Genomic DNA, 56,570 nt, shown 5'->3' with positions numbered 1-56,570 from the left:
GGTTTATGCGGAGCTGCATGAGCGGCTGCAGGCTGCTTTGGTGGAGGCGGACGCCGAGCATGGCGACCGGAGTTGAGTGACCGCGGGGACCGATGGCTAAAGGGGTGAAGCGCTCCCGGCTGGATGCTGAGCTGGTGCGGCGTGGGCTGGCTCGGTCGCGGGAGCAGGCCAGTGAGTTGGTGCTGGCGGGGAAGGTGAAGGTCGCGGGGACGGTGGCGACCAAGCCGGCGACCGGCGTTGGCGCGGACGCGGCGATCCTGGTCGACACGTCCGAGACGGATGACCCCGGGTATGCGAGTCGCGGCGCGCACAAGCTGGTCGGGGCGTTGGAGGCCTTCAGCGAGATACAGGTGAAGGATCGGCGGTGCCTCGACGCGGGTGCATCCACCGGCGGCTTCACCGACATACTGCTCAGGAACGGCGCGGCGAGCGTGATCGCCGTCGACGTCGGCTACGGGCAGCTCGTCTGGGCCCTGCAGACCGACGAGCGCGTCACCGTGATGGACCGCACCAACGTCCGCACGCTCACCCTCGAAGACATCGGCGGCGACCCGGTCGATCTGGTCGTCAGCGACCTCAGCTTCATCTCGCTCACGATCGTCATGCCTGCCCTGCTCGCCGTGGTCAAACCCGACGGCGATCTCGTACTGATGGTGAAGCCACAGTTCGAGGTCGGCAAGGAGCGCCTGGGCAAGGGCGGCGTGGTCCGCGACCCAGTACTACGCGCTGACGCGGTCCGTGGCGTGGCCCGGAAAGCGGCCGATCTCGGCTGGGGCGTGGCCGGTGTCGCGGCCAGTCCGTTGCCAGGTCCGTCAGGAAATGTCGAATACTTCCTGTGGATACGCCGTACAGCGCCGCCGCTCGATGAGACGATGCTCCGGACCGCTATCGAAAGCGGCCCGCAGTGACAACTGCGCCGAATGCTGAAGGGCAGGTCCCCGTGGTCGAGCCGGAGCCCCGGCGCGTGCTGTTGGTGACGCACACCGGTCGCGACCTGGCCGTGGAGGTGGCCCGCGAGGCGCACCGGTTGCTGACCGGTGCCGGCCTGGTGGTCCGGCTGCTGTCCGAAGAGTTCGAGGCGATGAAGCTCGACCCGGTCGAGATCGCCGAGGACGCGGAGAAGGCGGCCCAGGACGTCGAGCTGATCATCGTGCTCGGCGGCGACGGCTCGATCCTGCGCGGTGCCGAACTCGCCCGCCCGCACGGTACGCCGGTACTGGGCGTCAACCTCGGCCATGTCGGCTTCCTGGCCGAGGCCGAGCGCGACGACCTGGAGCGGATCGTCGACGTGGTGGTCGGTCGCACGTACACGGTCGAGGAGCGGATGACGCTCGCGGTCGACGTGTGGCACGACGACAAACTGATCTTCGACACCTGGGCGCTCAACGAGGCCAGCATCGAGAAGGCCGCCCGGGAGAAGATGCTCGAGGTGATGGTCGAGGTCGACGGCCGGCCGCTGTCGCGCTGGGGCTGTGACGGGGTCGTGGTCGCGACGCCGACCGGCAGTACGGCCTACGCGTTCTCGGCGGGCGGGCCGATCGTCTGGCCCGAGGTCGAGGCGATCCTGATGGTTCCGCTCAGCGCGCACGCGTTGTTCTCGAGGCCGATCGTGGTGGCGCCGACGTCGCAGCTGTCGATCGAGTTGATCGCCGCCTGGCACGGGCGCGGGGTGCTGTGGTGTGACGGCCGGCGGATGGTCGAGGTGCCGCCGGGCGCCCGGATCGTCGTCCGGCGGGGCAGGACCCCGGTCCGGCTGGCGAGGGCGCACGAGGCGTCCTTCACCGACCGGCTGGTGGCCAAGTTCGATCTACCGGTGCTCGGCTGGCGCGGACGCGCCGAGCGCGACCGCAACCCAGCCGCCGAGCTCGACAGCGCTGAAGACGCTGAGCTCGACAGCACTCCATCAGAGGAGAAGTAGCGCATGCTCTCGGAGATCCGCATCACGGGCTTGGGCGTGATCGAGGACGCCACGCTGGAGCTCGATCCGGGGTTCACCGCGGTCACCGGCGAGACCGGGGCCGGCAAGACGATGGTCGTGACGGGCGTCAACATGCTGCTCGGCGGCCGGGCCGACAGTGGGCTGGTCCGGCACGGCGTCCGCCGGGCCCGGGTCGAGGGCCGGGCGAGCAACGTCCCGAAGTCGATCGTGCAGCAGGCCGAGGATCGTGGCGGCGAGCTCGACGACGACGAGCTGCTGATCGCGCGCGAGCTGTCGTCGGAGGGTCGCTCGCGGGCGTTCCTCGGCGGCGCTTCGGTGCCGGTGTCGGTACTGGCCGAGGTGTCCGGCGATCTGGTCGCGATCCACGGACAGGCCGACCAGTGGCGGTTGCTGCAGCCGGCCCGGCAGCGCGAGACGCTCGACACCTTCGCGGGCAAGCCGGTTCTGGTTCCGCTGGGGGAGTACAGCACGGCGTACCGGCGGCATCGCGAGATCGAGACCGAGCTGACCGAGCTGACCACGCGGGAGCGTGACCGGCTGGCCGAGGCGGATCTGCTGCGATTCGGGCTGAACGAGATCGCCAAGGCCGAGCCGTTGCCGGGCGAGGATGTCGAGCTCGCGGCCGAGGAGGAGCGACTCGCGTACGCCGACGGCCTCCGTACCGCGGCCACGACCGCAGCCGAGGCCCTCGCCTCCGAGGACCTGGACTCCACCCGGCCGGCCGACGTACTCGGCCTGCTGGCTCTCGCGAAGCAGGCGCTGGACGGTGAGCGCGAACACGACGCGAAGCTGGCCGAATTGGCGGATCGCGCGAGCGAGCTCGGGTATCTCGCGGCCGACCTGGCCGGTGAGCTGTCGTCGTACGCGTCGGATGTGGACACCGATCCGGCCCGGCTCTCGGTGGTGAGCGAACGACGTTCGTTGCTAACGACGCTTGTTCGTAAGCACGGTGGCGAAGAGGGCACGGTCGACGAGGTACTTGAGTGGGCGAAGCGTGCCGCCGCACGGCTGGCGGAGTTGGACAACAGCGACGAGCGCGTCGGGCAGCTCACCGCCGAGCTGACCGAGCTGCGCGCCCAGCTGAAGGATCTCGGCGACCAGGTCAGTACTGCGCGCCGCGAGGCGGCGGCCCGGCTCGGCGTCGCCGTGTCGGAGGAGCTGAGCGGGCTGGCGATGCCGCACGCGACGCTGACCGTCGAGATCCACGAGACCGCGCCCGGGCCTTATGGCGCCGACGAGATCGAGTTCTGCTTCGCGGCGAACCCGGGAAGCCCGACGCGGCCGCTGCAGAAGGCCGCCTCGGGTGGTGAGTTGTCGCGGGTGATGCTGGCGCTCGAGGTGATCCTCTCGGACACGCATCCGGTCCCGACCCTGGTGTTCGACGAGATCGACGCCGGGATCGGCGGCCGGGCCGCGGTCGAGGTCGGCAAGCGGCTGGCGCGGCTGGCGGAGAAGGCCCAGGTCATCGTGGTGACCCACCTCCCGCAGGTGGCCGCCTTCGCGGATCGTCACGCTGTGGTGCTGAAGAGCGACGACGGATCCGTCACCACGAGTGGTCTGGTCGCCCTCGACGACGACGCCCGGCTGAAGGAGCTGTCCCGGATGATGGCCGGTCTGGAGCACTCCGACGCGGCCCAGGCCCACGCCGAAGAACTCCTCGCTCTAGCCGCCGAGCGGCACAAGAAGCCGAGGAAGAAATCTAATTCAAAAGGATGATTTAACGCACGGTCACCGGGCTACGGGTTTAAAAGGCGGGCGGAAGGCTCTTGACATGGCAGGATGAGTAAGCGATGAAACTGCCCAGCCTGCGTCGAGCACGCCCACCTGAACTGCCCGGGACCGCCGGGGTGGTCCGGCTGGATCGCCGTACCAAGAATCTCACCAAGCGGCTCAAGCCGGGCGAGATCGCGGTGATCGACCACGTCGACCTGGACCGGGTCAGCGCCGAGGCCCTGGTGGACTGCAAGGTCGCCGCCGTCGTCAACGTGGCCGACTCCATCTCCGGGCGCTACCCGAACCTCGGCCCCGAGATCCTGGTCGAGGCCGGCGTCCCGCTGGTCGACGGGATCGGCCGCGAGGTCTTCTCGGTCCTGCACGAGGGCGAGCGGGTCCGGCTGAACGACGGCATCCTGTACCGGGGTGAGGAAGTCGTCGCGAAGGGCGTGGTCCAGGACAGCGCATCCGTCGCCCAGTTGATGGACGACGCCCGCGCGGGCCTGTCGACCCAGCTCGAGGCGTTCACGGCGAACACCCTGGAGTACTTGCGCCAGGAGCGCGACCTGCTGCTGGACGGCATCGGCGTACCGGACGTGCACACGGCGATGGACGGCAAGCATGTGCTGATCGTGGTCCGGGGCTACGACTACCGCGAGGACCTGGTGGCCCTGCGGCCGTACATCCGGGAGTACCGGCCGGTCCTGATCGGTGTCGACGGCGGCGCGGACGCCCTGGTGGAGAACGGCTACGTCCCGGACCTGATCGTCGGCGACATGGACTCGGTCAAGGACGAGACGCTCAAGAGCGGCGCGGAGGTCGTCGTGCACGCGTACCGCAACGGGCACGCGCCGGGATCGGAGCGGCTGGAGCGGCTCGGGGTCGAGTCGATCGAGTTCCCGGCCACCGGGACCAGCGAGGACGTCGCGATGCTGCTGGCCGATTCCAAGGGTGCCTCGCTGATCGTCGCGGTCGGCACCCACAACTCGCTGGTGGAGTTCCTCGACAAGGGACGCTCCGGAATGGCGAGCACCTTCATCACCCGGCTGCGGGTAGGTGCGAAGCTGGTGGACGCCAAGGGCGTCGGCCGGCTCTACCGAAGCCGCGTTTCGACCCTGCAGGTGGTCGCGCTGGTCGCGGCCGGACTGTTCGCGCTCGGGGTGGCGATGGCCGCCATCGGCGCCGACGACGTGGTCTGGTCGATCCTGCGGGCGCGCTGGAACGACTTCGTCTACTGGATCCGGGAGCTGTTCACGTGATCGACTTTCGCTACCACATCGTCTCCATCGTGGCGATCTTCTTCGCCCTCGGCGCCGGTGTGGTGCTGGGCGCCGGACCGTTGAAGGGCACCGGCAGCGATCTGGTCCAGGCCCAGGCCGCCAAGGACCGCGACTCGCTGGCCGACGCGCGGGCCGAGCTGATCCAGGCGAAGGCCCTGGACAAGTACCGCGACGACTACGTGGCGAAGGTGACCGCGGGCCTGACCGTGGCCAAGCTGTCGGGCAAGCGGATCGTGCTGGTCACCATGCCCGACGCGGACAGCGACATGACGAACTCGATCCAGGACAAGATCGAGGAGGCCGGCGGCCAGGTCACCACCCGGGTCTCGCTGGACAGCAAGCTGTTCGACCCGGGACAGCGCCAGCTGGTCGAGCCGCTGGTCAACGACCTGGTCACCAGCGATCTGCAGTTCCCGACCGAGAGCAACACCTACCAGCGCGCCGGGATGATCCTGGCCCGCGGCGTGGCCGCCAAGGAAGAGGGCAAGACGGTCGACCCCGAGGCCCTCAAGATCATCAACGGGCTGAGCAGCGCGAAGCTGGTGTCGCTGAAGCCGACGCCGAAGGACCGCGGCAGCCTGATCGTCGTGGTGGCCGCCAAGCCGCCGACGCCGGCGCCGGACAACTCGACGTACAACGAGGCGGTGGACTTCGCCGAGGGGCTCGACTCCGCCAGCGCGGGTGTGGTGGTCGCCGGGATGCCCGAGTCCGCGCAGAACGGCGGCTTCCTGAAGGCGTTGCGGGGCAACGCCGACGCGACCAAGGGACTGTCGACAGTCGACGTCGCGAACCTGCCGAGCGGGCAGATGACGGTCGTCTTCGCGCTGGCCGAGCAGGCCGGCGGCAAGGCCGGGCAGTACGGCGGGATCGATGCGAAGAACGGCGTCGCGCCGTCGGCCGACCAGGTGAAGGGCAACAACTGAGATGGGATTGTTGGGTGCGGTGATCTCTGCTGCCGCCACGGCCGGGCTGGAGCGCGCGGCGGCGAAGCTGCCGAAGGAGAGCCGCGCGCCGTTCGAGCGGACCAACCACCGGGGCGAGACGGTCACGTTGCTGGAGGGCCCGATCGCCGTGCTCGGCGCGCTGGCCGGAGTTGCTGCCAGCCGCTCGGACGGTCGGGTGAAGGCTGCTGCTCTGCTGGCGGGCTCGGTCTCGGGTGCTGTCGGCGCGTACGACGATCTCGCCGGAGCGACCGAAACCAAGGGGTTCCGTGGCCATCTGACCGCCTTGCGTCGCGGTGAGGTCACCAGTGGGGCGGTGAAGATCCTCGGCGTCGGCGCGGCCGGTCTGGCCGCGGCCGCGTTGCTGCCTCGTCGGTCGAAGGGCTTCGGCGCGGTCGTCGAGACCGTTGCCGACGGCGCCTTGATCGCCGGTACTGCGAACCTCGCGAACCTTCTCGACCTCCGCCCCGGCCGGGCATTGAAGGGCATCGCCGCGGTCAGCGCACCCGTCGCCCTCGTGGCCGGTGGACCTGCTGGTGCGGTCGTCGGAGCTGCAGTTGCTTCCGCGCCGTCAGATCTCGGAGAGCGCTCGATGCTCGGTGACTGCGGGGCCAACGGGCTCGGCGCGATCACCGGTACTGCGCTCGCGTCCGCCCTGCCGCGTCCGCTGAAGGTGCTCGCGCTGGGCGCGGTCGTCGCGCTCAACCTGGCCAGCGAGAAGGTCAGCTTCACCAAGGTGATCGCGAACACCCCCGTCCTCGACAAGATCGACCAGTGGGGCCGACGCCCCCGGTGAGCGAGGGCGGAACGAGTCGCCCGGCTGAGCCTGCTGGCTCGGGTGGCGCGAGTCGCCCGGCTGAGCCTGCTGGCGCGAGTCGCCCAGGTGCGCGGATTGCCCAGGCCGCGTTGTTGGTTGCCGGAGTCACGGTGCTTGCCCGCGTGGTCGGGTTCGGGCGGTGGCTGGTGTTCTCCAAGACCGTTGGTGCAGGATGCCTCGCCGATGCGTATGCGACGGCCAACCAGCTACCGAATGTCGTCTTCGAGATCGTCGTCGGCGGCGCACTCGCGGGTGCTGTCATTCCCGTACTCGCCGGGCCGGTCGCCAGAGGTGATCGGGCTGCCCAAGGGCGGATCATCGGTGCGCTGCTGACCTGGTCGCTCGTGCTGCTGACGCCTTTCGCCTTGCTGGCTTGGCTTTTCGCCTCGCGCTACACGTCCGCGATGCTCGACGCCGGCCCCGAGTGCGGTGGTTCTGGCGACACCGCCACTCGCATGCTGTTGATCTTCGTCCCGCAGGTCTTCGGCTACGCGATCACTGTCGTCGCAACGGCGGTTCTCCAATCCCACAAGCGTTTTGCCGCAGGTGCTGTAGCCCCACTCATCTCCAGCCTCGTGGTGGTCGCCACCTACTTCGTCTTCGCCGCCATGGCTCCCACTGCAGACAAGGCATCGCAGGGCGCAGCCGACTTGCTTGCCTGGGGCACCACTGCCGGCGTCCTCGCGCTAGCGCTCACTGTCCTGATCCCGATGCTCTTCCTGCGCCTGCCGATCAAACCCACCCTGCGCTTGGACCCGGGCGTGGGCCCGGTACTACGCAAGCTCGCCGCCGCAGGTCTTGCCGTGCTGGTCGCCCAGCAACTGGCCTTCGTCGTCACGACCTACCTGGCCAACCACCGAGGCGCAGCCGGAAGCATTGCCGTCTACACCTGGGCCAACGCGGTCTACCTGCTGCCCTACGCAGTACTGGCCGTGCCGATCACCACTGCGGTCTTCCCACGACTGGCGGCTGCCTACGAGTCAGGCTCAGCGTTGTTTGATCTCTACGCCGCCACGTCGACCAGAGCCGTCATGCTCGCCGGGGGAGCTGGTGCCGCGCTGCTGGTCGGTACTGCGGTCCCGGTCGCGCGCATCTTCGCCTACAACGACGGACGGGTGCAGGAGACCCAGGCCACCTCACTAGGTGCAGGACTCGTTGCCTTCGCTCCGGCGATCATCGGCTTCGCAGTGCTGATGCATGTCGGCCGGGTGCTCTATGCGCGTCACGCTGGACGCCAGGTCGCGGTAGTGACCGGGGGAGCCTGGCTGGTCGTTGCTGTCGCCGGGATCCTGCTCACGCTGCAGTGGGACGGCTCTGAGGCCGTAGGAGCACTAGCGGCCGCTATGTCGATCGGCATGGTCGTAGGAGCGGTCGTACTGCTCGTGGTCTTGCGGCGGCTGGCGGGACCTGGTGTGCTCGGTGGGCTGCCCCGCGCAACGCTTGCCGCGCTCGTCGGCGCGGTACTGGCCGGTGCCGCCGGGTGGTTCGTCGCGCTGCCGGCTGACGACGGTGGTTGGGGCAGTGCGCTGGTGTTCTCGATACTCTCCGGCCTGGCTGTGGTGATCGTGTACGCCGCGGTCGCGGTTGTCCTGGATCGTCCGGACACCCGAGCGCTGCTGCGCCGGGGCGTGCCAACCGTTGTGGAGGAGACGTCATGAGGATCGGCCTGCTGCTGGCGGAGTCCCGGGGTGGGATCGGGCAGCACGTCGCTTCACTGGTGCCGCGCTTCCTCGAGGCCGGCCATGACGTTGTCGTCTGCGCCCCACCCGGTACTACCGAACACTTCGACTTCGGCGACGCGACTGTCGTAGTACAGGCCGCTGGGCTGCGTGGCTGCGATGTGATCCACGCCCACGGCTACCGGGCTGGTACTGCGGCCCTGCGCGACCGGGCGAATCTCCGGCCGCTCGTGGTGACGTGGCACAACGCCATCCTGACTACCGGGCCGCGCGGCCTCGTCATGCGGCTCGGACAGCGACTAGTTGCTCGGGGAGCCGACCTGACTCTAGGAGCGTCTAGCGACCTGGTGGAGCTTGCCAAGTCGCTGGGCGCCCGGAAGGTGGAGCTGGCGCCGGTAGCGGCTCCGGCGCTGCCAGAGGTCCGTACGCCGGCTGCCGAGGTCCGCGAGTCTCTCGGGCTGGGGGACGGGCCGCTGGTGCTATCGGTGGGACGACTGGCTCCGCAGAAGGACTATCCGACGCTGTTGTCGGTGGCGGCTGCGGTGGCGTCTGAGCGCCCAGACGTTGTTTTCGCGGTGGTGGGGGACGGGCCGCTCAAGGAGAACCTGCAGGCGCGGATCGACGCCGAGGGGCTCCCGGTGCGGCTGCTCGGGCACCGTAGCGACGTGGCTGACCTGTTGGGGGCGGCGGACGTGTTCCTGCTGACCTCGCACTGGGAGGCGCGGGCGCTGGTGCTCCAGGAGGCCGTCCAGGCGGGCGTACCGGTGGTGGCGACGGCGGTGGGCGGCGTACCGGAGTTGGTGGGGGACAGCGCGGTACTGGCTGCTCCGGGGGACGCGGCGGCGCTTGCGGCCGGAGTACAGGAAGTTTTTTCTGATCCGGACAAGGCGGCCGCTATGCGGACAGATGGCCTGAAACTGGCCGCGGAGTGGCCGGACGAAGACCAGGTCGCAAAGAATCTGCTCGACATCTACGCGGGTCTCGTCGCGACCACCGGCTGACACGAGGTAGCCTTAAAGCCCGTGGACAGAGCTTCGTTCGGGCAGCAGACCAAGCACGTATTCGTCACCGGTGGCGTCGCCTCCAGTCTCGGCAAGGGGCTGACAGCGTCAAGCCTCGGCAGCCTGCTGACGGCACGGGGCATCCGGGTGACCATGCAGAAGCTGGATCCCTATCTCAATGTGGATCCCGGCACGATGAACCCGTTCCAGCACGGCGAGGTGTTCGTCACCAACGACGGCGCCGAGACCGACCTGGACATCGGGCACTACGAGCGGTTCCTCGACCGGGACCTGTCCCAGGTCGCCAACGTCACCACCGGCCAGGTCTACTCGTCGGTGATCGCGAAGGAACGCCGCGGCGAGTACCTGGGCGACACCGTCCAGGTGATCCCGCACATCACCAACGAGATCAAGGAACGGATGCTGGCGATGGCCGGCGCCGATGTGGACGTGGTGCTGCACGAGATCGGCGGCACCGTCGGCGACATCGAGTCGCTGCCGTTCCTCGAGGCCGCACGCCAGGTCCGGCACGACGTCGGCCGTGACAACGTGTTCTTCCTGCACATCTCGCTGGTGCCCTACATGGCGCCGGCCGGCGAGCTGAAGACCAAGCCGACCCAGCACTCGGTCGCGGCGCTGCGCTCGATCGGTATCCAGCCGGACGCGATCGTCTGCCGGGCCGACCGGCCGATCCCGGACAGCGTCAAGCGCAAGATCTCGCTGATGTGCGACGTCGACGTCGAGGCCGTGGTGGCCGCGGCGGATGCGCCGAGCATCTACGACATCCCCAAGGTGCTGCACTCCGAGGGGCTGGACGCGTTCGTCGTCCGCCGCCTCAACCTGCCGTTCCGCGACGTCGACTGGACCCGCTGGGACGAGCTGCTGAAGGTCGTGCACAACCCCGCCGACCAGGTCACGGTCGCGTTGGTCGGCAAGTACATCGACCTTCCCGACGCGTACCTGTCGGTCGCCGAGGCGCTGCGGGCCGGCGGTTTCGACAACGACGCCAAGGTCAACCTGCGCTGGGTCCCCTCCGACGAGTGCGCCACTCCCGAGGGTGCCGCGCGGCTGCTCGGTGACGTGGACGCGGTCTGTATCCCGGGTGGTTTCGGCGTCCGGGGGATCGAGGGCAAGATCGGCGCGATCCGGTATGCCCGCGAGCATGGCGTACCGATCCTCGGGCTCTGCCTCGGCCTGCAGTGCATGGTGATCGAGGTGGCCCGCGACCTGGCCGGCCTGACCGAGGCGAACTCGACGGAGTTCGACCCCGACGCGGAGCAGCCGGTCATCGCGACGATGGAGGAGCAGAAGCACATCGTCGCCGGCACCGGCGATCTGGGCGGCACGATGCGGCTCGGCCTCTACCCGGCGAACCTGTCCGAGGGTTCGATCGTCCGCGGTCTGTACGGCGCTCCGTCGATCCAGGAGCGGCACCGGCACCGCTACGAGGTAAACAACGCTTACCGCGACAAGCTCGAGACCGCCGGGCTGGTCTTCAGTGGCCTGTCGCCTGACCACGAGCTGGTCGAGTTCATCGAGCTGGACCGGGCGAAGCACCCGTACTTCGTCGCCACCCAGGCCCACCCCGAACTCCGCTCCCGCCCCACCAAGCCCCACCCCCTCTTCTCCGGCCTGATCTCCGCAGCCCTCGTCCGCCAACGCGAATCCCGCCTCCCGGTCGAGGACCTGACCAATAAGGCCACCCCCAAGTCCAAAGCCACCAAGCCCGCAGTTGTAGAGACGGCCAAGGCGTGACCGACCACCCTGTACTCCGCTTCGGCGCGGGCCTCGCGGACAGCCGCGAGGCCTGGCCGGTGGCGTCCTCGGAGACTGTCCACACCACCGGGCGGGTGATCTCCGTCCGCCAGGACGAGGTGACCCCGCCGGCGGGCGGCGACTCCTTCGTCCGCGACGTCGTGGTGCACCCGGGTGCGGTCGGCGTCGTCGCCCTGGATCCGCAGAACCGGATGCTGCTGGTTCGGCAGTACCGGCATCCGGTCGGCTACCGCCTGCTCGAACCACCCGCCGGCCTGCTCGACGTGACCGGCGAGGACTACCACCTCGGCGCGCAACGCGAACTCTGGGAGGAAACCGCCACCAAGGCCGCCGAGTGGCGAGTCCTGGTCGACGCCTTCACCTCACCCGGCATGACCACCGAGGCCGCCCGCATCTTCCTGGCCCGCGACCTGTCCGCCGCCGACGAGGCATACACCAGAATCCACGAAGAAGCCGACATGGAAACGGTCCTGGCCCCCCTGGTCGACGTAGTAGCCGCAGTCCTGGCCGGCGACCTCCACAACCCCATGCTCATCATGGGCGCCCTAGCCGCCTGGTCAGCCCTCAACGGCCCCGGCTTCGAAACCCTCCGCCCAGCCAACGCCCCCTGGCCCGCCAAGGACGCTCAGAAGTAACCCGCGGAATCAGAGGGACTCTTGAAGGCCGTCGAACCGGCCCTCGAAGTCCACATGGCGCCGAGACGATCCGCCGACCGGGTACGAGGTGCTCCAGGTCCGCTTCCGTGGGCCCTCGACCAGGAGCGTCTTGGTGCCCGGCAGGATGTCTGCCAGGGAATGCACTGTCTCGTGATCGAGCGACAGCAGATCGCCGACCGCAAGCGAATTCTTGGACCTGAGATACGCGACCTCTTCGGACACGTCGTGCTCTTGGTTGGTGAATCCGCCGCGCAACACCCGGGAGCACAGGTCGTACCGATGGTTGTGCGGTACTTCGGCGTATCCGAAACCTCGCTCGTCCGACGGCTTGTAGTCGTGCAGCCACAAGGTGAAGCCGGCCGGATCGCGGTGCAACAGCCATTTGTAGTGCGTGGCGGTGACATGGGAACGCCACTCCATGTCCGCGCGTTCCGGCGCACTCCAGCCACGCATGTGGCTCTTGATCAGTTCCCGCGGGTCGGTCAGGCCGTCGAGGATGATCTCGACCTGGGATCGCCACGTTTCGGCGGTGGCGTCGAACTGGGCGAGGGCGGCGATCATTTCCTCGAGGCCTGGGGTGTTTCGATTCATCTCTGATGCTTCTCCGATTGATTCCGCGGCGACGTAATCCTAGGACAGATTCTGGCGCGCATCGTCGATTCTGCCGCGTAGCTCCTCGATGGAATCGAGCCAGCCCTTGGACCGGAGATGCTTGTGCAGAACCTGGGCGCCGGTCGCCGGAGTCAGTTTCAGGACGCCGGTCCGGCCGAGGATCGAGAACTCGCGATCGAACTCCAGAACCCACAGTTGAGCCGGCATCGACTGGTGGTCGTAGCGAAGAACCTCCGGATACCTGAATCCGTCCGGGCGGTTGCGCAGGTACGGGCTGACGAACACGCTCTGGCCGCTGACGATCTCCACCCGGATGTCGGTGGGCCGCGGCGCATAGACGATGCAGATCTCCTCGTAGTGGGTCCGGGCCAGGAACAAGCCGATCAGGCTGTCCCGCATGTCCCCGCGGACGATCTTCTCCAGGGCCTCGTCGGTGCTGTTCTTGTACCGGGCCGGATCGGTGTGCCTCTTCTCCTCGACGCGAACGCGCATCACGTCCTCGATCGTCGAGTCCTCGATGATGATTCGCACATAACGCAGGCGGTTGGGCGGTGTCTGGTTCAGCCGATTGGCGAGATGTTTTCCGCTCTGCCCGCGGAAGTCGTAGCGAACGGCGCTGGCGAGCGCGGTGTCGATGTGCTTGTTGAATATCGGATTCGGCGCCGAGCCGGGTGGGAATATCTCCAGCGGCCAGTGCGCGCTGTGCAGTTCGGCGACCTGCTTCGCCGATTCGATGCCCGATCTCTCGACGGTTTCGCTGATCAGCGAAACCAGCGCCCCGTTGGCCCAGAACTGGTAGAGGATCGAGAACAGCGCGGCGGCCACGATGGAGTACGCGACCGCGTCGATCGGCTCGGCAAGGCTCTTGGGTACCGGAACACCGGCCATCACGATCCCCAGCAGCAGGCAGATCAGGGACGTGTAGCCGGCCGGGTCCTTGGCGATCTTCTTGGCCATACCTCCGGCTCTGGATCGCCACGATTCAGGCTTGTCCAGTGTTGTTGTTTCGGCCCCCACCATCAATTCCCCCTGCCACGGCACCCAGCCCAAGAGGCCATCGTCGTGCGGGTGCCGAATGAAGGCAAGGCGGCACGGCGCGTCTGTTCAGTTATGGGAATTGGTTTGGAAGGTGCGGCGGTAGGTGTCGGGTGGGACTCCTACCAGGCGTTTGAATTGGCGGCGGAGGGTTGTGGCGGTGCCCATGCCGGTGGCGGTGGCTACGGTGTCGATGCTGTGGGTGGTGGATTCGAGGAGTTGCTGGGCTCGGCGGACTCGTTGGGTGAGGAGCCATTGGAGTGGGGTTTGGCCGGTGACTGCTTGGAACTGGCGGGCCAGGTTGCGGGTGCTCATGTTGGCTTGTTTGGCCAGGTCTGTGACGGCTAGGGGCTGGTCCAGGCGTTGCTGGGCCCAGGCGAGTACGCCGGCCAGGTGGTGGTCGCCGGACGGTTGCATGGGGGTGGCGACGAACTGCGCTTGGCCGCCGGGGCGGTGGGGTGGCATGACCAGGCGGCGGGCGACTGTGTTGGCGATGATGGCGCCGTGGTCCAGGTGGATCAGGTGGATGCAGAGGTCGACTGCGGCTGCCTTGCCTGCTGCGGTGAGGACGCTGCCGTTGTCGGTGTAGAGCACGTCTGGGTCGACAGTGGCCTCGGGGTGGCGAGCAGTGAGCTCTGCTGTATGCGCCCAGTGGGTAGTGGCGCGTCGGCCGTCCAGTAGACCGGCAGCGCCGAGCGCGAACGCTCCGGTGCACAGGGACGCGATCCGGGCACCGGCGTCGTGGGCTGCGCGGATGGCGTCGACCAGCTCGGCTGGTGGCGGTACGTCGACGTCTGCGCAGGCCGGCACCAGCACAGTGTCAGCGGTGGCCAGTCGCTCCAGCCCGTACTCCGGGGCGAGCGTGAACGGCCCGATGTCGACAGGGCTGGGGCCGCAGAGCAGTACGTCGTACCAGTGCTCGCGTGGCAGCTCCTCGGGTGGCGTCCGGAAGATCTCGTAGGCCACTGCGAGCTCGAAATGCAGCAGCTGCCCGGCCGTCGCGATCGCGATCGTGTGCATGTCCGAAAGTGTACGCATGATGTCGTTTCGGACTCTCACCCAAAGTGTTCGGCGGAGGTGAGAGTAGAGACATGCAGAACACAGTGGTTGTCTACGGCGCGACCGGGCACACCGGCCGCTTCATCGTCGCGGAGCTGGTCCAGCGCGGCTTCGTCCCGATCCTCTCCGGACGTGACGCCGGGCGGCTCGAAGTACTGGCCAAGGAGTACGACGGACTGGACGTGCGCCCGGCGACGGCGGATGACCCGGAGTCGCTGGATCGGGCGCTGGCGGGGGCCGCGGCAGTCATCAACGCGGCCGGACCCTTCGCGGTGACAGCCGGGCCAGTGGTCGAGGCCGCGTTGCGGGCAGGCATCCCGTACGTCGATGTCGCGGCCGAGATCGAGGCGAACGCGGACATGTTCGCCAACTACTCCGAGCAGGCTCGGCAGGCGGGTGTGGCGGTGGTACCGGCGATGGCCTTCTACGGCGGCCTCGGCGACCTGCTTGTGTCGGCAGCCATGGGCGACTGGACCACCGCTGACGAAGCCCACATCGCCTACGGCCTCACCAGTTGGCACCCCACCCCCGGCACCCGCAGCGCAGGCGCGGTATCCCACGACCGCCGCGCCGGCCGCCGAGTCCGCTTCAGCGACGGCCAACTCCAGTACCACGATGACCAGCCGGTCCAGGAGGCCTGGAACTTCCCAGAGCCGCTAGGCCCGCGCCAGGTGATCGCCGAGTTCACCATGGCCGACGTAGTAACGGTCCCCAGCCACCTACCGATCCCAGAAGTCCGCACCTACATGTCGGTAGAGGCAGCGAAGGACCTGTCCGACGAAGACACGCCAGAACCCGTACCAGCCGACGCCCAGGGCCGCTCGGACCAGACCTTCGTAGTGGACGTACTGGTCCGCGGGGGTGACACCGAGCGACGCCTGACGGCCACTGGGCAAGACATCTACGCCGTCACCGCACCCCTGGCAGTAGAAGCAGTCCACCGCATCCTGACCGGCCACACCCGCACCACCGGCGTCGCCTCAGCCGGCACGATCTTCCACCCCGAGGACTTCCTCCAGGCGCTCGCGCCCACCCTGTCGGTCAAATAGAACGCGGCCGCCGGGAAGAGCCCGGCGGCCGCGTTCGGTAGTTGCTGTCAGAAGCTCAGGCGCAGGGCTCGCAGGATGTTGGTTTTGCGGTTGGGGGTGCCGTCTACTGGGGCTGGGTCTTCCGGGGTGGGCTTGACGCCGGCGGCGGCTACTCGGTCGAGGGCCTTGAGACCTAGGCGGTCTACTGAGCCGAAGACCGTGTAGTCGGGGCGCAGGCGGGAGTCGGCGAAGACCAGGAAGAACTGGCTGCCGTTGGTGTTCGGGCCGGCGTTGGCCATCGCCAGGGTGCCGCGGGCGTAGACCTTGCGGGTGCCGGTGGTGTCGCCCGGCCAGGGCGGTAGGTCGGTCGGGAGCTCGTCCTTGTACGAGTAACCGGGGCCGCGCTCACCGGTGCCGGTGGGGTCGCCGCACTGGAGCACCTTGAGGGTGTCGTACAGGGTGAGGCGGTGGCAGGTGGTGAAGTCGTAGAAGCGGCTCTTGGCCAGGTGCAAGAAGCTCTGGACCGTACAGGGTGCCTTGGCCCGGTCCAGCGACAGCAGCATCGGGCCCTGATTGGTGGCCAGCAGCACCTTGACGATGCCCTTGGCCGGTGTGGGAGTCGGGTCCGGCGGCAGCGAGACCGGTCGCGGCGACGGGTCGTCCGGCGTCGCCGTGTACCCGCAAGGACCGCTGGTGGTCGTCGCGGGAGCGGCGGCTGGGGCCTGGGCCTCGGTAGCCGCTGCGGGCTGCGCGAGCGCAGTACCGGCCGGTGCTACCAGGCCGGCGACGGTCAGCGCCGCGCAAGCCATGATTCTGGTGGCTCTCATCGATCGTTCTCCTTCAGGGCGTTCGGGATCAGCCGGTGGCCAGCGTGAAGATCCGCAGGTCGCGGTTCTTCGGCAGCGTCACGCTAACCGGTGTCTTGCCTGCCGGGAAGGTGAACGGCGCGGTGGCGAAGATGTGCGTGGTCACGTTGTCCTTGCCGCCGCCTGCCTCGTTGCGGTACGGCGTGGTGGCGACGATCAGGTTGCCGTAGTGGATCGTGTCGCCGCCGCCGCCGAGAGTCCAGTCGCTGAACGACAGGTCGATCGGTGCGCTGCTGCCGTCGGAGTAGGTGAGAGTGGCGGTCGTCTGCTGGTTGCCGTTCACCGCGCTGCCGACGAAGGACAGCGTGGTAGCGCCCGCGGGGACACTCAGGTTGAGCAGTTGCCCATCAGCAGGCACGTTGTCGGGATCACCAGGGGCTACTCCGGGCCAGGTGAACGTCAGGCCCTGCTTGGTGACAGTGGCGCCCGGGACGAGTCCGGCCGCGGCAAGAGCCTGGCGGGAGTAGCTGACGCCACCACCGTCGTAGTCGGCCTCGTTGTGGTCGCCAGCGTCATCGGAGACCGCTACACCTTCCCGGAGTACGGAGAAGGAGTTCGGCTGCCCAACGACGACGGTGAAGCCCAGCCGGGGCAGGGCCGTGCCGTCTGCTGCTTGAAGGGCCACAGTGACCGAGTAGCGGCCGTCCGGAGTACCAGGGGCTGCTGAGATGGTCACTGGGGCACTACCTACGCCGCTGGCCGGGTCCACAGTGAAGGTGCCACTTGCAGGTGAAGCGGTGAGCCCGGCCGGCGTTGTCACCGTGTACTTGACGCTGGTCGCATTGCCGTTCAGTCGGTGGGCAGTGATGGCTACTGGGCCACTGGTGGATCCAGGAGCGACCACTACCCGGCTGGTGTCGGTAGAGGTCTGGAACGGGATCTCACCAGTACGCCATGAGCGCGGGGCGTCCTTGGCGGCGCTACCCCACACGATGTTGGGCGTAGTACCGAGGTGGAAGTCGAGTGTGCCGCCGTGCTTGACGAAGTCCTCGTCCAGCCACGCCTTGCTCGAGTTCTGGCCGTTCACGCTCAGGCTCTGGACGTACTGCGCCGGCGCCTCGGGTGCGGTGATCTCGATCGACTTGCCGTGGTCGCGGTGGATGATCGCGTGCGTGAACGTCGGTGCGCCCACCTGCAGGTCCGCGCGGCTCGGTACGTCGGGGTAGAGGCCGAGCGCCGTCCATACGTACCAGGACGACATGGCGCCGAGGTCGTCGTTGCCGGGGATGCCGCCGGTGGTGGTGTTCCACAACTGGGTCATCGCCTGCCGCAGCGTCTCCTGCGTCTTGTACGGCTGTCCTGTGTAGTTGTAGATCCAGGGCGTGTTGATCGACGGCTCGTTGTCCATCTCGGCGTGCAGGTCGCCCGAGTGGGTCAGGGCCCAGTTGCCGTTCGGATCCTTGAAGAACGCGTCCAGGCGCTGGCTGGCCTTGGCCTGCCCGCCCATCGCGTCGAACAGCCCGGCGCGGTTGTGCGGGATCATCCACGTGTACTGCGCGCTGCTGCCCTCGGCGAACCCGTCACCCGTCGCCGGCTCGAAGCCCGGCCAGGCGCCGTTCTCGTCGCGGTTCTGGATGTAGCCGCCGTTCTCCGGGTTGAACACGTTCTGCCAGTACTGCGACCGTTTGAGGAACTTGTCGTATGTCTTGCTGTCATTGGTCTTCAGCGCCAGCTGCGCGATCGCGAAGTCAGCAGTGGTGTCCTCGAGCGTCTCGACGGCGCCACCCCAGGCGTTCGACTTGGTGGGGATGTAGTGCAGGGCCAGGTACTTGTCGAGCGACGGGCGCTGGCCGATCGACATCACCGGCTTGCCTGCGGAGCTGAGATCCTTGGCGGTCGGTACGGTCGCAGCCTTCACCAGCGACTTCAGGGCGTCGCGGGCGTCGAAGTTGGTACCACCGAAGGCGTAGATGCCGGCCACTGCCGGAGCGGCCGGGTCACCTGTCATTACCGAAGTACTGCCGGAGGCGTGCGTCCAGCGGTCCCAGATGCCACCGTTCTGGTCGGCCTGGTTGAGCAGCGACTGGGCGATGTCCCCGGCCTTGCGCGGCTCGATGAGAGTCAGCAGTTGTACCTGCGACCGGTAGACGTCCCAGCCGGAGAAGGTCGCGTACTGCGCTTCCTGTACTCCCTTGACCCGGTGCTTCTGCTGGTCGAAGCCCCAGTACTCGCCGTTGACGTCGCTGAACAGGTTCGGGTGCAGCAGTGCGTGGTACAGCGCGGTGTAGAAGGTAGTGCGCGCCGCTGGGGTTCCGCCGTCGACCTGGATCTTGTTGAGCTGGTCGCGCCAGGCCTGCTTCGCCTGAGCCGCAGTGACCTCCAGGGACGTGCCGGTCGGGTTCTCCGCAGTCAGGTTGGCCTGCGCGTTCTCCTTGCTCACGTAGGAGATGCCGATGCGCATGTTGACCGTCTTGGCGTCGAAGCCGACGTACCCGCCGGAGCCCTTGTTGGCGGGCATCCAGCCGTCCGGCCCGTACGTCGTACCGCCCTGGGCGCTCGTGCTGCCCGGGCTGACCGTGGTGTCCTTCCAGGTGCCCGTCTTGGCGAAGGGCTGGTCGAACTGGGCTACGAAGTGCAGCGTGTAGTAGCTGCGCCGTCCGACCGAGGCCAGGTAGCCGCAGAAGTTGCCGGCGGTCACCGAGCCGGTGATGGTCCGGGTGGCCGGGTCGATCGAGATCTGGGCGTCACTGCTGCCTACCTCGGAGTTGGAGGTCCGGAAGAGCAGCGACGCGGCCTTGTCGGCCGGGAAGGTGAACTTGGCCGAGCCTGTGCGCGGTGTCGCCGCCAGCTCGGTGGTGACGCCGGAGTCGAGCCCGACCTTGTAGTAGCCGGGCTTGGCGACTTCATTGGCGTGGGAGAACGTGCTGGCGTAGGTGGCGTCCGTCGGGTCCGCCTGGGGGGAGGTGGTGACCTCACCGGCGTACGGGAAGATCGGGATGTCGCCGGAGCCGCCGGCGCACCCAGTACCCGACATGTGGGTCAGGCTGAAGCCGCGGATCTTCGTGGCGGAGTACAGGTAACCACCGGGCGCTGCTGTGCGGTATGCGTTGCCCCTGGTCGTCTCCGGGCTGAAGGAGAACATCCCCTGCGGAGTCACTGCACCAGGGAAGACGTTGCCCGCGTTGGTCGTGCCGATGAGCGGGTCAACGTGGTCTGTCGGGTCCACGGAACTGGTGGTGATCCGCGACGTCCCGGTGGCCTGGAGCGCGCGCTGACCGGGTGGAGTGGTGTCCGGCGTGGCAGTGGTCGGTTGAGGCGACTTGCCGGAGCCTGGACTTGGTGGTGCCGGACTGGGCCCGGCGAGTGCTGAGGTTGTCAGCGAGACGGCTGCGATCAAAGACCCAGCCAGTACTACGGACGCGCGGCGGCGCAGGGCGGACTTGTTCAAGGGTTCCCCACCTTCGACGTCGATTCACGGGCGGCGTGACATCGTTGTCAGCAAGAAATACCCGAGCCACCGACCACCGTCAAGAGATCACGCACGATCCGCAACTCCCCGACCCCGGAGCGCTACCCCCGGATCAGAGCGCGCTACCGGGGCTCAGAGGTCGTAGGCGGGCTCGTGGTGGGGCTGGTACAGGCCGAGGTTGCCGCCGCCGGGCAGGCGGATCGTGGTGAGGATGCCCCAGCGCGCCTCCTCCGGCGGGTCCGGGAACTCGACGCCGCGAGACGTCAACTCGGCGATGGTCGCGGTGAGGTCGTCGCACATCAGGAACAACTCGTGCGACTCCCGGTCGGCGGTGGGATGCACGGCGACCTCGGCCGGCGGCAGCTTGAAGATCAGCCAGCCGTGGCCGGCGTCGACGTGCGGATAGCCGAGCACGTCGCGCAGGAAGGCGCGGTCGGCCTCGGCGTCCTGGCTGTAGATGATGAGGTGCGCTCCGTTGATCATGCGCCGAGGCCTTTCCCGAGTGGTTCGCCGGATCGTTCGGCGAGGGCGGTTGCCACCGTGCGGGCGTTGGTGGCGAACTCCTCGGCCGGGATCGGTGGGAGCAGGTCGTCCCAGGCGGCGATCATCGCGCCGCGCAGTTGCATCATGCCGAGTGGCCTGGCCAGGAACCAGATGTGGAAGTGCTCGCTGCCGTCGCCCCAGCGGTTGAAGTGGGTGCGGCCGACTCCGGGGATCCGGCGGATGGCGCCGGCGGTCCGCTGGATCATCGGGCCGAGGGTCGCCGTCAGCTCGTCGGGAAGTTCATCCAGTCGAAGGTGCTCTCGGGGGACCAGCAGGGCCACCATCGGCAGTCCGCTGGGCTGGAAGGCCTTCAACACCCACTGGTGATCCGCCCAGATCGCATCCTTCTCCGGGTCGGCGCAGGTCGGACAGGGGCCGGCGCCCGGCTCGCCTGCGCGGGGTGGCTCAGGCAGTACCGGCTCGGCCAGCGGTACGACCTGGAGGTCGCCCTCGAAGGGGAAGAACGGGCCGCCCAGCACGGGGTCGGCTGACACGCGTTCGCCGTACGGGAGTCGGCGGTGGTAGTCGGTCGGGTACTCGTTCATACCCGGAGGCTACGGTCGGGGCATGTCACTCGATAGACCGGAACTGGCTGAGGTACTGGGGTTGGAGCGGCATCCGGAGGGTGGGTGGTTCCGGGAGACGTGGCGGTCGGAGGTGTCCTTCCAGCCCGACGGGTACGACGGCGAGCGGGCCAGCGCCACGGCCATCTACTTCCTGCTGGTACCGGGGGAGGAGTCGCGCTGGCACCGGGTGCGGTCGGCTGAGATCTGGCTCTGGCACAGCGGTGGGCCGCTGACGCTGGAGCTCGGCGGTACCGGTGAGGACCCGGGCCAGCCGGACCCGATCACGCTCGGGCCGGATGTGAAGGCCGCCCAGCACCCGCAGGTCGTAGTACCGGCGGGTGCTTGGCAAGCTGCGCGGCCGGCAGGAGATCAGCCCGTACTGGTCTCCTGCATCGTCTCGCCCGGCTTCGACTTCGCCGACTTCACCCTGCGTTAGTGCCCTAGACCAGGACGGTCGCCAGCGCCTCGTAGCCCGGCAGGAGGTCAGGGCCTTCCTTGCCTAGTTGCTGGATGACGACCTGGTCGGCCCCGGCGTCCAGGTGCGCCTTGAGGCCTTCGGCGATCTCCACTGCGGTCCCGTGCAGCACCAAGGCGTCGACCAGGTCGTCGCTGCCGCCGTCGGCCAGGTCGTGGTCGCTGAACCCGAGCCGCTTCAGGTTGCTCGTGTAGTTGCTCAGCTTGAGGTACGACGCCAGGTAGTCGCGCGCAACTGCTCGGGCGAGGTCTTCGTCGGTCTCCAGCACCACCTTCTGCTCCGGCGCGAGCAGTACGCCGGCGCCGAGCGTTTGGCGGGCCTGCCGGGTGTGCTCAGGAGTGGTCAGGTACGGCAAGGCACCGGCCGTCCGCTCGGCCGACAGCTTCAGCACCCGCGGGCCGAGGGCCGCCAGCATCCGGCGGTCCGTGGGGACCTTGCCGTCGTCCAGCGCGTCCAGGTAGTCGACGATGGTCTCGTACGGCGTCTTGTACTCGCCGGTGTGCTCGCGGTGCCCGATCCCGACGCCTAGCACGAACCGCCCGGGGTGCTCGCCCTCGAGCCGGTGGTAGGACTCCGCCAGCACGGCCGGGTCCGCCTTCCACATGTTCACGATGCTGGTGCCGACCACCGCGTCGGTGGTGGAGGCGAGCAGCACCTCGGCGTCCCGCAGGTCCTCCGTCGGGGAGCCACCGAGCCAGAGCGTGCCGTAGCCCGCCTGCTCGACCCCAGCGGCGAGCTCGGGTCCCCACTTGTGTGCTTGGTGCCAGACCCCGAACCGTCCCAGATCGACCGCCACGTCGTGCTCCTCTCGTCAGTACGTCTCAACACAGGCGACAGCGGGCGGGCCGTCGTTCCAGCCTGGATCTCCTCACCTGGCAACGATGGCACAGGCAAGCCTACGGGTTTCCCGATCGGGTACCGGGAAGTAGCTGAACGGGTTAAGAAAACCAGGGGTTCGAAAGAGCCCGGTAAAGATTTAACCGGACTGCCACGGACGACCGCCGCGCGTCGTCTATCACTAAGACCATCCGGTCGAGTGGTATGAACCTGGCGGGCTTACACTCGGCAGCGACCTGGCGTTCCCAACCCCTCGAAACGCCCGGGCCGCGGACCACAGCGAGGTGGGCCGCCGGCGACTCGGACGCAACCACCCGAGCCGTCACCTGGATACGGAAGAAGGGCAAGTTGTGAAGGTCGGAGTACCGAAGGAAGTCAAGAACCACGAGTACCGGGTGGCGATCACCCCGGCCGGGGTGCACGAGTTCGTGCGCAACGGGCACGAGGTTCTGATCGAGCGGGGGGCCGGTAGCGGTTCGCTGCTCCCCGATGAGGAATTCGTCGCGGCGGGCGCCCAGATCGTCCCCACCGCCGACGACGTCTGGGCCGAGGCCGAGCTGGTGCTGAAGGTCAAGGAACCGGTGGCGGAGGAGTACCACCGGATGCGCAAGGAGCAGGTGCTGTTCACCTACCTGCACCTGGCCGCCAGCCGCGAGACCACGGCCGCGCTGCTCGAGTCCGGGACCACCGCGATCGCCTATGAGACGGTTCAGCTCCCTGACGGCTCACTGCCGCTGCTGGCCCCGATGAGCGAGGTAGCCGGCCGGTTGGCGCCGCAGGCCGGCTCGTACCACCTGATGGCCAACGGTGGCGGCCGCGGCGTCCTGATGGGTGGTGTCTCCGGCGTGCACGCGGCCCGGGTCGTCATCATCGGCGCCGGCGTCGCGGGCATGAACGCGGCGGCGATCGCGCTCGGCATGCAGGCCGAGGTGCAGCTGTTCGACCGCAACATCCAGCGGCTGCGGGACGCGGACACGACCTACCAGGGCCACCTGCGCACGGTCGCGTCGAACGCGTTCGAGATCGAGAAGGCAGTCCTCCAGGCCGACCTGGTGATCGGGGCCGTGCTGGTCACCGGAGCCAAGGCGCCGAAGCTGGTCAGCAACGAGCTGGTGTCGCGGATGAAGCCGGGCAGTGTGCTCGTCGACATCGCGATCGACCAGGGCGGCTGCTTCGAGGACTCGCACCCGACCACCCACGCCGACCCGGTCTACAAGGTGCACAACTCGCTGTTCTACTGCGTGGCGAACATGCCGGGCGCAGTGCCGAACACTTCGACGTACGCGCTCACCAACGTGACGCTGCCGTACGCCGTGGACCTGGCCAACCTGGGCTGGCGGGAGGCTCTCAAGGCCGACCACAGCCTTGCGCTCGGACTCAACACGCACGACGGCCATGTCACCTACGGCCCGGTCGCCGACGCGCATGACCTGCCGCAGCTCAAGCTCGACGAGGTGCTCGTCTGAGCCGGGAGATCACCCGTGCGGTCAGCTCGTACCTCGACCACTTGACGGTCGAGCGCGGGCTGGCCGCCAACACCCTGGCGTCGTACCGCCGCGACCTGCGCCGGTACGACGCCTACCTGGCGGGGGTGGAGATCGACAGCCTCGGCCGGATCTCCGAGGCGGTCATCAGCGAGTTCCTGATGCGCCTGCGCGAAGGGGACGCCGACAACCCGCCACTGACCGCCTCAAGTGCCGGGCGGACCGTCGTGGCCGTCCGTGGCTTCCACAAGTTCCTGCTGCGCGAGGGGCTGACCGCTGTCGACCCGGCGGCTGCAGTGAAGCCACCTGCTCCTCCGCAGCGGTTGCCCAAGGCGCTGTCGGTGGATGAGGTGACTCGCATCCTCGCTGCTGCGGCAGGGGCGGAGGCGGAGCCCGCAGTGCTGGCTACGCGGGACGCCGCGCTGCTGGAGTTCCTGTACGGGACCGGTGCGCGTATCTCGGAGGCTGTCGGGCTGGATGTGGATGAGGTCGATCTCGAGACCGGGGCAGTGCTGCTGCGGGGCAAGGGCAGCAAGGAGCGGGTCGTACCGGTAGGGCGTTATGCCCGCGATGCGATTTCGGCGTACCAGGTCCGTGGGCGGCCAGACCTCGTGCAGCGGGGCCGTGGGTCGCATGCGCTGTTCCTCAACGCCCGCGGCGGTCGCCTGTCCCGCCAGAGCGCCTGGACCGTACTACGTCGCGCAGCGGAGCGGGCCGGGATCGCCAAGGACATCTCGCCGCACACGTTGCGCCACTCCTTCGCAACGCATCTGCTGGACGGCGGCGCCGACGTACGGGTAGTGCAGGAGCTGCTCGGCCATGCGTCCGTCACCACCACGCAGGTCTACACCCTGGTCACTGTCGACAAACTCCGCGAGGTCTACGCAACCTCCCACCCCAGGGCCCTGTCGTCCTCTTAACTGAGAAACTCAGTCGTGTACTACGAAGACCACGGCCAAGGTGATGCCGTCCTGCTGCTCCCTGGCTGGGGTGGCAGCATCACCGACCTCAACCCGCTCCGACAGGCGCTAGGCGACGGGTTTCGGGTCATCGCGGCCGACCTACCCGGCTGCGGCCGCTCGGAGCCCCGGACCTACAGCGCCGACTTCTACTCCCAGGACGCTCGGGCGTACCTCGCACTGCTCGACCAACTCGGGGTAGGTGCCGCGCACCTGGTCGGCTTCAGTGACGGCGGGGAGACGGCACTGCTGACGGCTGCGCTCGCACCGGATCGGGCACTGTCGGTGGTCGCCTGGGGAGCCGCCGGCCGGGTCGTGGAGCCGGTCGAAGGGTTCGGCCCGCTGATGCGGCTGCTGGACGAGCCGACTGAGCGCCTGCTGCCCCTGGCCGCGTACCTGGCCGAGGCCTACGGTCCGTACCGGGCACGGGAGATGGCGGCCGGTTGGGGTGGAGCACTGCGGGACATCGTCGCTGCTGGTGGCGACATCAGCCTGTCCCTGGCCAGTGCGATTACCTGCGCGGTACTGCTGGTCATCGGCTCCAGCGACCCGTACTGTCCGCTCGCAGCTGTCCGAGAGCTGGCCGATGCCATCCCGCGAAGCCGGCTGCTTGAGCTCGAGAACGTCGGGCACGACGTTCATCTGGCTGCGCCTGGGGTGCTCACCACCGTCGTGCTCGACTGGCTGGGTGATCACTGACGACCCCCATGCACGGAACTTGGCGGCGGTGTGCGATCATTCCGTCACGGTCGGTCACTCTGGCGGAGTGATCGACCCTGCCTGGAAGGTCGGCCGACCCCGCTGCGGAGTGGCTGGTTGAGAGTGCTTGAATGCACGCTTACAGTCGCTGGGATCGCCCGTATCGGTTGAAAGGTTTGACGAGTCATGAACGAGTCGACATTCCCGGGCACCCAGCACCTGTCGTCGTCGACGGAACCGATGTCGTCGACTCCTGACCCGGCGCCCGCCACGCCCCCCGTGACACCTGCTCAGGTACCCGCCCCGGTGCCGGCCCGGACCGTCACACCACCCAGCAACTATGCGGAGATGCCCCGGCCGACGGCCAAGCTCACCGCGGAGGACATGCACCCTGTGAATGACGCGAACGGCGCGAGGGGCAAGATCGGGCCGACCGGACGGCCGCTGCCCGACCTGCCGGACGTCCTGCCGCCGACCCGGCGCGGCCCCGCGCAGGTGATCGCGATGTGCAACCAGAAGGGTGGCGTCGGCAAGACCACGACGACCATCAACCTGGGCGCCGCGATCGCCGAGACCGGGCGCAAGGTGCTGCTGATCGACTTCGACCCGCAGGGCTCGGCCTCGATCGGCCTCGGCGTCCAGCCGCATGACCTGGAGATCTCGGTCTACAACCTGCTGATGCAGCGCGACATCACCCCGGACGAGGTGATCCAGGCCACCAAGGTGCCGAACCTCGACCTGCTGCCGGCCAACATCGACCTGTCCGCGGCCGAGGTGCAACTGGTCCAGGAGGTCGCCCGGGAGTACACGCTGTCGCGGGTGCTGGAGCCGATCATCCCGCTGTACGACGTGATCCTGATCGACTGCGCGCCGTCGCTGGGCCTGCTCACCGTGAACGCGCTGACCGCGTCGAACGGCATCGTCGTACCGCTCGAGTGCGAGTTCTTCGCGCTCCGCGGACTGGCGATGCTGACCGACACGATCGGCAAGGTGCAGGACCGGCTGAACCCGAAGCTGGAGATCGTCGGCATCCTCGGCACCATGTTCGACGGCCGCACCACGCACGCCCGGGAGGTGCTCGACCGGGTCGTCCAGGCCTTCGACGAGCGGGTCTTCCACACCGTCATCCGGCGTACCGTCAAGTTCCCCGAGACCACGGTCGTCGGCGAACCGATCACGACGTACGCGCCGTCCTCATCTGCGGCTACCCAGTACCGCGACCTTGCCAAGGAGGTGCTCGCGCGTTGTCCCGCCGGGTAAGCCTGCCAGGTGCCAGTGAACTCTTCGGGGGTGCGGCACCCAAGCAGACCAGACCCGAGAAGCGCACCACCACTGACGGATCGTCGCTGGCCGACGACCGCCCCGGTCCGAACGGACGCGGCCGAACGGCCGTGGTCGAGGACCGCAAGTCCAGTGGACGGATCCGGCACGACACGAAGATCACCGTGTATGTGACGGAGGAAGAGCTGCTCGGACTAGAACAGACACGGCTCGCGTTGCGGGCCGAGCACGGGTTGACCGCCGACCGCGGCCGGATCGTCCGGGAGGCGATCGACGTGCTGCTGGCCGATTTCGTCGACCACGGACCCGACTCCGTGCTGGTGCAGCGGCTCCGGGCCGCGGCTCCGGAGTGAGCCGGCGATGAGTGACGCCGTGGCTCCCGAGGCCTCCACGCCGCCAGTGGAGTCCGCGGAGCCACCGATCGACCTGCCGGGGGTGCCTGACCCGGAGTCACCGGTAGTGGAGTCCGGTACCGGCTTCAACGTTCACCTGGTGAACTTCGAGGGGCCGTTCGACCTGCTGCTGCAGTTGATCAGCAAGCACAAGCTCGACATCACCGAGATCGCGTTGTCGGTGATCACGGACGAGTTCATCGCGCACATCAAGGCGCTGGGCTCGGAGTGGGACCTGGACCAGGCGTCGGAGTTCCTGCTGATCGCGGCGACGCTGCTGGATCTCAAGGCGGCCCGGTTGCTGCCGCAGGGGGATGTCGAGGACGCGGAGGACCTGGCGCTGCTGGAGGCGCGGGATCTGCTGTTCGCGCGGCTGTTGCAGTACCGGGCGTTCAAGCAGATCGCGGCGTTGATGCAGTCGCGGATGGCGGAGGAGGCCAAGCGCTTTCCTCGGGCGGTGGGGATGGAGGCACGGTTCGCCGATCTGCTGCCGGAGGTGCTGCTCGGGGTGGACCCCGCCGGGTTGGCGGCGTTGGCTGCACGGGCGCTGGCGCCGAAGGCGGCCGTAGTACCGGAGGGTGTGTCGCTGGCGCACTTGCACGCACCGGCGGTGACGGTGCGCGAGCAGGCGGCGGTGATCATCGATCGGTTGCGGCGGGAGCGGAGTACTACGTTCCGGTCGCTGGTGGCGGATTCGCCGGACACGGTGACGACGGTATGCCGGTTCCTGGCGCTGCTGGAGTTGTTCCGCGAGGCGGCGGTGACGTTCGACCAGGAGACGCCGCTCGGGGAGCTGACGATCGTGTGGACCGGTACCGACGAGGGCGACATCGCCGTCGGCGACGAGTTCGACGAGGTACCGGCACCGGCCGACGAGGACGGCGAAGCCCCGGTCGTCCCCGACGAAACCGACTTCCTGGAACCCGGCGAAGAACTCACCGAGCCAGACGAGCCCGAGTCCGGAGCCGGCGATGACGCCCGCTCGGAGCACGTGGACGAGCACCAGCCCGAGACCGAGCCCGGATCCGGGCCGGAGGAGCACGAGACGGTGGACCAGTGACCGACAACCAGACCCCGACCGACCTCCAGGACCCCGCCGACGCCGCCACAGCCGACGTACCGGCCGAGACGCCTTCCGCTGGTGGGGTGGACTCCTCCGGTGATGGTTCGCCCACTGGCGTAGCAGGGGGCGAACCCCGCGAAGGGGAGTCCACCCCGGCTGAACCCGGCGCGGGGGACGCCCTGGACTCGGGCACCAGCACCGAGTTCCCGACCGCGGACGAAGTACCGGCCGAGGCTCTCGCCGCTGAGGGGGTGCCTGTTGAGGGGGATGTGGGGGCGCTGCTCGACGAGGTGCTGGATGACGTGGTGGTGGGGGAGGATGCCATCGATGACGTCACCATGCGGCGGGCGCTGGAAGCGATTCTGATGGTGTCGGACGAGCCGTTGCCGGTGCTGGCGATGGCGAAGACGGTCGGGCGTACGGTCGCGGATGTGGCGGCGGCGCTGGTCGGGCTGTCGGAGGAGTACACCGAGCAGGGGCGTGGGTTCGACCTGCGCGAGGTCGGTGGCGGGTGGCGGTACTACACGCGGGAGGACACCGCGCAGTACGTCGAGGGCTACGTGCTGGAGGGTCAGCAGGCGCGGCTCACGCAGGCAGCGCTCGAGACGCTGGCGGTGGTCGCGTACAAGCAACCGGTCAGCCGGGCGCGCGTCTCCGCCATCCGCGGCGTCAACGTCGACGGCGTCATGCGCACCCTGATCAGCCGCGGCCTGCTCGAGGAGGCCGGCCCCGACACCGAGTCCCAGTCCACGCTGTACCGCACCACCTCGTACTTCCTCGAACGCATGGGCATGCAGTCCCTCGACGACCTCCCCGAGCTAGCCCCGTACCTCCCTGAGATGGACGACATGGAGGAGGAAATGGCCGCCCAGTCAGCCGCCTCCACCGACACCCCCTCCGAAGACGCCCCCACCACCTCAGAAGACGACAACACCCCCCTCGAGAATGACCTCGCCCCACCCACCCCCCTCCCCACCGACGCAGACACCGACCCCGACGAAGACCCGGACGACGCCCCAGCCGACTCCGATCCGGCCGCCGAATCCGAGCCGATCGAAGAAGCCGCGTCTGACCAGGTCGAGCACGGCGAGGCGACTGACGAGGCCGCCCCCGTCAACGGAGCGGCGTCTGCAGACGACGAACCAGCCGACGAAGCCGGGTCGACCGACGACGAAGCGGACTCTGGCGACGACGAGCCGGCCGACGTTGGTGTTGAGCAGAGCGGGTCCGCGGACGAGCTGACCGGCGATGGTGACGACGCCGAGGCGATCGAGCCTGGGGGGAGCGACGAGTTCGACGATGAGCAGGCTGACGGAGGCGACGGTGCCGACGAAGTGCAGGTGACCGACGGAGCCGACGCCGCCCAGAGTGAGGCTGACGGCGAGGCCGGGGTAGCTGGGTCGATTGACGGTGTCGAGGGGGCTGGGTCGGGACGGGTCGGGGTGGGGGACGAGACTGTTGGTGGGCCCGGTTTGGGTGCAGGCGAGAGCAAGAGTGGGCTGAATGACTGACGAGCACGATCAGGGTGACGGCGCCGGCGAGAGCGGGGAGTCGGGGATCCGGTTGCAGAAGGCGCTGGCGCAGGCGGGGATCGCGAGCCGGCGGGGTTCGGAGATCCTGATCGAGCAGCGCCGGGTCGAGGTGGACGGCCAGGTGGTGACCGAGTTCGGTACCCGGGTCGACCCGGCCGTCTCGGTGATCCGCGTGGACGGCGTACGGATTCCGCCGATCACCGCGCACGTCTACCTCGTCCTCAACAAGCCGCGCGGCGTCGTCACCACGATGTCCGACCCGCAAGGCCGCCCGTGCGTCGCCGACTACGTCCACGACCGCCCCGAGCGGTTGTTCCACATCGGCCGGCTCGACACCGACACCGAGGGCCTGCTGCTGCTCACCAACCACGGGGAGTTCGCGCACCGCCTCGCGCACCCGTCGTACGAGGTCTCCAAGACGTACGTCGCCGAGGTGGAGGGCAACGTCAAACCGCAGGTACTGCGCCGCCTCACCGACGGCCTCACCCTCGACGACGGCTTCGCCCAGGCCGATACCGTCCGCGAGATGACCAGCGTCAAGGGCCGCACGCTGATCCAGATGACGCTGCACGAGGGCCGGAACCGGATCGTCCGCCGGATGTTCGACGCCATCGGCCACCCGGTCAAGCGCCTCACCCGCACCGCGATCGGCCCCGTCCGCCGCGGCAACCTCCACACCGGCGAACTCCGCGAACTGGACGCCAAGGAACTGGGCCAGCTCCTCGACCTCGTCGACCTCTGACGGCCCGGAGCGCTCACGTTCCGCGACCGCGCAAAGATTGCGGGGCAACGAAGCGGTGACGGCGCGCCTGAGACTCGACCCGATTGTCGGAACGGGGTCGTAGGGTGGGGACTGTGAACCGGCGAATCTTCGGTCTGGAGAACGAGTACGGAGTCACCTGCACTTTTCGCGGTCAGCGCCGACTGACCCCCGATGAGGTGGCCCGGTACTTGTTTCGGCGCGTCGTGTCCTGGGGGCGGAGCAGCAACGTCTTCCTCCGCAACGGGGCGCGGCTCTACCTCGACGTGGGCTCCCACCCGGAGTACGCGACCGGCGAGTGCGACTCGGTCACCGACCTGATCGCGCACGACAAGGCAGGGGAGCGGATCCTCGAGGGGCTGCTCGTCGACGCGCAGAAGCGGCTGCACGACGAGGGCATCTTCGGCGACGTCTACCTGTTCAAGAACAACACCGACTCGGCCGGCAACAGCTACGGCTGCCACGAGAACTACCTGGTCAGCCGGCACGGCGACTTCGCCAAGCTGGCCGACGTGCTGATCCCGTTCCTGGTCACCCGGCAGCTGATCTGCGGCGCCGGCAAGGTGCTGCAGACGCCCCGCGGCGCGGTGTACTCCGTGAGCCAGCGGGCCGAGCACATCTGGGAGGGCGTCTCCAGCGCGACCACCCGGTCCCGCCCGATCATCAACACCCGCGACGAGCCGCACGCGGACGCCGAGCGGTTCCGCCGGCTGCACGTGATCGTCGGCGACTCGAACATGTCCGAGACCACGATGCTGCTCAAGGTCGCCAGTACCGACCTGGTGCTGCGGATGATCGAGGCCGGCATCGTGATGCGCGACCTCACCCTGGACAACCCGATCCGGGCGATCCGCGAGATCAGCCACGACATGACCGGGCGGCGCGAGGTCCGGCTGGCCAACGGCCGCGAGGCGAGCGCGCTCGACATCCAGGGCGAGTACCTGACCAAGGCCCGCGACTTCGTCGACCGCCGCGAGCTCGGCACGCCGGCCGTGGAGCGGGCGCTGAACCTGTGGGAGCGCTGCCTCAAGGCGATCGAGTCCGGCGACCTGTCCGGGATCGAGCGCGAGATCGACTGGGTGATCAAGTACCGGCTGATCGAGCGGTACCGCCAGCAGAACAACCTCGGCCTGGCCAGCCCGCGGGTCGCCCAGCTCGACCTGGCGTACCACGACATCCACCGGCCGCGCGGCCTGTACTACCTGCTCGAGCGCAAGGGCGCGGTCACCCGGGTGGTCGACGACCTGCGGGTCTTCGAGGCCAAGTCGGTACCGCCGCAGACGACCCGGGCGCGGTTGCGCGGTGAGTTCATCAAGCGGGCGCAGGAGCGCCGCCGTGACTTCACCGTCGACTGGGTGCACCTGAAGCTCAACGACCAGGCCCAACGGACCGTACTGTGCAAGGACCCGTTCAAGAGCCACGACGAGCGAGTCGAGAAGCTCATCGCGAGCATGTGAAAGAAAAAGCTGTGGTGGGGAGCACGACGAGCGCGTGGAGAAGCTGATCGCCAGTATGTGAGCGGCCTGTGAGCCTGCTGGGAGTCTGCTGTACGGCGGTTCGCGACGCTGCGTGATGTGATCGAACGGTGACTGAGGTGCCTGGTCTGTGGCTTGTCCGCGCAGGCTAGGGTGGGCGAGTTCATCTGGCCGTATATCCAGGCGGGCCCGCCGACGGCAGGGCCGTGCCGTGAGATTTCGAGGTGCTCGTTCGTGCGCAAGTTGTTGAGTCTGGTCGCGGTGCTGGCGCTGGGGACCTCCCTGGCCGCCTGCGGCTCCGATGATTCCAAAGCCGGGTCCGGGGGCGACTTCGGCAAGATCGGGATCAAGGCCACCGAGGAGTTCGGCAAGAAGCCGACCGTCACCCACAAGGACGGGGAGCCGGACAAGACCCTGCAGACCGAGGTCCTCAAGGAGGGCGACGGCCCCGAGGTGAAGAAGGGTGAGCTGCTCACCGCGAACTACCTCGGCCAGATCTGGCGCGACGGCAAGGTCTTCGACAACTCCTACGACCGCGGCGCGCCCTCGTCGTTCCCGATCGGGCTCGGCGGCGTCATCAAGGGCTGGGACGAGGCGCTGGTCGGCAAGAAGGTCGGCAGCCGGATCCTGCTGTCGATCCCGCCGGACATGGGCTACCAGGACAAGGGCAACCCGGATGCGGGCATCAAGGGTGACGACACCCTGATCTTCGTCGTCGACCTGGTCGGCGCGGCCGGCAGCGACACCAAGCTCGACGCCGACCCGGTGGCCGCCCCGGCGACGCCGTTCAAGGTCACCGGCGAACTGAACGCCGCGCCGACCGTGACCGTGCCGAAGGGCACCAAGGCTCCGGCCAAGCCGGGCAAACCCGTCATCATCGCCACCGGCAAGGGCAAGCCGATCGCGCCGGGCAGCCAGCTGATCGGTCGCTACGTCGTGTTCGACTACGCGGGCAAGAAGCAGGCCAGTACCTGGGACCCGCAGCCGGCCACCCAGACCTCGCCGGCCCAGCCAGGCCTGCCGACCGAGAAGCTCCAGGTCGGCCCCGGACCGAACGGCCAGGCAGGTGCCCTGGACGGCCTCGCCGGTGTGCCCGTCGGCAGCCGGGTCCTGGTCGAGCTCCCCCCGGGCAAGGACGACAAGGGCAAGGTCACCAGCCCCCCGGCCATCGCCGTCCTCGACATCCTCAACGCCTTCCCGGCGCCGAAGCAGCAGTAATACTCTGAACCCAGTGATGGGGGTGGGGCGGCGGTACTTCGGTACCACCACCCCACCCCCATCCTTTTGCGTCAGGAGCGTTCGAACCAGCGGTTCGCCTCCGGCTGGTACATGAGGATGACGCCGGTGATGACCGCCATGACGTGGATGCTGCGGATCACCGCGAAGGCGACAAAGTCCGCGGTGACGTCGATCGTGCCGAAGTCGCCGTCGGTCAGGAGCCACTGGATCGGGCCGACGATCAGGGTCGCCATGCCGATCACGCCGAGCAGGACCGCCAAGAGCCGGCGGGACCAGTTGCGGCCGAGGCGGAAGTACTTGTCGATCACCACGAACAGTCCGCCGTAGACGATGGCGCGGAACGCGACCTGAGCGACCAGCGCCGGCCACGCCACCGAGCCGTCGAGCGCGCCGATCACGCCGAGGACCGATTCGGCGACACCCGCGCCCACCGCCAGGAACCACGCAGCCGTCGCGGCCCGCACCGGTACCGGCGGCTCCATCCGGACGATGTCGTGGATCGTCAGGTCGCGCTGCGTGGTTGCCATGCCTCCACTCTCGCCGCCGCGGCTTGCTGTTTCAGGAGTCCTGACTCCCCGCTCCGGGTGGTGGTACGTCCACCCTCTCGCCGATAACCGAGGCCGTTCGGCGCATTCTGCAGCAACCTGCAGACGACTGCAGGTTCCTGCAGCATTCATTGCGGGCCGGTCAGCGGCACCCCTAGGGTCGAATTGAAATAAAAACCCTCCGGAATTCCCATCAGAAAGCGATGCCGGTGGCGCACCGCCGCATTCCCGATCTATTGCAAAAGCCGGCTGCTGTTCATTCCCGCTTGATATTCGTCCCAGAAGTTAGGAACTCGACTATGAACAAGACCAAAGCGGTCGCCGCCGCGGCGATCGGAGTCCTGGCGCTCGCGATCGCCCCCCGCGACGGCGACAGCGGCAGGTACCGGCCTCCAGCCGGTGGGAAACTGCACGTTCACCAAGGTGGCGGGGGCGCCGTACCCGGGAGGCGACGTCACCTGCGCGACCGGCCAGGGCTATTACCGGGCCACGGTGTACTGCCTGTCGTCGCGGATAGGCGGTCGTGAGGTCAGGATCTACGGCAACATCATCGCGGTCGCCGACATGAAGCATTCGCGCGCCTTCTGTACGGCGTCCTACCCGATTCTCAACGAGATCTCCTACGCCACCCAGTGAGCGTTTCTCAAACCGGGGTGTCCACCAGGCCGGCTGCGTGGCGGCCGGCTGCGGCGGCTGCTTCGAAGTAGGCGCGGTCTGCGTCGAGGTCGCGGCCCATCGTCGACAGCTTGACCGGGGAGGCGGCCAGGGCGTCGTACAGGCCGTCCACTGAGACCCGTACGACCCGGTGCCGACCCTTGAGGGGTTCGGCGGCGTCCCTGACGGCGTCGCCGAACTCTCCGTCCAGGTCCGGTACTACGACGTCCGCCGGCTGCAGCGCCACCCGCCCGTACGCCGTGAGGCTGTGGTGCGAGATGCCCCGGTGCCGTGGTCGCGGGTCGGCCTCGGAGATGCGCAGCGACGCCACGGCCCGCCCGCCCAGCGTGCCGACCGCATTGACCGCCTCGCCCGACTGGACTCCGGAGAAGCCCCAGCGAGTACCAGTACCGAGGTTGCCCGGCCCCTGCGTCAGCACGACCACCTCAGCCGCCAGCACGTGCACGGCGGTCAGCAACCCGGTATGAACAGTCACCGCCTCACGGTCGCCGCCATATGCCTGCCCGACCGTCACAGTCCCGCCAAGCCAGCCCGCATCCCGCAGCGCCGAGACAGTCCGCGAGAACGCCAGCGGCAGCGCGCCTCCATCCGTCATCACGTAGACCACGCGAGTACCGGGTCGTGCCTCGAACACCCCAGCCAGTACTGCGGGCAGCGCGGAATGCAGGTCAGCCACCACGACCGGCGTACCGAAGAGGTCGTCGGCATCCCGTAGTACTGCATGGTCGGGCGAGTCCTGCTCGTCGGCCCCCAACACCATGGACTGCAGGGGCGTGTAGCGGGCCTTGACCAGGTGCCCAGTCTCGGGCGGGTCCGCTGGGAGCCGATCGGGGATAGCGACGACCAGCGCATAGCCACCGGTCCCCAGCCCTCGGTCGAGAGCACCCACATTGAGCAGCACCCGATCACCCACGACAGGAGAGCCCACGAGCTCCGGGTACGCCAGCGCCCGGACATCCCGGTCACCGACCACCACAGTCAACTCCTGCGCCCCGGCCCAACCCCGCCCGAGCCCACCCACAATTCCTTCACGCCACCGGATCACACCACGACCCTAGTAGGTCCGAACACTTGTTCGGCGCGGAACAGGCGGTTTGCGACCCTGACCCCGTAAGGTGGTCGGGTGTCGGCGCGGAAGAGTGAGCGGCTGCTCAATGTGGTGATCTGCCTGCTGGTCGCGCGCACCTACGTGACCAAGGAGCGGATCCGCGAGGTCGTCGAGGGGTACGCCGGGCAGACCGACGACGCCTTCGAGAAGATGTTCGAGCGTGACAAGGACGAGTTGCGCGACCTCGGCATCCCGATCGAGATGGGCACCATCGACAAGTTCTTCTCCGACGACGTCGGTTACCGGATCCGCCGCGACGTCTTCGAACTGCCCGAGGTGCACCTGGAGCCGGACGAGGCCGCCGTGCTCGGCGTGGCCGCGCGGGTCTGGCAGCACGCCAGCCTGGCCGAGGCGACCACGTCGGCCGTGCTCAAGCTGAAGGCCGCCGGGATCCAGACCGACCAGTCGGCGTTGAGCGCGATCGAGCCGCACGTCGGCGCCTCCGAGCCGGCCTTCGACCCGTTGTGGTCCGCCGTCGTGAGCCGCACGGCCGTCCGCTTCGAGCACACTCGCAGTGGCGGCTCGGCACCGACCACCCGCACCCTCGAGCCGTGGGGCATCGTCTCGTGGCACGGCCGCTGGTACGTCGTCGGCCGCGACCGCGACCGCCAGGCGACCCGGATGTTCCGGCTGTCGCGGATCGGCGGCAACGTGAAGACAGTCGGCCCGCCGAACTCGTTCACCGTGCCCGAGGGCACCGACATCCGCTCGCTGGTCAGCGAGCTCGCGCCGCCACGACCGACCTCCGAGGCGAAGGTCCGGGCCAGGACCGGCTCGGCCGTGAGTCTGCGGCGTCGCGCGAACGCGATCGAGCCGTACGAGGAGGGCTGGGACCTGTTGCACGTCCCGTACGCCGACGCCGAGGTTCTCGCCGAAGAGATCGCCTCCCTCGGACCGGATGCAGTGGTCGAGGGCCCGGGCGACGTGCTGGACGGCGTACTGCGTCGCCTGCGTACCGTCGCGGGAGTGCCAGCGTGAAGAAGCCCCGCAAGCCCCGCTCCAGCGCGGCGAGGTCATGACATGAGCAACGCGCGAGACCAGGTGCAGCGGCTGCTCGCGCTGGTGCCGTACCTGCGTGAGAACGACGGCGCCCGGGTCGACGATGTCGCCGCGGAGTTCGGCGTACGGCCCAAGCAGATCATCGCGGACCTGAAGGTGCTGTGGTTCTGCGGTCTGCCCGGAGCCCAGATGGGCGATCTGATCGAGATCGACATCGACGCGGCCGAAGGCGACGGGGTGATCCACCTCAACAACGCGGACTATCTGGCGCGCCCGTTGCGGCTGGCGGCCGACGAAGCGCTCGCCCTGCTGACCGCGTTGCGCACCCTGCGCGATGTGACGGCCGGCCAGGACCGCGACGCCGTCGACCGGGCCATCGCGAAGCTGGAGACCGCCGCGGGGGAGGGGGCCGCTGCGATCGAGGGCTCCGCTGCCCACGTCCATGTCGAGCCCGCCGCGCCGGAGATCGCCGACCTGGTCAACCGGGCACTGGCCGGCAAGCGACGGATGCACCTCACGTACGACGTACCGTCGCGTGACGAGACGACCGAGCGGGACGTCGATCCGATGCGGCTGGTGGTCTCCGAAGGGCGCAGCTACCTGGAGGCGTGGTGCCGGCTGGCGGAGGATGTCCGGCTCTTCCGGCTGGATCGGATCGCTGACGCCAAGCTCCTCGACCTGCCGAGCGAGCCGCCGCCCGAGGCGACTCCGCGTGATCTGTCCAACGGGATGTTCCAGCCGTCCGAGCAGGACCTGCTGGCCACGGTCAGGCTTGAGCCGCCGGCGCGGTGGGTCGCGGAGTACTACCCGATGGAGTCGATCGAGGAGAGCTCCGGCAACTCCCTGATCGTCAAGCTCCGGGTGGCCGACACCGCCTGGCTCCAACGCCTGATCCTCCGTCTGGGCGGCACCGCCACCGTCCTGGACCCCCAGGACCTGGGCAAACAAATAGCCGAGACAGCCCGCGACGCCCTCTCCGCCTACGACGACCAACTCCAGTAACCCCGGTCGCACGCTTGCGGGGACCAGCGGTCGCCCGCATCGGCCTCGTGGCGCTGGGCGCCACCTCGGCCTGCCCGGGATGCGGACCGCGAGCGGGCCCTGCGTTGGGGCGGACTGCATGGGCGCGTTGGGGCGGACTGCATGGGCGGGTTCGCAGCGGGCTTACTGCAGCACGGTGCGGCGCGGTGCGATGCGGGCTGGGCTGGACTGGTGCGTGGGCAGGCTGAGGCGCGACTGCTGTACCGACGCCGCCGGGCGCCCGACAGCCGTCTGGGCGGTGGGCGGAGCACGGTGCCAGTCGCCAACGCGACTCGTGGTGCGGTTCGCCGTCAGTGGTTCGGGTGGGCTCCATGCGTTGGCCCGCGATGCGAGTACGGACGGGGGAAGGCGCCAGTTGCCGGGTCAGCGTTTCGAGAGTTCGTCTTCCAGCGGGGAGGCGCGGCGGCCGCGGGGGGTGATCCGGACGCCGGCCAGCCACTTGGTCCAGCGGTCTGCTTCGGCCTCGATCGCGGCGGCCGTTTCGCGACCGACGTCGTCGAGCAGTTGGTAGCGGACGTCGCCGGACTCGGGCTGGCCCCAGCCGCCGACGATCCGGCCGTTGGCCCAGACCGAGGGACCGATGTTGCCGGTCGTGTCGAACATCCGGGCCTTGTGCTCGCCCAGGTACCAGGCTCGTTCCTTCCAGCCCATCGGGGTCGGATCCAGCGCGGGCAGGAACGCCACCCATGGCTCGGGCTCCTCCACCGGTCCTTCGTCGCCGGGGAGTACGTAGCCGACCTCGCCGTCCAGGTTGACCTCGACGGCCTCGACAGCTGTCAGGGCCTTGCGGGTCTGGCCCAGCGTCCAGCCACTCCACCACTGCAGGTCTGCTGAGGTACCGGGGCCGAACGACGCCAGCCACGCCCGCGCCAGAGTCGCCCGAGCCTCATCGGCCGGCAACTTGTCGCCGAAGCCGTCCGGAAGCCAGTTCTCGACCGGAGACCATTGGTGCTGGCCGCTCAACCAGGTGCCGAGCGGCCGCCCGCGGACGATCCGGCCCTCGGCCGAGAGTTGGAAGAGGACCCGGCTCGTCACGTACGGCTGAGCGGCGTACGACTTGCCAGGCGCCATCGCGAGCCGGCTGCGCAGACGCGGCTCGTCGGCCGACAACTCCTGCGCCGTCGCCGATCCACGCAGCGCGAGAGCGGTCGCCGTCGACTCCTCAACGGCCCGCAGCCACTTCGCGCACTCCTCGGCATCGGCCGCGATCCCCGCCTCGGCGAGATGCTTGACCAGCAGTTTCCGCTGCTTGTCCGCGATGTCGTCAGTACAAGCAGCCTGTACTACGGGAGCGAACGCCGTCGGTACGACGAACACCGTTCGCCGCATCCCCAGCATCCGGATCAGCGTGCGATCGTCGTACAGCGCCCGCTCGGTCCCGGCCACCTCGCTACCGGGCACCCGTGCGGCGATCGACAGGTGGACGGTCGCCGGATCGGTCCCGTGCAGGACGACCATCGACGTGGCCGCCTCGACCGGATCCCCCGCCTGCGCCGACCGGGCCAGCCGATGCCGCCGCCCGAGCCGGGCCCGCCGATCCGCCACCGATATCCGTTCCATCCGTCTCCCCCTGAGGTCTCTGCTTCCCCTGTTCTTACCATCACGTTCCGACACCGTTGTCCACAGCGATGGACTGCGAGGATGGGTGGTGACCGGGAACCGGATAGGCTCTTGGGCATGTATTGGCTCTTGCTCTTCCTGGGCGTGGTGGCGGTGTGGACCCTGGTCCTCGTGCTGCTCGCTCGGAAGCTGTGGGGTCAGGCCAAGGCACTGACACGTGAGTTGGTAACCGCCCAGTCCAAACTCGAGGACGCGCAGTCGGAGGCGAGGTCCGCCCGGACCGCCGAGGACGCAAACGCTCGGGCGTAGTATCGGCGCTCACGGTTGAGCCACGAGTAGAAGTCGGTAGGGAGTTTCGTCATGATTCCGTCTCTCGGAATGCCTCAGGGCGCGGAGTGGCTCGTCATTCTCGCGATCGTCGTGCTGCTGTTCGGGTCGGCCAAGCTGCCGGCCCTGGTCAAGCAGCTCGGCAAGTCGAAGAAGATCTGGGAAGAGGAGGTCGGCCCGTCGTCGCGCAAGAAGGAGGGTGAGCTGACCGAGGGCACCCAGGCGCCGACCCAGCCGGTCAACCCGCCGGTGCAGGCCCCCAGCCAGCAGCCGAACGGCCAGGCTCCGGGCGACGGCTTGCCGCCGACCCACACCGCCAACTGAGCCGCGCGCTCCACCTGTGACAACGGTGAGGCTGGGACGGCGGAAGGAACCCCGCCGCCCGAAGGACGAAGAGGGTCGGATGACCCTGCGCGAGCACATCGTCGAGCTGCGCAACCGGCTGCTCATCAGTGTGCTCGCGATCGTGATCGGCACGGTCGCGGCCTGGTTCATCTACGACGAGGCCTTCAGGCTGCTGACCCAGCCGTTCCAGGAGAGCGTCCGGCAGCTCAACCCGGGGGCCGACGAGACGAAGCCGATCCTGACCCTGAACGGCGTCGGCGACGCGCTGACCTTCCAGATCAAGGTCTCGGCCCTGATCGGGCTGGTGGTCTCCAGCCCCGTCTGGCTGTACCAGCTGTGGGCGTTCATCGCGCCCGGGCTGCACCGCAGCGAGAAGAAGTGGGCGGCGCTGTTCGCCGGTCTCGCCGCGCCGTTGTTCGCCGGCGGCATGGCGGTCGCCTACTGGACGCTGCCGAAGGGCATCGCGATCCTGATCAGCTTCACCCCGCACTCGGTGCAGAACCTGATCGAGATCCCGCACTACCTGGACTTCGTGATCCGCACGATGCTGGTCTTCGGGATCGCCTTCCTGATCCCGCTGGTCGTCGTCCTGCTGAACATGCTCGGCCTGGTGCCGGCCTCGGCGCTGGGCAAGTTCCGGCCGTACATCATCTTGGTGATCTTCGTCTTCGCCGCGGTCGCGACGCCGTCCGGCGACCCGTTCACGATGTGCCTGCTGGCGATCCCGATGTGCCTGCTGTTCTTCATCGCCGAGGTGATCTGCCGGATCAACGACAAGCGCCGGGGCCGCAGGGCCGAAGAACTGCTGGCCGACTGATGGCCCGCATGCCTGAAGAACTGCCGGCCGACTGATGGCCCGCAAGATCGCGCTGGTGGTCAATCCCACCAGCGGCCGAGGGCTGGGCGCACGGGTCGCCCCGGTGGTCCGCGCCGAGCTCGAAGCCGGCGGCCTGACCGTCGACGAGTACACGACCACCTGCGCCGAGGACGTCGGCCGGATCTCGGCCGAGGTGATCGCCTCCGGTGCCGACGGCGTCGCGCTGGTCGGTGGCGACGGCACGATCCACCTCGGCGCCCAGGTGCTGGCCAAGTCGGGGATGCCGTTCGGCGTGATCCCGGCCGGCACGGGCAACGACTTCGCTCGCGGCATCGGCGTACCGCTGAAGGATCCGAAGGCGGCGGCCGCGCTGATCGTCAGGGGCCGGACCCGCGCGGTCGACCTGGCGACGGCCAAGGACGAGTACATCACCACCGTCGTGGCCGGCGGCTTCGACTCGTTGGTGAACAAGCGCGCCAACGCGATGACGTGGCCGAAGGGCAACGCCCGCTACACGCTGGCCACCCTCGCCGAGCTGCGCACCTTCACCCCGATCTCGTACGTCGTCACCGTCGACGGCGAGGTGCTGGAGACCGACGCGATGCTGGTGGCCGTCGGCACCGGTCCGACGTACGGCGGCGGACTGCAGATCTGCGCCGGCGCCGGGATCGACGACGGGCTGCTCGACGTCACCATCATCAAGCCGGTGTCGCGGCTGACCCTGCTGCAGATGTTCCCGAAGCTGTCCAAGGGCACCCACCTCGGCCACCCGGCGGTGCACACCCTGCGCGGCCGGTCGATCCGGCTCGAGTCGCCCGGCGTCACGGCGTACGCCGACGGCGAGATCCTCGGCCCGCTGCCGGTCGACATCGGCGTCGCGGCCGGCGCTCTCACCGTGTTCGCCTGACGCACACCCCGCTTCGAACCGGTTAAGTCCCTCGATCACTGAACGAATCTCAGCAATCTCTGGCCGTCACCGGGTTTGTCTGATAGGAAAGCTTCCTAACAGATAAACCCTCGACGCCCCCTCGGAGGAGATTCGTGTTCAACGCCCCTACGAACACCTTGCGCAGCACCCGCCGGCTGACCGGCATCCTGCTCGGCCTCGCCGTCGCTGCCGCCCCGGCGACCGCGTACGCCTCGCCGCTGCTCGAGCACAGCAACGCCAGGATCGACATCGCCGCGCACGCCCAGCGCAGCGTGCAGGCAGCCGGGCTGGACGACCCGGCGAAGAAGGAAATCGCGATGAAGATCGTCTCCAGCGCGGAGAACTCCTCGCTGGACTGGAAGGCGCAGTACAAGTACATCGAGGACATCGACGACGGCCGCGGCTACACGGCCGGCATCATCGGATTCTGCTCGGGTACCGGCGACATGCTGGACCTGGTCAAGCTCTACAAGCAGAAGAAGCCGGGCAACGTCCTCCAGAAGTACCTGCCGGCTCTGGAGAACGTCGACGGCACCGACTCGCACGAGGGTCTCGACCCGAACTACACCAGGGACTGGAAGACCGCTGCCGCGGACTCGGTCTTCAAGGCCGCGCAGGACAGCGAGCGCGACCGCGTGTACTTCAACCCGTCGGTGTCACAGGGCAAGGCCGACGGCGTCGGCGTACTCGGCCAGTTCATGTACTACGACGCCATCGTCATGCACGGTGGCGGCAACGACGGCACCAGCTTCGGTGGCATCCGCAAGCGCGCCCTGACCAAGGCCAAGCCGCCGGCCCAGGGCGGCAACGAGACCACCTGGCTGAACGCCTTCCTCGACGCCCGCGTCTGGGCGATGAAGCAGGAGGAGGCGCACAGCGACACCAGCCGGGTCGACACCGCCCAGCGCGTCTTCCTCCGCAACGGCAACCTCAACCTCAACACCCCCCTCGACTGGAAGGTCTACGGAGACTCCTTCCACATCAGCTGACCCAGTCACGTCAGCTGACCCTGACCGGCTGACGACAGCCCCCGCTGCCCGAGTGTCCCCGGGTCGCGGGGGCTGTGTGTTCCGAGCTCCGGAAGCAAGCGGTCGAGCCACGCCGGGAGCCACCAGTTGGCCCGGCCCAGCAGCTTCATTGCTGCCGGTACCAGCAGCATCCGGACGATGGTCGCGTCGATGAAGATCGCGACCGCCAGGCCGAGGCCGAACATCTTGGCTGATGGGTCGTTGCTCAGCACGAAGCCGAGGAAGACCGACACCATGATCAGGGCGGCCGAGGTGATCAGCCGGCCGGTGGTGGCGATGCCGTGCACGACCGCGCCGTCGCTGTCGCCGCTGCGCAGGTACTCCTCCCGCACCCGGGACAGCAGGAACACCTCGTAGTCCATCGACAGCCCGAACAGGATCGCGAACATGAACATCGGGATGAACGGCACGATCGGCACCGTCGACTCCAGCCCGATCAGCCCAGCGCCCCAGCCCCACTGGAACACCATCACCATCACCCCGAACGAAGCGCCGATGCTGAGCAGGTTCATCAGCGCGGCCTTGAGCGGTACGACGATCGACCGGAAGACGACGGTCAGCAGCAGGATCGACAACAGGATCACGGCGCCGACGAAGAGCGGCAGCCGATCGTTGACCTTGGCCCCGACGTCGGCGAAGCTCGCCGTCTGCCCGCCGACATGAGCCGCGGCCGGGCTGTCTCGTAGTACGGAGGGAAAGACGTCTGTCCGCAGGCGCCTGACTGTTTCCAGCGTCGCGTCGTCCTGCGGCCCAGTGGTCGGGAAGGCGACGAGCGTCGCGAGCCCGGCCGCGACGTTCACGTCGGGCGGTGCGACGGCGGCGATGCCCTGGTCAGCCTTGATGGCGGCGAGCAGAGGCCCGACCACCGAAGCATCCCGAGAGATGTCCACCGCGATCACCAACGGACCGTTGATCCCCGGACCGAATCCGGCGGCGACCAGGTCGTACGCCCGGCGCTCGGTCCGCGTCGCCGGCAGCGCACCCTCGTCGGGCGTACCGACCTGAAGCGCGAGCACCGGCGCGGCGAGCGCCAGCAACGCGACGACAGACCCGACGAGATACGCGACAGCGTTCCGGGACACATGCCGGGCCCACCGCTCCCACCCGCCGGTCCGTACCGTGACGCGCCGTACCGTGAGCCGGTTGATCCAGGACCCGGCCAGCCCCAGGAACGCGGGCAACAAGGTGATCGAGGCAACGACCATGATCAGCACGATGAGCGCGACCGCGATCCCACCCGCGGTCATGAACGGTACGCCGGCCACCGCCAGCCCCAGGATCGCGATCACCACCGTGCCACCCGCGAACACCACGGACTGCCCGGCGGTGGCGACCGCCCGCCCGGCCGACTCCTCGACCGTCGATCCTGACGACAGGTACTCGCGATGCCGGGTGACCAGGAACAACGCGTAGTCGATCCCCACCCCGAGGCCGACCATGCTCCCGATCACCGGCGCCCAGCTGGGGATGTCGATCAGGTACGTGACCAGCGACATCCCGCTGATCCCGAGCGCAAGCCCGAACAGCGCGAGCCCGATCGGCAACCCCATCGCGATCACCGACCCGAACGTCACCAGCAGGATGAGGATCGCGACCAGCAGCCCGATCCCTTCGCCGAGACCCGCCGGCGGCGCCTCGAAGACGAAGAAGAGATCGCCGCCCAGCTCGACCCGCAGCGTCGGAGCAACACCGGCGGCGAACTCCTTGAGGTTCTCCAGATCGCCCGGACCCAGCTTCTCCTGGACCGGGTACTGCAGCCGGATGACCGCGACGCGCCCGTCGGCCGAGACCTCCGGCTCCCCGGCACCCAGCACGTTGGGCAGCGTGGCGGCTCCCGCTCGCACGTTGCCCAAAGCATCTTTCGGCCCCGGATCGGAGAACCTCGCCTGCCCGTCAGCAGGCGTGAGCACGACCTTCGCGGTCAGCCCGGCCTGATCAGAGCGGGCGAGCAGCTGGGTGGCCTTCTGCGAGTCGAGCCCCGGCGCTCCCATCGAGTCCGAGAGCTTCTGCCCGAAGACGCCGGCCGCGACGACCACGAGCACGGAGACGACGAGCCAGGTGCCGATCACCGTCCACGGCCGGCGGGCGGCGTACCGGCCCAGTCTGTACAACGCGTGCGACATCATCGGGGATCTCCTTCGACGGCCCAGGGACAAGTGGACCCAGCGTCGCGAGATCCGCGGGAGGACACCTCGGGCGAAGGGCCGGATTTGACTCGGCCGGACGGTTGACCCACACGCCGTACTTTGGGCCGATACCCGAGGCGCTTCGGGTGTCTACTGTGAGGTCATGTTCAGAAACGCGCTCCGCACGCTCTGGGCGGAGCCGCGTGTTCCCCAGCCGCCTCGGCGCGTCTGGCGGGACTGGGTGCTCGTCGGTGCGCTGCTGCCGACGGCCATCCTGGAGGGGATCTTCCGGGACGACCTGCCCTGGCGGCCGGTGGCGATCCTGTTGGCCATCGGGACGGTGGTCGCGCTGCTGTGGCGGCGTACCGCTCCGCTCGAGGTCGTCGCTGCCGTCTTCGGCTCGCTGATCGTGCTGGATGTCGTGGCGCTGCTCACCGGCCGCGGGCCGGTGGGGGAGTACATGATGATCTGCGTGGTCCTGCTCCCGTACTCCTTGTTCCGCTGGGGATCCGGCCGGGAGATCGGGATCGGTACGGTCTTCATCCTGATCGCGTTGGCGCTCGGGCTCACCGTCGATCCCACGGGGCTCGTCGACTCGATCCTCGGGAGCATGTTCCTGCTCTTCCCGACGACGCTCGGCGCCGCCGTCCGGTACCGGACCTCGTCGCGGGTCCGTGAGCTGGACCAGGTGAGGCTGCGGGAGCGTGAGCAACTGGCCCGCGAGTTGCACGACACCGTCGCCCACCACGTCTCAGCCATCGTCATCCGGGCACAGGCCGGCCGAATCGTCGCCCCGTCCGACCCGGCTGCGGCAGTGGACGCCTTGGCCATCATCGAGTCGGAGGCAACCCGCACCCTGGCGGAGATGCGCGTCATGGTCGCCGGACTCCGGCAGGACGAGGCAGCCGCGATGGCGCCGCAGCCCGGAGTGGCCGACCTCGAGCAGTTGGCTCGCGGAAGCCGGCTTCCGGTCGACGTCGAGCTGTCGGGTGACCTCGACGACCTCGGGCCGTCGGTCGGAGCCGCCCTCTACCGGATAGCGCAGGAGTCGATCACGAACGCCGTCCGCCATGCCCGCGCCGCGACCCGCGTCGACGTCCGGGTGGCCGGTGAGGCCGACTCCGTGCGGCTGACCATCCAAGACGACGGCGAGGCAGGCTCGGCCGGGCCGGTGGGCTACGGCTTGGTCGGTATGACCGAAAGGGCCGCCCTCCTCGGCGGCTCCTTCGAGGCCGGCCCCGGCGACGACCGGGGCTGGACCGTCAAGGCAGTCCTGCCGAGGACGGCCAGATGACCGTCGAAGCAGGTCCTGCCGAGGACGGCCGGCCGATCCGGGTGGTCGTCGCCGACGACCAGGAACTCGTCCGTACCGGGCTGACGATGATCCTGTCGGTGCAACCCGGGATCGAGGTGGTCGGTCAGGCCGCCGACGGTCGTGAGGCGGTCGAACTCGCTCGCCGGTTGCGCCCTGACGTGTGCCTGTTCGACATCCGGATGCCCGGGATGGATGGGATCGCGGCGACCCGCGAACTGGCCGGACCACACGTCGAGAACCCGATCGCCGTCGTCGTGATCACCACCTTCGACCTCGACGAGTACGTCCACGGCGCGCTCAAGGCCGGGGCTCGCGGATTCCTGCTCAAGGACGCCGGTCCCGAACTCCTGGTCCAGGCGATCCACGCGGCCGCCGACGGCGAGGCGCTGATCGCCCCGAAGATCACCGCCCGGCTGCTCGCGGCGTTCTCCGATACCCGGCTTGGCCGGCCGCCCGCTCAGCCTGTCGAGCCGCTGACCGGTCGCGAGGAAGAGATCCTGCTCACCGTCGCCCAGGGCCTGACCAACTCCGAGATCGCCGGCGACCTCCACATCAGCCTCAGCACGGTCAAGACCCACCTCACCAGCATCATGACCAAACTCGGCGCCCGGAACCGGGTCGAGCTGGTCATGTGGGCCTACGAAACCCACCGAGTCCAGCGCTGATCATCGACAGCAGGCCGGCCAGGTCTGCTACCGACTGTTCTGACAGGACCGAGCCGATCCTGGTGACCAGCTCTGCTTCGACTGTGGGTGTCGCGGCGGCAAGGATCTCGAGGCCGGCCGCGGTCGGCTCCACCAGCGAAGAGCGGCGGTCGTCGGGGTTGGCGGTTCGGCGGCAGCGGCCGGCCGCTTCGAGCCGATCGACTCCCTTGCTGGTGGCGCCGACCGTGATGGCAAACTCGTCAGCCAGGTCCTGGACCCGGGTCGTGCCGCTCGCCGCGATGAAGCGCAGAAACTCGAACTGGCCGAGCGGCAGGTCGTGCTCCGCCTTCAGTCGGGCGTCGAGCGCGTTGTAGAGCCGCGTCTCGAGCCGGACCAGGTCCGAGAACAGCGACGTGAGGTCGGTCACAGAGAAATCCAGCTTCGTGGGAATTAGCTTCCTGGGAATGTAGTTGTCATCAACCATAACCGATCCAGGAGAGGTGCGGCGATGAGCAGGGAGCAACGGGAGCAGGCCCGCGGCCTGATCAGCAAGAGCGCACTCGGGCGGACGCCGGCCCAGCACCGCGCCGACTTCGACGAGATGTTCGCCAGCCGGCCGCTGGGGGAGGACGTGACGCTTCGCCCCCGGACGCTCGGGGGCCGGCCTGCTCTGGATGTCGTGGTCGAGGGCGCCGACGGAGAGGGCGTCATCCTCTACTTGCACGGTGGCGGCTACTCGCTCGGGTCCGCCCGGACAGGGGCCAACCTTGCGGCGCCGTTGGCGCGGAGTACCGGTGTACCGGCCGTGTCGCTGGAGTATCGGCTGGCACCGGAGGACCCGTTCCCGGCCTGCGGTCGACGACGCGATCGCGGCGTACAAGGAACTGCTGGACAGTGGCCAGAAGGTCGTACTGGCAGGGGATTCGGCCGGTGGCGGGCTTGCGCTGGCCTTGATGCTGGCCGCGCGCAGGGCCGGGTTGCCGCAGCCTGTGGCGACTGTTCTGTACTCGCCGTGGACCGATGTCTCGCTGAGCGGCGGGAGCGTGGACTCGCGGGGTGACTTCGACCCGCTGTTCAGCCGGGCCCAGATGGCCGAGTCGGCGGAGTGGTATGTCGGCGGCCAGGACCCGCTGGACGAGCTGGCCAGCCCGCTGTTCGCGGAGCTGACCGGTCTGGCGCCGTTGCTGATCCAGGTCGGGTCGGCCGAGGTGCTGCTGGACGACTCGCTGCGGCTGGCGGTTCGGGCGGCTGAGGCGGAGGTCGACGTCAGCCTGGACGTGATCGCGGGGGCGCCGCACGTGTTCCAGTACTTCACCGGTTTCCTGCCCGAGGCCGACGAGGCGCTCGAGCGGGCCGCGGCCTTCGTGCGGCGCCGACTCGGTGACCAGCCGGTCGGGTAGCGCGGGGTTCTGGGGGTGGCGTCGCATAGATTGGGGGCATGAGCACCCCGTCCGAGAAGTACGCCGTTTTCCGCTCGGACCAGGAGCACCCCGCGGTGCGGGAGTTCCGCTCGCTGTACGACTTCCAGCTGGACGAGTTCCAGTTGCGGGCGTGCGCGGCGCTGGAGGACGGGCACCAGGTGCTGGTCGCCGCGCCGACCGGCTCGGGCAAGACGCTGGTCGGCGAGTTCGCGGTGCACCTGGCCCTGCAGCGGGGGCAGAAGTGCTTCTACACCACCCCGATCAAGGCGCTGAGCAACCAGAAGTACAGCGATCTGGTACGCCGCTACGGCCACGAGAACGTCGGCCTGCTGACCGGTGACAACTCGATCAACTCCGAGGCGCCGATCGTCGTGATGACGACCGAGGTGCTGCGCAACATGCTGTACGCCGCCTCGCAGACGCTGCTCGGCCTGTCGTACGTGGTGATGGACGAGGTGCACTACCTCGCCGACCGGGCTCGCGGCGCGGTCTGGGAAGAGGTCATCATCCACCTGCCGGAGTCCGTGTCGGTGGTGTCGCTGTCGGCGACGGTGAGCAACGCGGAGGAGTTCGGCGACTGGCTGGAGACGGTCCGCGGCAACACCGTCGTGGTGCTGGAGGAGAAGCGGCCGGTACCGCTGTTCCAGCACGTGATGGTGGGCAAGCGGCTGCATGACCTGTTCGCGGGGGAGGCGCCGACCGCGCGCGCCGGTGGCGTAGCGCAGTACGGGCCTTCGTACACCGCACCAAAGTCGAAGTCGGGCAACCCAGCCAAGGCAGGCAGCGGCGGGCCTGACCTCAAGGACATGGTCAATCCGCAGCTGGTCAAGATCGCCCGCGATGACAGCCGGATCTTCAAGGACGACTCGCGCAGGCCGCGGCGTCGCCGGGATCTGCCCAAGAGCCGGCCGGCCCGGTCGCACTTCACGCCGTACCGGTCCGATGTGGTCGAGGAGCTGGACGCCGGCGCGCTGCTGCCGGCGATCTACTTCATCTTCTCCCGCAAGGGCTGCGAGGACGCGATGCTGCAGTGCCTGCGCTCGGACCTGCGGCTGACCAAGCCGAGCGAGCAGGCCGAGATCAGGAGGGTGCTCGCCGAGCGGATGGTGGACCTGCCGGACGAGGACCTCGGTGTGCTCGGGTACCACGACTTCAGCGAGGCGCTCAGCCGGGGGATCGCCGCGCACCACGCCGGCATGCTCGCGGCCTTCAAGGAGGTCGTCGAGGAGCTGTTCGCGCGCGGCCTGATCAAGGTCGTCTTCGCCACCGAAACGCTTGCCCTGGGCATCAACATGCCGGCCCGCACGGTGGTGCTGGAGAAGCTGAGCAAGTGGAACGGTGAGGCCCACGTCGACATCACGCCGGGGGAGTACACCCAGCTGACCGGCCGGGCCGGTCGTCGAGGCATCGACGTCGAGGGGCATGCGGTCGTGCTCTGGCAGCCCGGGTTCGACCCGCGTGCCGTCGCGGGTCTGGCTTCCACTCGTACGTATCCGCTGCGGTCGTCGTTCTCCCCGTCGTACAACATGGCCGTCAACCTGGTCCGCCAGGTCGGGCGGTCACGCGCGCGGGACATGCTGGAGCTGTCGTTCGCGCAGTTCCAGTCCGACCAGGCCGTGGTGGGGCTGGCGCGGCAGGTGCAGCGCAACACGGAGGCGCTGGAGGGGTACAAGGAGTCCATCGACTGCCACCTCGGCGACTTCCTCGAGTACGCCGCGCTCCGCCGCCGGATCAGCGATCGCGAGTCGTCGGGCTCGAAGCGGCGCAAGCTGGATCGCCGGGTCGAGGCGCAGGAGTCGCTGGAGAAGCTGCGGATCGGCGACATCATCCGGATCCCGGCCGGTCGGAGCGCGGGCTGGGCGCTGGTGCTCGACGCCGGTGTACGGTCCGAGCGCGAAGGGCCGCGGCCGACCGTGCTGACGCTGGACCGGCAGGTGCGCAAGCTGTCGATGATCGACTTCCCGACCCCGGTCGAGGCGATCAGCACGCTCCGGGTGCCGAAGAAGTTCAACGCGCGCAACCCGCAGCAACGCCGCGAGCTGGCCCATGTACTGCGCGGCCGCACCGACATGATCGGCGAGGAAGGTCCGCCGTCGTCGCGCACCCATCGCGGCGATGTCGTCACGCACGCGGACGATCCGGAGCTGCAGCAGATGCGCGCCGAGCTGCGCGCGCACCCCTGCCACGGGTGCTCGGATCGCGAGGACCACGCCCGGTGGGCAGAGCGGTACTTCCGGCTCGACCGGGAGAACCGCGACGTACAGCGCAAGATCGAGCAGCGGACGAACACGATCGCCCGCCAGTTCGACCGGGTCTGCCAGGTGCTCGACGCGCTGCACTACCTCGACGGGGACAAGACGACGGAGGCGGGCGACCGGCTGTCGCGGATCTACACCGAGCTCGACCTGGTGGCGGCCGAGTGCTTGCGAGTCGGGGTTTTCGACGATCTCGACGTACCGGAGCTGGCGGCCTGTCTGGCGGCGCTGGTGTACGAGTCGCGCTCCAAGGACGAGCCGACGTCGCCGCGGTTGCCGCGCGGTGAGGTACGGACCGCGCTGGAGAAGATGGGCACCATCTGGCGGGACCTGTCGGCGCTCGAGCGGGACATGCGGGTCGACTTCCTGCGCCCGATGGATCTCGGCTTCTGCTGGGCCGCGTTCCGCTGGGCGTCGGGCGCGTCGCTGGCCGAGGTGCTGTACGAGTCCGACCTCGCGGCCGGTGACTTCGTCCGTTGGGTGAAGCAACTGATCGACCTCACCGAGCAGGTCGCCGACGCGGCCGGCCCGACGCCGCTGCGCAAGACCGCGCGCCAGGTGACCGACCAGATCCGCCGCGGCGTGATCTCGTACGCCTCGGTGGTCGACGAGCCGTAAACCACCCGCCAGTAGACGCCGACGCTAGAACATCAGGGGGCGGAAGTGGGGGTCTGTCGTGCTTTCCTCGCCGGCCATGTCGGTGAAGACAGCACGGACCGCGTCGATCGCCTCGTCGCCGTGGGTCTTGCGCAGCCTGCGCTCGTAGGACTGGTGGAATCGCCGGGCAGCCTTGAGCGCTGCCTGGCCGCGTTCTGACAGGTGGATCAGGCGTGCCCGGCCGTCGGTGGGGTCGGGGTGGCGTTCCACGTAGCCGCGGGCTTCCATGTCGTCGATGATCTGCGCGGCACCCTGCTTGGTGATGTCCAGCCGGGTCGCCAGCGTGCTGATCGTCGCCGGCGCGGCGCCGAGCGTGCGGAGTACGAAACCGTCGGAGCGGCCCTGGTCGTCGAAGCCCTGGGCCGCGGTGGCCGCGCGCAGTTCGCGGACGAACTCCTGCTCCGCGAGTAGTAGCAGGATGCCGAAATCGGGGTTGCCATTCGTCGCCATGTCACCCATGATAGACAAGCCGAGTTGAACAAGTCAACTTGTCTAAATAGTTTGGGGGACGAGATGCCGATCACCCGCGCGGCCGATGCGCCGCGGTTCGACCTTCCGGGCGCGCAGTTCACCGTGCAGGCTGCACCGAGCCTGGGGTCCAAGGGCCTGTGTACCTGGCGATTGCGGCTCGACACCGGTCAGCGCAACGACGCGCCGCACACCCTGGACCGCGACGAGGTCTTCATGGTGCTGTCCGGTACGGTCCAGGTCACGCCGGACGGCGAGAAGCTCGAGGCCGGTGACGCGGCCGTGGTACTGGCCGGAGACCCGATCCAGGTCCGCAACCTCGGCGACACCGAGGCTGAGCTCTACGTCGCCGTCACCGCCGGCTTCACCGGCACGATGGCCGACGGAACGACCGTCCAGCCGCCCTGGGCCCAGTAGCCGGAGTCGTCGTCCGTCAGTAGCAGGCATGACGGAGATGACGACGCGCCACCTGCTTTGGGACAGCCTGACGACCGCGCCGGAAGGCCGCCACCCCGGACGTCTGGGGGTGACCGACCTGCCGGCGGCGGAGTTCACCGTTTCGGAGAACATCAAGCATTCGTCGAGCGGTGCGGGCAAGGACTTCGACCGGGTCAACGCCTTGGGGCATGCGCTGCAGAACCACCAGGGCAGCGGCTTCGAACGGACGGTCAGGTCGGATACCGGCCAACGCCTGAATCCTGCCTGGCTGACGACCAGGAGCCTGGTCCACGACCCCGTCAGCGGGCGAATCGCGGCCGCGGCTCATCTGAGTCACTCAGCCGTCGGCCGGCCGCCGGCGCTCGACCTCGGTGCCATGGATGGCAGGAACATCAGCTCTTGGCGCGAGCACAACGGAATGGTCTATCCGGCAGGGAACCTGTACTGCGGATCCGATCGCTCCGGCGTGCTCGTTCCGGCGCTGATGCATGCCGACATCATCTCGGTCGATCTGTGGCCGGCGACCGGATCGATGGCGTTCTTCGAGTCCTGGGGCGGATCGTTGGGATCCGTCACGCTGATCGACGGCAGCGGGTCGTACCGGCTGCTGACCTTCGTCGACGGGGTGAGTGGGGGCGAGGAGATCCGATTCAGCCCGGACGGTGGCTGGCTGTTCCTCGACGGCGGCTCGAAGGCCTGGCTGGTCGAGGTGGTGACCGGGCGCTGGATGCAGGCACCGGTCCAGAACGCTGCCTGGTGGCCCCTGCGTCCAGCCACGCTCATCTCCGTCTCCAACGAGGACGGCGGCGGTGTGCCGAGGCTGTACGACCTGTCCTCGGCCGAGTACGTCGGTGAGTTTCCGCAGCTCCACATCGATGGGCAGGGCGAGGTGGACCTGGCCTGCTGGGGTGCAGCCGTCTCTCCCGGCGGCGAAGAACTCCTGGTCGGTACCCGAGCGGGCATCACTGCCGCGTACCAAGGCGAACACGGCTCCCGAACGCGGGCAGCCCGGGTGACGCTGGCCACCGGTCGTGGGCAACTCATCTGGCCGATCTTCCTGGACGACCAGGGCGAGCTGGAGCGGGAGCACCACGAGTTCCGCTGGCTCGGTCCGGTGCCGCAGTTGCCGGTGACGCTCGGAGCGCAGCTCGCCGCGCGGCTTCAGGAGCCGATCGGCCAAGCACCTGAAGGGGATCCGGCGCGCTACGGCGACGAGGCGAAGCAGTCCACCGGGATGGCGCTCGACTACACGGTGCAGCAACTACAGAACGACCTCCTGGCCTCCGACGGTTCCTACCTGATGCCGGAGATCGTCCGCGGCCTCGCGACGCTGCAGTCGTACGGCGGCGAGCACTGGGACACCATGAGCGAGTGGGCGACCCGGGTGGCCGTCGCGTTGGAGCCGCACGTCACCAGCGGCTCGCTCTCGGCACGCAATGAGGATGCATGGCGGGCGTTCTGCACCGCAGTACGTGCTCTGAACGCAGGCAGTCCTGGCCTGATCGACTGGGCAGCGTTGCCCTGGGTGAGGGACTAGCAGCGGCGGATGGGAGCGCTGTAGGTGGTGTTGCTTGGGTTGGCGACGTAGTAGTCGGTGACCCAGGTACCGTCGCTCAGGCGGTTCCAGACTGCGGTGGTGCCGACAGTTGTGCCGGCTCGTTGACAGGTGACCCAGGCAAGTGAGCCGATTGGCAGCAGGCCGGGGTAGGTGGCGTACGACGTACCGGGGCCGTGGCGCCTGGCCAGGTTGTCGGTTGTTGTCTGGTACGGGAGGCTGCAACCCGGGATGGGTGCGCTGTAGCCGGGGTTGCCGGGAGTACGGACGTAGTAGTCGGTGACGTAGGTGCCGTCGATCAGCTTGTCCCAGACGGCGCTGGTGCCGATCTTGGGGCCGAACGTCTGGCACACGATCCGGATGGCGGCGTTGTGGGCGATGGTCGCGCGCCTTGGGTACGCGGTGGAGGGGCCGCTGTAGGCGTAGATGTTGGTGCGGACCGTGTACGTGTACCAGGTCGAGGCGACCGGCGCGTCGAAGCGGTCGTTGTCGATGTTGAGGGTGACGCCGCCGTACGTCTCGTTGTGGTCACCCTTGTACTGCTTGCCTCGCTGGCCCACGGACCAGTAGCGGTCGGAGATCAGCGGCCAGCCCGTCAGTGCTGAGTTCTCGTTCCAGCGGGCGATCCACACCGCGTCCGGGCGCGCGTAGGAGGTCGAGTTGTAGACCTGGGCCAGGTGGCGAGCGCCGGAGTCCTGGTGGGCGTACACCGCGGAGATGTAGCCGCGCCGGTGCAGTTCCTTCGTCCAGGACGAGAGGTACCGCAGTACTGCGGCCCGGCAGGTCGCGTCGTTGACGTTGTAGTGCTCCATGTCGCCGTAGAGCGCGCTACCCGGGAGCAGCCGAGCGCTGCGGCCTTGGCTGCGGCATCGGCCGCCTGAGCCGTCCCCTGTGCGGCTGCAGACGATGCGGTCAGCTTCTGCGCGTTGGCTCGGGTAGTGCACGGCGCCTGAAGCCCCATGTACACAGGGATGAGCCGCCACCCCATCCGCGCCACAGTGCGCACCCAACTGCCGGTGAGTTGCGGCTGCGTGCACCCGCGGTTCACTCCGCCGATGTAGATCCCCACAGCCCGGTATGGCGACGCCAGCCAGGCCGACATCTGCGCGACCGTCGGCGCGGTACAGGTGTCGAACGCCAGCCCCTTGTACCTGGTAGCCGTGGCACTCGCCGGATACCCGATCGAGGTAGCCGGCTCAGCCGCCGCCGGTACCGTCATCCACATCAAAAGCAACGCCACGACCAGCAGCAAACGCTTCATTGCACCAGCCCCCTAGATACCAGCAGTACACGCCTCAACGACGTGCCCTGCAAGGGGCTAGTCTGCAGCGAAAAGCGGATGGAGGAGCGGCATGCAACCAACGATCGTCGAGCGCGAGGACCAGCCGTACATGGCGTTGCGCGGCAAGATCGCGATGAACCAGATCGCCGACTTCGCCCGGCGTACACCGGAGCTGTTCAGCTGGCTCGCCGCGCGCACCATCAACCCGATCGGCGACGTGTTCTTCCGGTACGCCGTGGTCGACATGGAGCACGGACTCGTGCTGGAGATCGGCGTACCGGTCGAGGAGCGCCATCACGGCGAGGGCGAGATCGTCGGCGGTGTCCTGCCCGGCGGCCGCTACGTCAGCGTCACGCACATCGGCGACCCCGGCGAACTCGAAGGCGTCACCGGCGAACTCCTGGCCTGGGCTGAGAAGGAGGGGCTGGTGTGGGACGCCGACGGCAACAATTGGGGCAGCCGCCTCGAGGTCTACAAGTCCGACCCCGAAGAGGTTCCGATGGACCAGTGGGAGACCGAACTGCTGTTCCGCCTCAGAGGCTAGGCGGCTACTGGTTGGAGCAGGTCGCGGAGTTGGCGCGCGGCCTGGAAGCCGGCGCGGTTGCCGCCGATGGTGCTGGCTGACGGCCCGTAGCCGATCAGGTGCACCCGCGGCTCCAGCACTGTGTGCGTGCCGTCCATCCGGATGCCTCCCGACGGTTCACGCAGATGCAGCGGTGCAAGATGCGCCAGGTCGGCGCGGAAGCCAGTAGCCCACAGGATCGCGTCGACCTGCTCCACCCGACCATCGGCCCACTCCACGCCATCGGGAGTGATCCGGGAGAACATCGGGAGCCGGGTGTAGACGCCCTTCCGGTACGCCGCCTGCTCCTGCTCGCGCAACTGCAGACCGGTCACCGCAACCACACTCTTCGGCGGCAGCCCGGCCCGGACGCGCTCCTCCACCTTGGCGATGATCTGCCGCCCGATCTCCGGCCCGAACTCCTCACCCGGCGTCCGCCACTCCGGCGGCCTCCGCGTCACCCATGTAGTGGTCGCGACCTCAGAGATCTCGGCGAGCAGCTGCACCGCCGACGCACCCCCACCGACCACCAGCACATGCTGACCAGCGAACTCGCCGGCGCCGCTGTAGTCAGCAGTGTGCAGTTGCCGCCCCTGGAACGTCTCGAGCCCCGGGTACCAGGGGATGAAGGGCCGGTTCCAGGTACCGGTCGCGTTGACGATCGCCTCGGCTTCGTAGTCGCCCTGGTCGGTACTCAGCTCGAACAACTCGCCCTCGTGCCGCACGCTCTCCACGATCACCGGCCGCACGACCGGTAGGTCGAAGCGAGTCTCGTAGTCCGCGAAGTACTGCGGCACGAACGCATTGGCCCGCTCCTCGCCGGCACTGGCCGGTACTGCGACCCCCGGCAGGTTGGCGATGCCGTGCACGTCATGCATGGTCAGCGAGTCCCACCGGTGCTGCCAGGCGCCACCGGGGGCCGGGTTGCGGTCGAGCACCACCACCCCGTCGTACCGGGGGAACCCCATCCGGACCAGGTGGTACGCCGCCGACAGGCCCGCCTGCCCGGCCCCGATCACCGCCACCTGCGTCCTCTTCACATCAGCCACAACACCCCGGATGGCCGGCAATCTTCCCGCCGCCATCCGGGGTGTTGTGGCTGGGGCTCAGCTCCAGCTGTTGTCGATGCGCTTGTGGTAGCGCTGTCCCGCCTTGCCGCCGATCACTGCGGCCAGCAGGCTGACCACCACGACGGCGATCGCCAGGATCACGCTGCCTGTCGTGAGGTCCTGGTCCGCGATCGGGATGGACGGCAGGTCGACCCGGTCCAGTACGTCGTACTGCGACCCCGCCAGCGCACCGATCCCGGCGACGAGCAGCGTGACGATGAGCCCGATCGCCCAGACGCCGAGCCCTTG

General features: G+C 68.5%; 54 protein-coding genes and 2 pseudogenes (2 of these 56 only partly in view). 39 read left to right on the top strand and 17 right to left on the bottom strand.

The genetic code is table 11. The features are described 5' to 3' along the window. The 11 genes from ACIA12_RS39045 to ACIA12_RS38995 form a co-directional block, all read left to right on the top strand. On the top strand, positions 1 to 76 hold the 3' portion of the coding sequence (locus tag ACIA12_RS39045; protein ID WP_396372502.1) for a hypothetical protein. It extends 65 nt beyond the left edge of the window; the window shows 76 of its 141 coding nt (coding positions 66–141); its start codon lies beyond the left edge, outside the window; it ends in the stop codon at positions 74 to 76. A gap of 16 nt (positions 77 to 92) precedes the next feature. Beyond that, the gene (locus ACIA12_RS39040; RefSeq protein ID WP_396372501.1) at positions 93 to 908 is read left to right on the top strand and encodes a TlyA family RNA methyltransferase; all 816 of its coding nucleotides are present in this window, start codon (positions 93 to 95) and stop codon (positions 906 to 908) included. A 32-nt stretch (positions 909 to 940) separates the two neighbouring features. After that, positions 941 to 1,918 (top strand): NAD kinase, encoded by a 978-nt coding sequence (locus ACIA12_RS39035; protein WP_396372500.1) that lies wholly within the window; start codon positions 941 to 943, stop codon positions 1,916 to 1,918. A gap of 3 nt (positions 1,919 to 1,921) precedes the next feature. After that, on the top strand, positions 1,922 to 3,655 hold the full coding sequence (gene recN, locus ACIA12_RS39030; protein ID WP_396372499.1) for a DNA repair protein RecN: 1,734 nt from the start codon (positions 1,922 to 1,924) through the stop codon (positions 3,653 to 3,655). A 74-nt stretch (positions 3,656 to 3,729) separates the two neighbouring features. Beyond that, a complete protein-coding gene (steA, locus tag ACIA12_RS39025; RefSeq protein WP_396372498.1) occupies positions 3,730 to 4,911 on the top strand; it encodes a putative cytokinetic ring protein SteA in 1,182 nt (393 codons plus the stop codon). Further along, positions 4,908 to 5,855, top strand: coding sequence for a copper transporter (locus ACIA12_RS39020; RefSeq protein WP_396372497.1), 948 nt, complete (start codon positions 4,908 to 4,910; stop codon positions 5,853 to 5,855). Before steA ends, ACIA12_RS39020 begins: the two co-directional genes overlap by 4 nt. Before the next feature lies 1 nt (position 5,856). Next, positions 5,857 to 6,669 carry a hypothetical protein gene (locus ACIA12_RS39015; protein ID WP_396372496.1) on the top strand — a complete coding sequence of 271 codons (813 nt, stop codon included), beginning with the start codon at positions 5,857 to 5,859 and terminating at the stop codon, positions 6,667 to 6,669. 131 nt (positions 6,670 to 6,800) lie between these two features. Further along, the gene (gene murJ / locus ACIA12_RS39010) at positions 6,801 to 8,348 is read left to right on the top strand and encodes a murein biosynthesis integral membrane protein MurJ (RefSeq protein ID WP_396372495.1); all 1,548 of its coding nucleotides are present in this window, start codon (positions 6,801 to 6,803) and stop codon (positions 8,346 to 8,348) included. After that, the gene (locus ACIA12_RS39005; RefSeq protein ID WP_396372494.1) at positions 8,345 to 9,370 is read left to right on the top strand and encodes a glycosyltransferase family 4 protein; all 1,026 of its coding nucleotides are present in this window, start codon (positions 8,345 to 8,347) and stop codon (positions 9,368 to 9,370) included. The genes murJ and ACIA12_RS39005 overlap by 4 nt, the downstream gene beginning before the upstream one ends. Positions 9,371 to 9,391: 21 nt before the next feature. Continuing rightward, on the top strand, positions 9,392 to 11,125 hold the full coding sequence (locus ACIA12_RS39000) for a CTP synthase (RefSeq protein WP_396372493.1): 1,734 nt from the start codon (positions 9,392 to 9,394) through the stop codon (positions 11,123 to 11,125). After that, positions 11,122 to 11,781: an NUDIX domain-containing protein gene (locus ACIA12_RS38995; protein ID WP_396372492.1), complete on the top strand. Its 660-nt coding sequence runs from the start codon at positions 11,122 to 11,124 to the stop codon at positions 11,779 to 11,781. Before ACIA12_RS39000 ends, ACIA12_RS38995 begins: the two co-directional genes overlap by 4 nt. 9 nt (positions 11,782 to 11,790) lie before the next feature. Here the strand turns inward: ACIA12_RS38995 and ACIA12_RS38990 are convergent, their stop codons facing one another. The 3 genes from ACIA12_RS38990 to ACIA12_RS38980 form a co-directional block, all read right to left on the bottom strand. Next, positions 11,791 to 12,393: a hypothetical protein gene (locus ACIA12_RS38990; RefSeq protein ID WP_396372491.1), complete on the bottom strand. Its 603-nt coding sequence runs from the start codon at positions 12,391 to 12,393 to the stop codon at positions 11,791 to 11,793. 39 nt (positions 12,394 to 12,432) lie between these two features. Next, on the bottom strand, positions 12,433 to 13,371 hold the full coding sequence (locus ACIA12_RS38985; RefSeq protein WP_396372490.1) for a hypothetical protein: 939 nt from the start codon (positions 13,369 to 13,371) through the stop codon (positions 12,433 to 12,435). A 147-nt stretch (positions 13,372 to 13,518) separates the two neighbouring features. Further along, positions 13,519 to 14,469 carry a helix-turn-helix domain-containing protein gene (locus tag ACIA12_RS38980; RefSeq protein WP_396372489.1) on the bottom strand — a complete coding sequence of 317 codons (951 nt, stop codon included), beginning with the start codon at positions 14,467 to 14,469 and terminating at the stop codon, positions 13,519 to 13,521. Positions 14,470 to 14,540: 71 nt separating this feature from the next. On the opposite strand from ACIA12_RS38980, the gene ACIA12_RS38975 reads away from it, so the two are divergent. Next, positions 14,541 to 15,557 carry a saccharopine dehydrogenase family protein gene (locus ACIA12_RS38975; protein WP_396372488.1) on the top strand — a complete coding sequence of 339 codons (1,017 nt, stop codon included), beginning with the start codon at positions 14,541 to 14,543 and terminating at the stop codon, positions 15,555 to 15,557. A 47-nt stretch (positions 15,558 to 15,604) separates the two neighbouring features. On the opposite strand, the gene ACIA12_RS38970 is transcribed toward ACIA12_RS38975, so the two are convergent. The 4 genes from ACIA12_RS38970 to ACIA12_RS38955 all read right to left on the bottom strand — a co-directional run bounded on the left by ACIA12_RS38970 (position 15,605) and on the right by ACIA12_RS38955 (position 20,899). Then, on the bottom strand, positions 15,605 to 16,363 hold the full coding sequence (locus tag ACIA12_RS38970) for a peptidylprolyl isomerase (protein ID WP_396372487.1): 759 nt from the start codon (positions 16,361 to 16,363) through the stop codon (positions 15,605 to 15,607). Positions 16,364 to 16,391: 28 nt separating this feature from the next. Beyond that, complete coding sequence (locus tag ACIA12_RS38965) at positions 16,392 to 19,790, bottom strand: GH92 family glycosyl hydrolase (protein ID WP_396372486.1); 3,399 nt, start codon at positions 19,788 to 19,790, stop codon at positions 16,392 to 16,394. Between the two features lie 153 nt (positions 19,791 to 19,943). Next, positions 19,944 to 20,294, bottom strand: a complete 351-nt coding sequence (locus ACIA12_RS38960; protein WP_396372485.1) for a VOC family protein — start codon at positions 20,292 to 20,294, stop codon at positions 19,944 to 19,946. Beyond that, the gene (locus ACIA12_RS38955) at positions 20,291 to 20,899 is read right to left on the bottom strand and encodes a hypothetical protein (RefSeq protein ID WP_396372484.1); all 609 of its coding nucleotides are present in this window, start codon (positions 20,897 to 20,899) and stop codon (positions 20,291 to 20,293) included. The genes ACIA12_RS38960 and ACIA12_RS38955 overlap by 4 nt, the downstream gene beginning before the upstream one ends. 22 nt (positions 20,900 to 20,921) lie before the next feature. Between ACIA12_RS38955 and ACIA12_RS38950 the strand changes: the two genes are divergently transcribed. After that, positions 20,922 to 21,356 carry a cupin domain-containing protein gene (locus ACIA12_RS38950; protein ID WP_396372483.1) on the top strand — a complete coding sequence of 145 codons (435 nt, stop codon included), beginning with the start codon at positions 20,922 to 20,924 and terminating at the stop codon, positions 21,354 to 21,356. A 4-nt stretch (positions 21,357 to 21,360) separates the two neighbouring features. Here ACIA12_RS38950 and ACIA12_RS38945 read toward each other — a convergent pair whose 3' ends face one another. Then, a complete protein-coding gene (locus ACIA12_RS38945) occupies positions 21,361 to 22,191 on the bottom strand; it encodes an LLM class F420-dependent oxidoreductase (RefSeq protein ID WP_396372482.1) in 831 nt (276 codons plus the stop codon). A 391-nt stretch (positions 22,192 to 22,582) separates the two neighbouring features. Between ACIA12_RS38945 and ald the strand changes: the two genes are divergently transcribed. The 10 genes from ald (at position 22,583) to ACIA12_RS38895 (ending at position 33,095) form a co-directional block, all read left to right on the top strand. Next, the gene (gene ald, locus ACIA12_RS38940) at positions 22,583 to 23,698 is read left to right on the top strand and encodes an alanine dehydrogenase (protein ID WP_396372481.1); all 1,116 of its coding nucleotides are present in this window, start codon (positions 22,583 to 22,585) and stop codon (positions 23,696 to 23,698) included. Beyond that, positions 23,695 to 24,636, top strand: a complete 942-nt coding sequence (gene xerD / locus ACIA12_RS38935) for a site-specific tyrosine recombinase XerD (RefSeq protein WP_396372512.1) — start codon at positions 23,695 to 23,697, stop codon at positions 24,634 to 24,636. The genes ald and xerD overlap by 4 nt, the downstream gene beginning before the upstream one ends. Before the next feature lie 15 nt (positions 24,637 to 24,651). Further along, complete coding sequence (locus ACIA12_RS38930; RefSeq protein ID WP_396372480.1) at positions 24,652 to 25,374, top strand: alpha/beta fold hydrolase; 723 nt, start codon at positions 24,652 to 24,654, stop codon at positions 25,372 to 25,374. A gap of 186 nt (positions 25,375 to 25,560) precedes the next feature. Next, positions 25,561 to 26,634 carry a ParA family protein gene (locus tag ACIA12_RS38925; RefSeq protein WP_396372479.1) on the top strand — a complete coding sequence of 358 codons (1,074 nt, stop codon included), beginning with the start codon at positions 25,561 to 25,563 and terminating at the stop codon, positions 26,632 to 26,634. Next, the gene (locus ACIA12_RS38920; protein WP_164599735.1) at positions 26,619 to 27,008 is read left to right on the top strand and encodes a hypothetical protein; all 390 of its coding nucleotides are present in this window, start codon (positions 26,619 to 26,621) and stop codon (positions 27,006 to 27,008) included. The genes ACIA12_RS38925 and ACIA12_RS38920 overlap by 16 nt, the downstream gene beginning before the upstream one ends. Before the next feature lie 7 nt (positions 27,009 to 27,015). After that, entirely contained in the window at positions 27,016 to 28,107 is a 1,092-nt protein-coding gene (locus ACIA12_RS38915) for a segregation/condensation protein A (protein WP_396372478.1), read from the top strand. Continuing rightward, positions 28,104 to 29,621: an SMC-Scp complex subunit ScpB gene (scpB, locus tag ACIA12_RS38910; RefSeq protein ID WP_396372477.1), complete on the top strand. Its 1,518-nt coding sequence runs from the start codon at positions 28,104 to 28,106 to the stop codon at positions 29,619 to 29,621. The genes ACIA12_RS38915 and scpB overlap by 4 nt, the downstream gene beginning before the upstream one ends. Continuing rightward, the gene (locus ACIA12_RS38905; protein WP_328327009.1) at positions 29,614 to 30,384 is read left to right on the top strand and encodes a pseudouridine synthase; all 771 of its coding nucleotides are present in this window, start codon (positions 29,614 to 29,616) and stop codon (positions 30,382 to 30,384) included. The genes scpB and ACIA12_RS38905 overlap by 8 nt, the downstream gene beginning before the upstream one ends. A 113-nt stretch (positions 30,385 to 30,497) precedes the next feature. After that, positions 30,498 to 31,859: a Pup--protein ligase gene (gene pafA, locus ACIA12_RS38900; protein WP_020386528.1), complete on the top strand. Its 1,362-nt coding sequence runs from the start codon at positions 30,498 to 30,500 to the stop codon at positions 31,857 to 31,859. A 252-nt stretch (positions 31,860 to 32,111) separates the two neighbouring features. Continuing rightward, complete coding sequence (locus tag ACIA12_RS38895; protein ID WP_396372476.1) at positions 32,112 to 33,095, top strand: FKBP-type peptidyl-prolyl cis-trans isomerase; 984 nt, start codon at positions 32,112 to 32,114, stop codon at positions 33,093 to 33,095. Positions 33,096 to 33,166: 71 nt separating this feature from the next. Here ACIA12_RS38895 and ACIA12_RS38890 read toward each other — a convergent pair whose 3' ends face one another. Next, positions 33,167 to 33,643, bottom strand: a complete 477-nt coding sequence (locus tag ACIA12_RS38890; RefSeq protein WP_396372475.1) for a hypothetical protein — start codon at positions 33,641 to 33,643, stop codon at positions 33,167 to 33,169. 417 nt (positions 33,644 to 34,060) lie between these two features. On the opposite strand from ACIA12_RS38890, the gene ACIA12_RS38885 reads away from it, so the two are divergent. Then, the gene (locus ACIA12_RS38885) at positions 34,061 to 34,297 is read left to right on the top strand and encodes a hypothetical protein (RefSeq protein WP_396372474.1); all 237 of its coding nucleotides are present in this window, start codon (positions 34,061 to 34,063) and stop codon (positions 34,295 to 34,297) included. A gap of 7 nt (positions 34,298 to 34,304) precedes the next feature. Here ACIA12_RS38885 and ACIA12_RS38880 read toward each other — a convergent pair whose 3' ends face one another. After that, positions 34,305 to 35,381 (bottom strand): DUF3866 family protein, encoded by a 1,077-nt coding sequence (locus ACIA12_RS38880; RefSeq protein ID WP_396372473.1) that lies wholly within the window; start codon positions 35,379 to 35,381, stop codon positions 34,305 to 34,307. 78 nt (positions 35,382 to 35,459) lie between these two features. On the opposite strand from ACIA12_RS38880, the gene ACIA12_RS38875 reads away from it, so the two are divergent. Continuing rightward, entirely contained in the window at positions 35,460 to 36,422 is a 963-nt protein-coding gene (locus ACIA12_RS38875) for a helix-turn-helix transcriptional regulator (RefSeq protein WP_396372472.1), read from the top strand. 42 nt (positions 36,423 to 36,464) lie between these two features. Beyond that, positions 36,465 to 37,445, top strand: a complete 981-nt coding sequence (locus tag ACIA12_RS38870) for a helix-turn-helix transcriptional regulator (RefSeq protein ID WP_396372471.1) — start codon at positions 36,465 to 36,467, stop codon at positions 37,443 to 37,445. Positions 37,446 to 37,847: 402 nt separating this feature from the next. Here ACIA12_RS38870 and ACIA12_RS38865 read toward each other — a convergent pair whose 3' ends face one another. After that, the gene (locus ACIA12_RS38865) at positions 37,848 to 39,044 is read right to left on the bottom strand and encodes a winged helix DNA-binding domain-containing protein (protein ID WP_396372470.1); all 1,197 of its coding nucleotides are present in this window, start codon (positions 39,042 to 39,044) and stop codon (positions 37,848 to 37,850) included. 117 nt (positions 39,045 to 39,161) lie between these two features. On the opposite strand from ACIA12_RS38865, the gene ACIA12_RS38860 reads away from it, so the two are divergent. The 5 genes from ACIA12_RS38860 (at position 39,162) to ACIA12_RS38840 (ending at position 42,450) form a co-directional block, all read left to right on the top strand. Next, entirely contained in the window at positions 39,162 to 39,353 is a 192-nt protein-coding gene (locus tag ACIA12_RS38860; RefSeq protein ID WP_396372469.1) for a hypothetical protein, read from the top strand. Positions 39,354 to 39,404: 51 nt separating this feature from the next. Then, complete coding sequence (locus tag ACIA12_RS38855; RefSeq protein WP_328326993.1) at positions 39,405 to 39,695, top strand: twin-arginine translocase TatA/TatE family subunit; 291 nt, start codon at positions 39,405 to 39,407, stop codon at positions 39,693 to 39,695. Positions 39,696 to 39,774: 79 nt separating this feature from the next. After that, complete coding sequence (gene tatC, locus ACIA12_RS38850) at positions 39,775 to 40,533, top strand: twin-arginine translocase subunit TatC (RefSeq protein ID WP_396372468.1); 759 nt, start codon at positions 39,775 to 39,777, stop codon at positions 40,531 to 40,533. Positions 40,534 to 40,567: 34 nt separating this feature from the next. Further along, positions 40,568 to 41,440, top strand: coding sequence for a diacylglycerol/lipid kinase family protein (locus ACIA12_RS38845; RefSeq protein ID WP_396372467.1), 873 nt, complete (start codon positions 40,568 to 40,570; stop codon positions 41,438 to 41,440). Between the two features lie 134 nt (positions 41,441 to 41,574). Continuing rightward, the gene (locus ACIA12_RS38840; protein WP_396372466.1) at positions 41,575 to 42,450 is read left to right on the top strand and encodes a chitosanase; all 876 of its coding nucleotides are present in this window, start codon (positions 41,575 to 41,577) and stop codon (positions 42,448 to 42,450) included. A gap of 5 nt (positions 42,451 to 42,455) precedes the next feature. Here the strand turns inward: ACIA12_RS38840 and ACIA12_RS38835 are convergent, their stop codons facing one another. Continuing rightward, positions 42,456 to 44,615: an MMPL family transporter gene (locus ACIA12_RS38835; RefSeq protein WP_396372465.1), complete on the bottom strand. Its 2,160-nt coding sequence runs from the start codon at positions 44,613 to 44,615 to the stop codon at positions 42,456 to 42,458. A 163-nt stretch (positions 44,616 to 44,778) separates the two neighbouring features. Here ACIA12_RS38835 and ACIA12_RS38830 point away from each other — a divergent pair, with 163 nt between their 5' ends. Together ACIA12_RS38830 and ACIA12_RS38825 are read left to right on the top strand one after the other, a co-directional pair. Further along, positions 44,779 to 45,909 (top strand): sensor histidine kinase, encoded by a 1,131-nt coding sequence (locus tag ACIA12_RS38830; RefSeq protein WP_396372464.1) that lies wholly within the window; start codon positions 44,779 to 44,781, stop codon positions 45,907 to 45,909. Next, a complete protein-coding gene (locus ACIA12_RS38825; protein WP_396372463.1) occupies positions 45,906 to 46,595 on the top strand; it encodes a response regulator in 690 nt (229 codons plus the stop codon). Before ACIA12_RS38830 ends, ACIA12_RS38825 begins: the two co-directional genes overlap by 4 nt. On the opposite strand, the gene ACIA12_RS38820 is transcribed toward ACIA12_RS38825, so the two are convergent. After that, positions 46,558 to 47,001, bottom strand: a complete 444-nt coding sequence (locus tag ACIA12_RS38820) for a MarR family winged helix-turn-helix transcriptional regulator (RefSeq protein WP_396372462.1) — start codon at positions 46,999 to 47,001, stop codon at positions 46,558 to 46,560. The genes ACIA12_RS38825 and ACIA12_RS38820 overlap by 38 nt on opposite strands. Before the next feature lie 81 nt (positions 47,002 to 47,082). Here ACIA12_RS38820 and ACIA12_RS38815 point away from each other — a divergent pair. The 3 genes and pseudogenes from ACIA12_RS38815 to ACIA12_RS38805 form a co-directional block, all read left to right on the top strand. Continuing rightward, positions 47,083 to 47,364, top strand: a pseudogene (locus ACIA12_RS38815) (alpha/beta hydrolase); the annotation flags it as partial. A 4-nt stretch (positions 47,365 to 47,368) separates the two neighbouring features. Then, complete coding sequence (locus ACIA12_RS38810) at positions 47,369 to 47,974, top strand: alpha/beta hydrolase fold domain-containing protein (protein WP_396372461.1); 606 nt, start codon at positions 47,369 to 47,371, stop codon at positions 47,972 to 47,974. A 38-nt stretch (positions 47,975 to 48,012) separates the two neighbouring features. After that, on the top strand, positions 48,013 to 50,868 hold the full coding sequence (locus tag ACIA12_RS38805) for a DEAD/DEAH box helicase (protein ID WP_396372460.1): 2,856 nt from the start codon (positions 48,013 to 48,015) through the stop codon (positions 50,866 to 50,868). A 24-nt stretch (positions 50,869 to 50,892) separates the two neighbouring features. Here ACIA12_RS38805 and ACIA12_RS38800 read toward each other — a convergent pair whose 3' ends face one another. Beyond that, positions 50,893 to 51,357 carry a MarR family winged helix-turn-helix transcriptional regulator gene (locus ACIA12_RS38800; protein WP_396372459.1) on the bottom strand — a complete coding sequence of 155 codons (465 nt, stop codon included), beginning with the start codon at positions 51,355 to 51,357 and terminating at the stop codon, positions 50,893 to 50,895. 63 nt (positions 51,358 to 51,420) lie between these two features. Here ACIA12_RS38800 and ACIA12_RS38795 point away from each other — a divergent pair, with 63 nt between their 5' ends. Both ACIA12_RS38795 and ACIA12_RS38790 read left to right on the top strand, forming a co-directional pair. Next, a complete protein-coding gene (locus ACIA12_RS38795; protein ID WP_396372458.1) occupies positions 51,421 to 51,792 on the top strand; it encodes a cupin domain-containing protein in 372 nt (123 codons plus the stop codon). A 28-nt stretch (positions 51,793 to 51,820) separates the two neighbouring features. Further along, positions 51,821 to 53,350, top strand: coding sequence for a hypothetical protein (locus ACIA12_RS38790; RefSeq protein ID WP_396372457.1), 1,530 nt, complete (start codon positions 51,821 to 51,823; stop codon positions 53,348 to 53,350). Here the strand turns inward: ACIA12_RS38790 and ACIA12_RS38785 are convergent. Beyond that, positions 53,347 to 54,470: pseudogene (locus ACIA12_RS38785) on the bottom strand (glycoside hydrolase domain-containing protein). The gene ACIA12_RS38790 and the pseudogene ACIA12_RS38785 overlap by 4 nt on opposite strands. Before the next feature lie 250 nt (positions 54,471 to 54,720). Between ACIA12_RS38785 and ACIA12_RS38780 the strand changes: the two are divergent. Beyond that, positions 54,721 to 55,194, top strand: coding sequence for a GyrI-like domain-containing protein (locus tag ACIA12_RS38780; protein ID WP_396372456.1), 474 nt, complete (start codon positions 54,721 to 54,723; stop codon positions 55,192 to 55,194). Here ACIA12_RS38780 and ACIA12_RS38775 read toward each other — a convergent pair. Together ACIA12_RS38775 and ACIA12_RS38770 are read right to left on the bottom strand one after the other, a co-directional pair. Then, entirely contained in the window at positions 55,191 to 56,252 is a 1,062-nt protein-coding gene (locus ACIA12_RS38775) for an FAD-dependent oxidoreductase (RefSeq protein WP_396372455.1), read from the bottom strand. The two genes, ACIA12_RS38780 and ACIA12_RS38775, sit on opposite strands and share 4 nt — an antisense overlap. Positions 56,253 to 56,318: 66 nt before the next feature. Next, on the bottom strand, positions 56,319 to 56,570 hold the end of the coding sequence (locus ACIA12_RS38770; RefSeq protein WP_396372454.1) for a hypothetical protein. The gene runs 396 nt beyond the window's last position; only the last 252 of its 648 coding nucleotides appear in the window; its start codon lies off the right edge, out of view; it ends in the stop codon at positions 56,319 to 56,321.

This window comes from Kribbella sp. NPDC051620, assembly GCF_044453825.1.
In the GTDB taxonomy this organism is placed as follows: Bacteria; Actinomycetota; Actinomycetes; order Propionibacteriales; family Kribbellaceae; genus Kribbella.
This window is presented reverse-complemented; position numbering and strand designations above follow the sequence as displayed.

Coding starts and splice junctions, on each gene's coding strand:
- ACIA12_RS38905 (WP_328327009.1), top strand. CDS start 29,614: ATGACTGACGAGCACGATCAGGGTGACGGCGCCGGCGAGAGCGGGGAG.
- ACIA12_RS38855 (WP_328326993.1), top strand. CDS start 39,405: ATGATTCCGTCTCTCGGAATGCCTCAGGGCGCGGAGTGGCTCGTCATT.
- recN (WP_396372499.1), top strand. CDS start 1,922: ATGCTCTCGGAGATCCGCATCACGGGCTTGGGCGTGATCGAGGACGCC.
- ACIA12_RS39040 (WP_396372501.1), top strand. CDS start 93: ATGGCTAAAGGGGTGAAGCGCTCCCGGCTGGATGCTGAGCTGGTGCGG.
- ACIA12_RS38985 (WP_396372490.1), bottom strand. CDS start 13,371: ATGGCCAAGAAGATCGCCAAGGACCCGGCCGGCTACACGTCCCTGATC.
- ACIA12_RS39015 (WP_396372496.1), top strand. CDS start 5,857: ATGGGATTGTTGGGTGCGGTGATCTCTGCTGCCGCCACGGCCGGGCTG.
- ACIA12_RS38915 (WP_396372478.1), top strand. CDS start 27,016: ATGAGTGACGCCGTGGCTCCCGAGGCCTCCACGCCGCCAGTGGAGTCC.
- ACIA12_RS38960 (WP_396372485.1), bottom strand. CDS start 20,294: ATGATCAACGGAGCGCACCTCATCATCTACAGCCAGGACGCCGAGGCC.
- ACIA12_RS38990 (WP_396372491.1), bottom strand. CDS start 12,393: ATGAATCGAAACACCCCAGGCCTCGAGGAAATGATCGCCGCCCTCGCC.
- ACIA12_RS38950 (WP_396372483.1), top strand. CDS start 20,922: ATGTCACTCGATAGACCGGAACTGGCTGAGGTACTGGGGTTGGAGCGG.
- steA (WP_396372498.1), top strand. CDS start 3,730: ATGAAACTGCCCAGCCTGCGTCGAGCACGCCCACCTGAACTGCCCGGG.
- ACIA12_RS38795 (WP_396372458.1), top strand. CDS start 51,421: ATGCCGATCACCCGCGCGGCCGATGCGCCGCGGTTCGACCTTCCGGGC.
- tatC (WP_396372468.1), top strand. CDS start 39,775: ATGACCCTGCGCGAGCACATCGTCGAGCTGCGCAACCGGCTGCTCATC.
- ACIA12_RS38980 (WP_396372489.1), bottom strand. CDS start 14,469: ATGCACACGATCGCGATCGCGACGGCCGGGCAGCTGCTGCATTTCGAG.
- ACIA12_RS38845 (WP_396372467.1), top strand. CDS start 40,568: ATGGCCCGCAAGATCGCGCTGGTGGTCAATCCCACCAGCGGCCGAGGG.
- ACIA12_RS38925 (WP_396372479.1), top strand. CDS start 25,561: ATGAACGAGTCGACATTCCCGGGCACCCAGCACCTGTCGTCGTCGACG.
- ACIA12_RS38790 (WP_396372457.1), top strand. CDS start 51,821: ATGACGGAGATGACGACGCGCCACCTGCTTTGGGACAGCCTGACGACC.
- ACIA12_RS38865 (WP_396372470.1), bottom strand. CDS start 39,044: ATGGAACGGATATCGGTGGCGGATCGGCGGGCCCGGCTCGGGCGGCGG.
- ACIA12_RS38780 (WP_396372456.1), top strand. CDS start 54,721: ATGCAACCAACGATCGTCGAGCGCGAGGACCAGCCGTACATGGCGTTG.
- ACIA12_RS38870 (WP_396372471.1), top strand. CDS start 36,465: ATGAGCAACGCGCGAGACCAGGTGCAGCGGCTGCTCGCGCTGGTGCCG.
- ACIA12_RS38805 (WP_396372460.1), top strand. CDS start 48,013: ATGAGCACCCCGTCCGAGAAGTACGCCGTTTTCCGCTCGGACCAGGAG.
- ACIA12_RS38975 (WP_396372488.1), top strand. CDS start 14,541: ATGCAGAACACAGTGGTTGTCTACGGCGCGACCGGGCACACCGGCCGC.
- ACIA12_RS38830 (WP_396372464.1), top strand. CDS start 44,779: ATGTTCAGAAACGCGCTCCGCACGCTCTGGGCGGAGCCGCGTGTTCCC.
- ACIA12_RS38835 (WP_396372465.1), bottom strand. CDS start 44,615: ATGATGTCGCACGCGTTGTACAGACTGGGCCGGTACGCCGCCCGCCGG.
- ACIA12_RS38825 (WP_396372463.1), top strand. CDS start 45,906: ATGACCGTCGAAGCAGGTCCTGCCGAGGACGGCCGGCCGATCCGGGTG.
- ACIA12_RS38970 (WP_396372487.1), bottom strand. CDS start 16,363: ATGAGAGCCACCAGAATCATGGCTTGCGCGGCGCTGACCGTCGCCGGC.
- ACIA12_RS38860 (WP_396372469.1), top strand. CDS start 39,162: ATGTATTGGCTCTTGCTCTTCCTGGGCGTGGTGGCGGTGTGGACCCTG.
- ACIA12_RS38800 (WP_396372459.1), bottom strand. CDS start 51,357: ATGGCGACGAATGGCAACCCCGATTTCGGCATCCTGCTACTACTCGCG.
- ACIA12_RS39005 (WP_396372494.1), top strand. CDS start 8,345: ATGAGGATCGGCCTGCTGCTGGCGGAGTCCCGGGGTGGGATCGGGCAG.
- ACIA12_RS38955 (WP_396372484.1), bottom strand. CDS start 20,899: ATGAACGAGTACCCGACCGACTACCACCGCCGACTCCCGTACGGCGAA.
- ACIA12_RS38890 (WP_396372475.1), bottom strand. CDS start 33,643: ATGGCAACCACGCAGCGCGACCTGACGATCCACGACATCGTCCGGATG.